The 57,671-nt window shown below is 25.5% G+C and carries 61 protein-coding genes (2 of these 61 cut by a window edge); 52 read left to right on the forward strand and 9 right to left on the reverse strand.

What is annotated here, in order from left to right; translation table 11 throughout:
* The 5 genes from T523_RS07690 to T523_RS07710 form a co-directional block, all read right to left on the reverse strand.
* Positions 1-717 carry the 5' portion of an Nre family DNA repair protein gene (locus tag T523_RS07690; RefSeq protein ID WP_042708380.1) on the reverse strand. Its footprint begins 486 nt before the window's first position, so 717 of the gene's 1,203 nt are visible here — the first part of the coding sequence; its start codon is at positions 715-717; its stop codon lies beyond the left edge, outside the window.
* Between the two features lie 127 nt (positions 718-844).
* Positions 845-1,579: a zinc ribbon domain-containing protein gene (locus T523_RS07695; RefSeq protein WP_042708381.1), complete on the reverse strand. Its 735-nt coding sequence runs from the start codon at positions 1,577-1,579 to the stop codon at positions 845-847.
* 18 nt (positions 1,580-1,597) lie between these two features.
* Complete coding sequence (gene guaA, locus T523_RS07700; RefSeq protein ID WP_042708382.1) at positions 1,598-2,524, reverse strand: glutamine-hydrolyzing GMP synthase; 927 nt, start codon at positions 2,522-2,524, stop codon at positions 1,598-1,600.
* A 19-nt stretch (positions 2,525-2,543) separates the two neighbouring features.
* Positions 2,544-2,804 (reverse strand): hypothetical protein, encoded by a 261-nt coding sequence (locus T523_RS07705; RefSeq protein WP_042708383.1) that lies wholly within the window; start codon positions 2,802-2,804, stop codon positions 2,544-2,546.
* 43 nt (positions 2,805-2,847) lie between these two features.
* Positions 2,848-3,417 carry a GMP synthase subunit A gene (locus T523_RS07710; protein ID WP_042708384.1) on the reverse strand — a complete coding sequence of 190 codons (570 nt, stop codon included), beginning with the start codon at positions 3,415-3,417 and terminating at the stop codon, positions 2,848-2,850.
* A 263-nt stretch (positions 3,418-3,680) separates the two neighbouring features.
* Between T523_RS07710 and T523_RS09185 the strand changes: the two genes are divergently transcribed.
* A complete protein-coding gene (locus tag T523_RS09185) occupies positions 3,681-3,833 on the forward strand; it encodes a hypothetical protein (RefSeq protein ID WP_198016042.1) in 153 nt (50 codons plus the stop codon).
* A gap of 259 nt (positions 3,834-4,092) precedes the next feature.
* On the opposite strand, the gene gatE is transcribed toward T523_RS09185, so the two are convergent.
* The 4 genes from gatE to T523_RS07730 form a co-directional block, all read right to left on the reverse strand.
* Positions 4,093-5,970, reverse strand: coding sequence for a Glu-tRNA(Gln) amidotransferase subunit GatE (gene gatE / locus T523_RS07715; protein WP_042708385.1), 1,878 nt, complete (start codon positions 5,968-5,970; stop codon positions 4,093-4,095).
* A 9-nt stretch (positions 5,971-5,979) separates the two neighbouring features.
* On the reverse strand, positions 5,980-7,287 hold the full coding sequence (gene gatD, locus T523_RS07720) for a Glu-tRNA(Gln) amidotransferase subunit GatD (protein ID WP_042708386.1): 1,308 nt from the start codon (positions 7,285-7,287) through the stop codon (positions 5,980-5,982).
* Between the two features lie 273 nt (positions 7,288-7,560).
* Complete coding sequence (locus T523_RS07725; protein ID WP_042708387.1) at positions 7,561-9,252, reverse strand: AMP-binding protein; 1,692 nt, start codon at positions 9,250-9,252, stop codon at positions 7,561-7,563.
* Positions 9,253-9,493: 241 nt separating this feature from the next.
* Positions 9,494-10,045 carry a helix-turn-helix domain-containing protein gene (locus T523_RS07730; RefSeq protein WP_042708388.1) on the reverse strand — a complete coding sequence of 184 codons (552 nt, stop codon included), beginning with the start codon at positions 10,043-10,045 and terminating at the stop codon, positions 9,494-9,496.
* A 554-nt stretch (positions 10,046-10,599) separates the two neighbouring features.
* Between T523_RS07730 and T523_RS07735 the strand changes: the two genes are divergently transcribed.
* From T523_RS07735 to T523_RS07985, 51 genes are all read left to right on the forward strand, one after another.
* Positions 10,600-11,001, forward strand: a complete 402-nt coding sequence (locus tag T523_RS07735; RefSeq protein ID WP_042708389.1) for a hypothetical protein — start codon at positions 10,600-10,602, stop codon at positions 10,999-11,001.
* Between the two features lie 341 nt (positions 11,002-11,342).
* On the forward strand, positions 11,343-12,275 hold the full coding sequence (locus T523_RS07740; RefSeq protein WP_042708390.1) for an NAD-dependent epimerase/dehydratase family protein: 933 nt from the start codon (positions 11,343-11,345) through the stop codon (positions 12,273-12,275).
* A gap of 560 nt (positions 12,276-12,835) precedes the next feature.
* Positions 12,836-13,153 (forward strand): energy-converting hydrogenase A subunit A EhaA, encoded by a 318-nt coding sequence (locus T523_RS07745; protein WP_042708391.1) that lies wholly within the window; start codon positions 12,836-12,838, stop codon positions 13,151-13,153.
* 49 nt (positions 13,154-13,202) lie between these two features.
* Positions 13,203-13,706: a hypothetical protein gene (locus tag T523_RS07750; RefSeq protein ID WP_042708392.1), complete on the forward strand. Its 504-nt coding sequence runs from the start codon at positions 13,203-13,205 to the stop codon at positions 13,704-13,706.
* A 192-nt stretch (positions 13,707-13,898) separates the two neighbouring features.
* A complete protein-coding gene (locus T523_RS07755) occupies positions 13,899-14,153 on the forward strand; it encodes a DUF2109 domain-containing protein (RefSeq protein ID WP_042708462.1) in 255 nt (84 codons plus the stop codon).
* Positions 14,154-14,155: 2 nt separating this feature from the next.
* Positions 14,156-14,434 (forward strand): EhaD family protein, encoded by a 279-nt coding sequence (locus tag T523_RS07760; RefSeq protein ID WP_042708393.1) that lies wholly within the window; start codon positions 14,156-14,158, stop codon positions 14,432-14,434.
* Positions 14,427-14,687, forward strand: coding sequence for an EhaE family protein (locus T523_RS07765; RefSeq protein ID WP_042708394.1), 261 nt, complete (start codon positions 14,427-14,429; stop codon positions 14,685-14,687). Before T523_RS07760 ends, T523_RS07765 begins: the two co-directional genes overlap by 8 nt.
* A 28-nt stretch (positions 14,688-14,715) precedes the next feature.
* Positions 14,716-15,309: an EhaF family protein gene (locus T523_RS07770; protein ID WP_042708395.1), complete on the forward strand. Its 594-nt coding sequence runs from the start codon at positions 14,716-14,718 to the stop codon at positions 15,307-15,309.
* Positions 15,309-15,989 carry an EhaG family protein gene (locus T523_RS07775; protein ID WP_042708397.1) on the forward strand — a complete coding sequence of 227 codons (681 nt, stop codon included), beginning with the start codon at positions 15,309-15,311 and terminating at the stop codon, positions 15,987-15,989. The genes T523_RS07770 and T523_RS07775 overlap by 1 nt, the downstream gene beginning before the upstream one ends.
* An 89-nt stretch (positions 15,990-16,078) precedes the next feature.
* Complete coding sequence (locus tag T523_RS07780) at positions 16,079-16,750, forward strand: membrane protein (RefSeq protein WP_042708398.1); 672 nt, start codon at positions 16,079-16,081, stop codon at positions 16,748-16,750.
* A gap of 10 nt (positions 16,751-16,760) precedes the next feature.
* Positions 16,761-16,976, forward strand: coding sequence for a hypothetical protein (locus tag T523_RS07785; protein ID WP_042708399.1), 216 nt, complete (start codon positions 16,761-16,763; stop codon positions 16,974-16,976).
* Positions 16,977-17,005: 29 nt separating this feature from the next.
* The gene (locus tag T523_RS07790; protein WP_042708400.1) at positions 17,006-17,872 is read left to right on the forward strand and encodes a respiratory chain complex I subunit 1 family protein; all 867 of its coding nucleotides are present in this window, start codon (positions 17,006-17,008) and stop codon (positions 17,870-17,872) included.
* Between the two features lie 45 nt (positions 17,873-17,917).
* Positions 17,918-18,175: a hypothetical protein gene (locus T523_RS07795; RefSeq protein WP_042708401.1), complete on the forward strand. Its 258-nt coding sequence runs from the start codon at positions 17,918-17,920 to the stop codon at positions 18,173-18,175.
* 158 nt (positions 18,176-18,333) lie between these two features.
* Entirely contained in the window at positions 18,334-18,669 is a 336-nt protein-coding gene (locus T523_RS07800; RefSeq protein ID WP_042708402.1) for a DUF2104 domain-containing protein, read from the forward strand.
* A 12-nt stretch (positions 18,670-18,681) separates the two neighbouring features.
* Positions 18,682-19,065 (forward strand): DUF1959 family protein, encoded by a 384-nt coding sequence (locus T523_RS07805; protein ID WP_042708403.1) that lies wholly within the window; start codon positions 18,682-18,684, stop codon positions 19,063-19,065.
* A 105-nt stretch (positions 19,066-19,170) separates the two neighbouring features.
* Entirely contained in the window at positions 19,171-19,641 is a 471-nt protein-coding gene (locus T523_RS07810; protein ID WP_042708404.1) for an NADH-quinone oxidoreductase subunit B family protein, read from the forward strand.
* Between the two features lie 12 nt (positions 19,642-19,653).
* A complete protein-coding gene (locus T523_RS07815; RefSeq protein WP_042708405.1) occupies positions 19,654-20,781 on the forward strand; it encodes a hydrogenase large subunit in 1,128 nt (375 codons plus the stop codon).
* Between the two features lie 41 nt (positions 20,782-20,822).
* Positions 20,823-21,878, forward strand: coding sequence for a 4Fe-4S binding protein (locus T523_RS07820; protein ID WP_042708406.1), 1,056 nt, complete (start codon positions 20,823-20,825; stop codon positions 21,876-21,878).
* The gene (locus tag T523_RS07825) at positions 21,868-23,319 is read left to right on the forward strand and encodes a 4Fe-4S binding protein (protein ID WP_052334697.1); all 1,452 of its coding nucleotides are present in this window, start codon (positions 21,868-21,870) and stop codon (positions 23,317-23,319) included. The genes T523_RS07820 and T523_RS07825 overlap by 11 nt, the downstream gene beginning before the upstream one ends.
* A 116-nt stretch (positions 23,320-23,435) precedes the next feature.
* Positions 23,436-24,521, forward strand: a complete 1,086-nt coding sequence (locus T523_RS07830) for a hypothetical protein (protein WP_042708407.1) — start codon at positions 23,436-23,438, stop codon at positions 24,519-24,521.
* Between the two features lie 298 nt (positions 24,522-24,819).
* The gene (locus T523_RS07835) at positions 24,820-25,713 is read left to right on the forward strand and encodes a formylmethanofuran--tetrahydromethanopterin N-formyltransferase (RefSeq protein WP_042708408.1); all 894 of its coding nucleotides are present in this window, start codon (positions 24,820-24,822) and stop codon (positions 25,711-25,713) included.
* A 169-nt stretch (positions 25,714-25,882) separates the two neighbouring features.
* Positions 25,883-26,869 (forward strand): carbohydrate kinase family protein, encoded by a 987-nt coding sequence (locus tag T523_RS07840; RefSeq protein WP_042708409.1) that lies wholly within the window; start codon positions 25,883-25,885, stop codon positions 26,867-26,869.
* 292 nt (positions 26,870-27,161) lie between these two features.
* Complete coding sequence (locus tag T523_RS07845; RefSeq protein WP_042708411.1) at positions 27,162-27,998, forward strand: 4Fe-4S binding protein; 837 nt, start codon at positions 27,162-27,164, stop codon at positions 27,996-27,998.
* A gap of 27 nt (positions 27,999-28,025) precedes the next feature.
* Positions 28,026-28,658 (forward strand): CBS domain-containing protein, encoded by a 633-nt coding sequence (locus T523_RS07850; protein ID WP_042708412.1) that lies wholly within the window; start codon positions 28,026-28,028, stop codon positions 28,656-28,658.
* A 405-nt stretch (positions 28,659-29,063) separates the two neighbouring features.
* The gene (locus tag T523_RS07855; RefSeq protein ID WP_042708413.1) at positions 29,064-29,723 is read left to right on the forward strand and encodes a YczE/YyaS/YitT family protein; all 660 of its coding nucleotides are present in this window, start codon (positions 29,064-29,066) and stop codon (positions 29,721-29,723) included.
* Positions 29,724-30,078: 355 nt separating this feature from the next.
* Positions 30,079-38,046, forward strand: a complete 7,968-nt coding sequence (locus tag T523_RS07860) for a right-handed parallel beta-helix repeat-containing protein (RefSeq protein ID WP_042708414.1) — start codon at positions 30,079-30,081, stop codon at positions 38,044-38,046.
* Positions 38,047-38,412: 366 nt separating this feature from the next.
* The gene (locus T523_RS07865; RefSeq protein WP_042708415.1) at positions 38,413-39,408 is read left to right on the forward strand and encodes an SDR family NAD(P)-dependent oxidoreductase; all 996 of its coding nucleotides are present in this window, start codon (positions 38,413-38,415) and stop codon (positions 39,406-39,408) included.
* 104 nt (positions 39,409-39,512) lie between these two features.
* Positions 39,513-40,712: a glycosyltransferase gene (locus T523_RS07870; protein WP_042708418.1), complete on the forward strand. Its 1,200-nt coding sequence runs from the start codon at positions 39,513-39,515 to the stop codon at positions 40,710-40,712.
* A 113-nt stretch (positions 40,713-40,825) separates the two neighbouring features.
* Positions 40,826-41,089 carry a hypothetical protein gene (locus T523_RS07875; protein ID WP_042708419.1) on the forward strand — a complete coding sequence of 88 codons (264 nt, stop codon included), beginning with the start codon at positions 40,826-40,828 and terminating at the stop codon, positions 41,087-41,089.
* A 347-nt stretch (positions 41,090-41,436) separates the two neighbouring features.
* Positions 41,437-41,751, forward strand: a complete 315-nt coding sequence (locus T523_RS07880) for a carboxymuconolactone decarboxylase family protein (protein ID WP_042708421.1) — start codon at positions 41,437-41,439, stop codon at positions 41,749-41,751.
* A gap of 440 nt (positions 41,752-42,191) precedes the next feature.
* Positions 42,192-42,743 carry a 50S ribosomal protein L15e gene (locus tag T523_RS07885; protein WP_042708464.1) on the forward strand — a complete coding sequence of 184 codons (552 nt, stop codon included), beginning with the start codon at positions 42,192-42,194 and terminating at the stop codon, positions 42,741-42,743.
* Between the two features lie 212 nt (positions 42,744-42,955).
* Positions 42,956-43,390: an RNA-binding protein gene (locus T523_RS07890; RefSeq protein ID WP_042708422.1), complete on the forward strand. Its 435-nt coding sequence runs from the start codon at positions 42,956-42,958 to the stop codon at positions 43,388-43,390.
* A gap of 320 nt (positions 43,391-43,710) precedes the next feature.
* The gene (rnp3, locus tag T523_RS07895; protein WP_052334698.1) at positions 43,711-44,421 is read left to right on the forward strand and encodes a ribonuclease P protein component 3; all 711 of its coding nucleotides are present in this window, start codon (positions 43,711-43,713) and stop codon (positions 44,419-44,421) included.
* Between the two features lie 116 nt (positions 44,422-44,537).
* Positions 44,538-44,903, forward strand: coding sequence for an Rpp14/Pop5 family protein (locus T523_RS07900; protein WP_042708423.1), 366 nt, complete (start codon positions 44,538-44,540; stop codon positions 44,901-44,903).
* 552 nt (positions 44,904-45,455) lie between these two features.
* Entirely contained in the window at positions 45,456-46,247 is a 792-nt protein-coding gene (gene psmA, locus T523_RS07905; RefSeq protein WP_042708424.1) for an archaeal proteasome endopeptidase complex subunit alpha, read from the forward strand.
* 34 nt (positions 46,248-46,281) lie between these two features.
* Positions 46,282-46,983, forward strand: coding sequence for a ribosome assembly factor SBDS (locus T523_RS07910; protein WP_042708425.1), 702 nt, complete (start codon positions 46,282-46,284; stop codon positions 46,981-46,983).
* 457 nt (positions 46,984-47,440) lie between these two features.
* On the forward strand, positions 47,441-48,481 hold the full coding sequence (rrp4, locus tag T523_RS07915; RefSeq protein WP_042708426.1) for an exosome complex RNA-binding protein Rrp4: 1,041 nt from the start codon (positions 47,441-47,443) through the stop codon (positions 48,479-48,481).
* 56 nt (positions 48,482-48,537) lie between these two features.
* Positions 48,538-49,254: an exosome complex exonuclease Rrp41 gene (rrp41, locus tag T523_RS07920; RefSeq protein ID WP_042708427.1), complete on the forward strand. Its 717-nt coding sequence runs from the start codon at positions 48,538-48,540 to the stop codon at positions 49,252-49,254.
* Position 49,255: 1 nt separating this feature from the next.
* The gene (gene rrp42, locus T523_RS07925) at positions 49,256-50,044 is read left to right on the forward strand and encodes an exosome complex protein Rrp42 (RefSeq protein WP_042708428.1); all 789 of its coding nucleotides are present in this window, start codon (positions 49,256-49,258) and stop codon (positions 50,042-50,044) included.
* Positions 50,045-50,504: 460 nt separating this feature from the next.
* Entirely contained in the window at positions 50,505-50,771 is a 267-nt protein-coding gene (rpl37A, locus tag T523_RS07930; protein WP_042708429.1) for a 50S ribosomal protein L37Ae, read from the forward strand.
* Positions 50,772-50,903: an Rpo12/RPC10 RNA polymerase subunit family protein gene (locus tag T523_RS07935; protein ID WP_042708430.1), complete on the forward strand. Its 132-nt coding sequence runs from the start codon at positions 50,772-50,774 to the stop codon at positions 50,901-50,903.
* A 44-nt stretch (positions 50,904-50,947) separates the two neighbouring features.
* Positions 50,948-51,463 carry a ribonucleotide-diphosphate reductase subunit beta gene (locus T523_RS07940; protein WP_042708431.1) on the forward strand — a complete coding sequence of 172 codons (516 nt, stop codon included), beginning with the start codon at positions 50,948-50,950 and terminating at the stop codon, positions 51,461-51,463.
* Between the two features lie 51 nt (positions 51,464-51,514).
* A complete protein-coding gene (locus T523_RS07945; protein ID WP_042708466.1) occupies positions 51,515-51,787 on the forward strand; it encodes a KEOPS complex subunit Pcc1 in 273 nt (90 codons plus the stop codon).
* 35 nt (positions 51,788-51,822) lie between these two features.
* The gene (locus tag T523_RS07950) at positions 51,823-52,173 is read left to right on the forward strand and encodes a prefoldin subunit beta (protein ID WP_042708432.1); all 351 of its coding nucleotides are present in this window, start codon (positions 51,823-51,825) and stop codon (positions 52,171-52,173) included.
* A gap of 156 nt (positions 52,174-52,329) precedes the next feature.
* Positions 52,330-52,614 carry a DUF3194 domain-containing protein gene (locus T523_RS07955; protein WP_042708433.1) on the forward strand — a complete coding sequence of 95 codons (285 nt, stop codon included), beginning with the start codon at positions 52,330-52,332 and terminating at the stop codon, positions 52,612-52,614.
* Between the two features lie 304 nt (positions 52,615-52,918).
* A complete protein-coding gene (locus T523_RS07960) occupies positions 52,919-53,371 on the forward strand; it encodes a hypothetical protein (RefSeq protein WP_042708434.1) in 453 nt (150 codons plus the stop codon).
* Between the two features lie 49 nt (positions 53,372-53,420).
* The gene (locus tag T523_RS07965) at positions 53,421-53,906 is read left to right on the forward strand and encodes a hypothetical protein (RefSeq protein ID WP_042708435.1); all 486 of its coding nucleotides are present in this window, start codon (positions 53,421-53,423) and stop codon (positions 53,904-53,906) included.
* A 569-nt stretch (positions 53,907-54,475) separates the two neighbouring features.
* Positions 54,476-54,865: a putative zinc-binding protein gene (locus T523_RS07970; RefSeq protein ID WP_042708436.1), complete on the forward strand. Its 390-nt coding sequence runs from the start codon at positions 54,476-54,478 to the stop codon at positions 54,863-54,865.
* Positions 54,866-55,239: 374 nt separating this feature from the next.
* Complete coding sequence (gene feoB, locus T523_RS07975) at positions 55,240-57,186, forward strand: ferrous iron transport protein B (protein ID WP_232229054.1); 1,947 nt, start codon at positions 55,240-55,242, stop codon at positions 57,184-57,186.
* Between the two features lie 230 nt (positions 57,187-57,416).
* Positions 57,417-57,623, forward strand: coding sequence for a hypothetical protein (locus tag T523_RS07980; RefSeq protein ID WP_042708438.1), 207 nt, complete (start codon positions 57,417-57,419; stop codon positions 57,621-57,623).
* A gap of 20 nt (positions 57,624-57,643) precedes the next feature.
* A protein-coding gene (locus T523_RS07985) for a metal-dependent transcriptional regulator (RefSeq protein WP_042708439.1) crosses the window boundary here: on the forward strand, positions 57,644-57,671 show its beginning. 611 nt of this gene lie beyond the right edge of the window; 28 of the gene's 639 nt are visible here — the first part of the coding sequence; it begins with the start codon at positions 57,644-57,646; its stop codon lies beyond the right edge, outside the window.

Below are 57,671 nucleotides of genomic sequence, written 5' to 3' on the forward strand. Positions count from 1 at the left end.
TACTCTATAAGTATCAATAATTGGATTGTATCTTACTTCTTTTAATAGTTTATCTGCAAGTGCTGAATCACATGCTGTAATAGACCATCTTGTAGGTACTAATTTTCTATTTTTACCAATACCAAATGCACCTACTGAAAATGCTTTTTGTACAGCTGAAAATGGAACATTTTTATTATGTAATGCCATTACTGCATCTGTAGCTCTTAAATCTGTATCATAATATGATTTTTCAAGTTGTTTATCCCATCTTACTGCATCAATATCAAATTTTTCAAGTATTCCACTTGGTCCATGTGGCATTGATTCTTGTGATAATTGTGCACCTCTTGGTTTTTTTAGAAAATTTGCTTCTGCATCTGTTGATTTAGATGCAAGTGAAATATCTTGTAGTTTTTCAACATAGGGGTTGTTTAAATCTTTAATATCAATTAATTGTTTTCCTCTTACAAGATTCATTCTATAATTTAATATTTCATTTTGAGTTTTATTTTGATCTAACCATGACTCTGGTGAATCCATAATATAAGTGTCACCTAATTGATTTGCCATCATAGGTCCAGCATATACTTTAGGGTAACTCCATCTTCCTATAAATACTGATGGAGGTGTACTACCTTCAAGGTCTTTACCTACCTTTACTGATTTCATTTTTATATCTCTTGTAAGTTTTTCAAGGTAAGCATGTTTTGTTGTTCTTTGTCTTCCAGCTTTCATAATATCTCAAAATTTATTAATTCAATAATTTTTTAGCTATTTAAAATAAAATTGTTTAAAAAAAGTAATTTAATGTTTAAAAATATATATTTAGTTTATAAACTAGAAATATATATTTTTCGTGTTTTTAATATGGAGCTATTAAACTTATTATTGGTATTATATATGCTATTACTGATGCTATTATGAATATTGTAATAATAAACATAATTATCATAAATACAATTTCTCCATTTGTAAAGTTTCTACGAACAGGTAAATCTATTTGTTTTTTAATCCATAATTGATTAATTGATTCTTGTACATTACAAAATGTCCAAAATGTACCTATTACTGGTATAAAAATGTATAATAAAGTATTTTCAATTGGTGAGTATCCTTCAATATTTTCTTTGTCAAGAATTTCTTTATAATCTTTTAATAAGTAATAATACATAAACCAGTTAACAATAGGTATTATAAAACAAAGTGTACGCCATCCTGGGTTAATATTTCTATTATAATCATTTTTTAAATAGGTGCTATTTTTATAAAACCACCATATTGTATATATGTCACCACCAAAAATTAATAATAAAATTTCTCTTCTAAGAGGTAATACATTTGAGTATTCTCTTTGAGGATTATTTAATTTATTATAGAATTCTTTTTCTTCTTTTTCTTTTTCAAGTTCTCTAGTTCTTAATATTTCTCTTTGTTTTAATTTTTCTTCTTGTTCTGGTGATACATAATCATTAATAAAATGGTTTCTAGAAATATTTTCTTCTTGTTCTTGCCATTGCATACAGTAAGGGCATTTTTTAGTATTTATTGGGATTTCTTTACCACAATAAATACAAAATTTTGTTTTTGCACCTTCCATTTAAATCCCTTTCTTGATTTAAGCAAATTCAATAGTTGCAGGTGGTTTATCACTTATTGAAAGAGATACATGTGTTACTTCAGAAACTTCTGATGTTATTCTTTTTGATATTGTTCTAATAAGTTCCCATGGAATTTCAGGTACATATGCAGTCATAGCATCTATAGATGCAACCATCCTTACAACAACAAGGTAACCAAAGTCTCTTTGATCTCCTTTTACACCAGTAACTCTTGTATTAGTTAAAGCTGCAAAGTATTGCCATAATTGTTTATCAAAGCCTGATTTTTCAACTTCTTCACGTACAATTGCATCAGCATTTTGACATACTTTAATTTTTTCTCTTGTAAGTTCTCCAATAACTCTTACTGCAAGACCTGGACCTGGGAATGGTTGACGATGTACAATAGCATCAGGAAGTCCTAATTCTTCACCAATTTCTCTTACTTCATCTTTGTATAATTCACGAATAGGTTCAACTACTTCTAAGACCATACCACTTGGAAGTGCAAGATTATGGTGGGATTTAATTTTTCCTTGACTTTCAATCCAATCAGGAGCAATAGTTCCTTGAATTAAATATTTAGCATCAATTTTTGCAGCTTCTCTTTCAAAAACATCAATAAATTTTTTACCAATGATTTTTCTTTTTTCTTCAGGATCTATTACACCTTCAAGAGCTTCTAAGAATTCATCTGATGCATCAACATAAATAAAATTTAATCTATCTTTAAATGTATTTACAACTTGTTCAGCTTCACCTTTTCTTAAAAGTCCATGATCTACAAAGATAGCAGTTAAATTATCTCCAATAGCTTCACCAACAAGAACAGAACATACAGAACTGTCAACACCACCAGATAATGCAATTACTGCTTTTTCATCTTTAATTTCATCTTTTACTTTTTCAATTGCTTCATCTATAAAACCTTTAGGGGTCCACATTGTTAATTCCTCTTAGATTTTATTCTTCATCTTCTTTAGTTTCAAATTCATCAATGAAATCTAAAACTATTTTTTCAAGACCAGTATCATTTCCAGCTTCAATTGCATCCATTATATCATCATATTTAACAAATTTTCTAAGAATGATACTTTTTTCACCAACACCTGCAATGTTGAATTCATATTCATCATCACCAATTGGTATTTTAATTCTTTCTCTTTTAAGTTCTGGCTTATTTTCCATAGCTTTTTCTCTTAATTCATCTACATTATTAATCATTTTGACTCCTCATTACTTTAGTTAAATCTATTAATCTTAATTATTATTTATTTAAATTATTTTTACAAATTTCATAGAAGTTTTGGAATACTATATCTCCTTTAGGAGTAGTATGAACTTCTGGGTGGAATTGAATTCCATAAATATCTTTTGTATTATGTTTCATAGCTTCAATATCACAAATATCTGAACTTGCTAAGATTTTAAAGTTTTCAGGTAATTTTTTAACTTCATCTTTATGTGATGTCCAAACATCCATTTTTGGTGCTAAACCTTTAAGAAGTTCTTCTTCATTAGTAATATTAATTTCAACTTGTGCATAACTTTCAGTTTTTGATGTTTCAACATCTCCACCAAATTTTTGAGCTATAAGTTGATGACCTAAACAAATACCTAAAATTGGAACATCTATCTCGCCAATGTAATCAAGACTATTACCACTCATTGTAATTGATGGTCCTCCACCTAATATTAATCCCATTGGTTCTTTTTCTTTAATTTCTTCAACAGTTAAATGATTAGGAACAAGTTCACAGGGTATATCTAAATTTTGTAAACTTCTTTGAATTCTATGATTATATTGACCTTTATTATTTATAATTAGAATTTTCATATTTTGTTTCTCTTATGATTTTTTAATTTAAATAAATTAATTAATAATATATTATAATATAATATTTATTATATTTTATTTTTCATAAAATCATGTTTTTGAAATTTTTACTTATTTAAATTTTAAATATTATTTTTAAGTTAAAATATTTCTTAAAATCTCATGATTTTATGTTTTAAATCTTATTTTTTGAGTTAAAACAAATTTTTATTATATTTAATAATTCCAATATTTTATATACTATGTTTTATAATATTATTTTTATGGAAACTCAAGATTTAGTTTATATATTAATTGCTATTTTACTTGCAATAATTATATTTTACTTGTTTATATGGCTCTTACCAGTAATTGTAATACTGTTAATTGCATTCTTTATCTATGTATTTTTACAAGATAAATATGGTGGATATTAATATTATTTCCATTTTAACAGTTTATTTTTACTGTTAAGACTTTATTTTTATTTTTCTAATTAATTTGTTTATTGTTATTTTTTTATTTTCTATTTTTGTTTTTTTCTTGTTTTTAGGTATTTATTGTTATTTTTTATTTTTGAGTTTTTTAAAATAAAAAGTATAAAAAAAATATTTAAAATTATATTTTTTTTTTAAAGTTTAATTCTTAGAAAGTTTTCTAAATAATATTAAAGATATAAAAAGTATTTAGAATTATCTAAATACGTTTTTGTATTTCTTCTCTTACTATTTTATTTACAAGACTTCCATCTGCTTTACCTTTAAGTTGTTTCATACTCATACCCATTAAAGGTCCCATAGCACCCATTTGGCGTTCTTCTACCATTTTTTCATTTTTATCTACAATTGATTTAATAATACTTTTTATTGCATCTTCACTAAGTAAACTTAAGTTTTCTTCTTTTGCTACTGTTTCTGCATCTTTTTTAGGATTTTTACACATAGCTTCAATAAGTTCTCTTATTGCATCTTTTGAGATTTTATCATTTTCAAGAAGTTTAAATACTTCAATAAGTCTTTCTTGGGTCATTGAACTAATATCTGTTCCTTCTCTTCTTAAATCTCTTAAATCAGAACTTAATGTTGATGCTACAATAGTTGGATCTACTTTTGTTTCTTTTAAAATATTTTCGAATTCATCACCAAGAACACGTCTTACAATTTGGTTTGCAAGATCTTCACTTAATTTATATTCTTTGATGAATCTTTCTTTTTTAACATCTGGAAGTTCTGGTAAATTGTTTTTAATAGGTTCAACAATATCATTTGTTATTTTGAAAAGTGGAATATCTGTTTCTAAATACATCCTATTTGCTGTAGCAAGAGGTCTCATATATTCAGTATTACCATCATCTAATGATTTACGAGTTTCTTCAACAACGCCAGTAAATGCAAGTTTTGCTCTTCTAATAACTTCTTGAAGTGCAGATTCTGCAATATCTGGATCGTGAGCTACAATAATAACTGCATCTTCAGGTTCTGTATTTAAGTATTTTCTTACTTTATCTACTTCTTCTTGTGTAATACCATATGCAGGTAATTCATCAGTATGGAATAAACCACTTACTCCACGTTTTTTAGCATAACTTGAAAGTTCTGTACCGAATCTTCTACCTTTTTGAACTTCAACACCTATTAATCCATCAAATCCTTTTAAAACAATTGCTTTAATAGATTTTGCTGATTTTAATATTTTACTTTCAGTATCTTTTAATACTTCATCAAGATTATATATTCTTTCATCAACTGAAGCATTACGTTTTTTAAGTTCATCTCTAATTTCAAGAAGTTTGATTTGTCTTTCAACTTCTCTTTCTACAATTTCAGGCATTAATTCAAGATTTTGAACACCTTTAATTTCTACTCTTGCACCTTTTGCAATAGAAACATTTAAATCTTGTCTGATTGTTCCAAGTCCTCTTTTAACATTAGTACTTCTTAAAACTTGACCAATCATATATGCTACTTCTTCAACTTGTTTAGGATGATGCATTGAAGGATCTGTTGTTATTTCAACAAGAGGTATTCCAAGTCTATCTAATCTAAATTCAGTAAATTCATCATCAGTGTCTATTCTTCTTGCAGCATCTTCTTCAAGACCAATGGTTTCAATTTTTACTCTTCCATATGGTGTATCAAGGTATCCATCAGTTGCAAGAAGACCAGTTCTTTGGAAACCACTTGTATTACTTCCATCAATAACTTGTTTTCTCATAGTATGGAATTCATCAACAATATGCATATTTAAAAGTACGGAAATAGTTATTGCAAGGTTAAGAGCTTCACGATTTAATTTGTGAGGTGGTTCATCATCAGTTTCAACAAGACAAGTATGTTTATTAAATGATTCATAGTTGAAATTTAATTTTCTCATTGATTCTTGAAGTGCTGCTCTATCTATTTGACCAAGTTCACTTTGTGTTGGTCTTAAATTTCTTTTAATTTTTAAATCTACATCATCATCAACAAGTTCAGTAGGACATGAACAGAATAATTTTGATTTAGTATTTAATTGTTGATGTATTTCAAGTCCCATTTTAAGGCCTAATTCTTCCCAATTATATTTATCTGTCATTGTCTCACCTTAATTTAAAAAGTATTTTGCAGAGGTTCTTTGATTAATTTCTCCTGCAATATTAGTTTCCATTATTTTTCTTACTTCTTCAACATCATCAGTTTGACCTAATGCCCAACAAAGTTTTACATATCCAACTTCAGGAGTCATATCTTCTCCAGATATAAGATGAGCATCTAATAATTTACGACCAGTACTGTAAACATTCATGTTTACTCTACCATATATACACTGTGATGTCATAACACAAGGGATTTTTTCATCTGCTGCTCTTTCAAGTGATGGAACCATATATTCTGGTACATGACCTAAACCAGTTCCTTCAATTAAAAGACCTTTATAACCTTTGTCTATATAATAATCAATAATTTCTTGAGAGATTCCTGGATAACTTTTAATGAGTGCTACTTTATCTTCAACATTATCATAAAGTTTAAGTTCACATTCCTCTCTTTTATTATATGGTCTTGTAGTTTTTTGGATTTCTCCATCTTTTAAGTAAGCAATTGGTTCTCCATCAATACTACGGAAAGTATCTCTTCTAGAAGTATGCATTTTTCTTACTTTTACACCACTATGTAATGCACATATATCATCATTTAATGAATCATGCATACAAACAGTAACTTCTGCAATATCTGATTTAGCAGCACCTACTGAATTTATAAGGTTTAAAAATGTGTCTGTAGAAGGTCTATCTGAACTTCTTTGTGCACCAGTAACTACTATTGGAACAGGTGTTCTTAATATGAAACTAAGTGCAGCTGATGTATAATGCATTGTATCAGTACCATGAGCAATAACTACACCTTGGGAACCATTATTTATATCATCTGCAATACTTCTTGCAGCTTCTACCCAATATTTTGGTTCCATGTTCTCACTTAAAATATTGTATAATGCTTTAACATCATAGTTTGCAAGATCAATAAGTTCTGGGTTAGCTTTAAGTAAATCTCCAGCAGTAAATGCAGGGTGTACTGCTCCAGTACTATAATCAATAATAGATGAAACTGTACCTCCAGTTGATATAATTGAAATATCCATTTTATTATCATCATGAGGTATTTCTGTTTCATCATAACCTATTTTTGGTTTATCTCCATGTTCAATAAGTTCTATTGATGCATTAGTAATTTCAATACCTATATTGTATCCACTATTTAATTTTAAAACAATATAATTATCTTCTGCATCCTCTGATCTATCAAGTAATATTCCTTTATAAGATACATCTTCTTTTGAAACTTTTACTGTATCACCAATGGTAATATTAGCTTCATCTAAAAATTTTTTTGAATTTTCTTTATAAGTCATTAAATCACTTTTAAATAATTAGTATATTTTGGCTTGTAAAATTTTAATCGTAAAATATTTAAGATTTTTAAAATTTCTTATTTTCTTAAATAAATCAAGTTTAGTTTTTTTGCTATTATTTAATTGAATAATTACTATTTTTGATTTATATTATTTCTTGATTTATTGTTTTTAAATATAAGTTAAATAAATCTATTTTAAAAAGTTATGTTAAGTTTTTAAGTATTATAAGTTAAATAAATTAATTTTAGAAAGTTATTTTAACTTTCTAACTTATTTTTTAGCTTCTTGTTCTGATTTATATTTTTTAAGGTCATCTTCACGTATTTTTTTTCTTATAATTTTACCATTAACTGTTTTTGGAAGTTCATCAACAAATTCAATCATACGCGGATATTTGTATGGTGCTGTAACTTTTTTAACATGATTTTGAATGTCTTTTATTAATTCATCACTAGGTTCATAACCATTTGCAAGAACAATAGTAGCTTTTACAAGTTGGCCTCTAATTTCATGTGGATAACCTGTAATAGCACATTCAACAACTGCTGGATGTGAAATTACTGCACTTTCTACTTCATATGGTCCAATACGATAACCTGAACTTTTAATAACATCATCATTTCTACCTACAAAATGATAATAACCATCTTCATCTATCCAGGCTTTATCTCCACAATGGTAATATCCACCATATCTTTTTTCATGATTCCTTTTTGGGTTACGGTAATATTCATCAAATAATCCAATATTTTCACGATTTAAATCAAAACATATTTCTCCTTCTTCACCAATTTCTACAGGTTTATCATTTTCATCTAGGAGAGTTATTTTAAATGCTGGATTTGGTTTACCAACTGATCCTAATTTTGGTTTTAACCATTTAAATGTACCAATACTAATAACAGTTTCTGTCTGACCAAATGCTTCTTTAATTTCTAAACCAGTTTTTTCTTTAAATTTATTAAATACTTCTGGAGGTAATGATTCTCCTGCAGTAGAAGCATGTTTAATACATGAAAAGTCAATGTCAGATAAATCTTCTTTAATAAGGAATCTGTAAATTGTTGGTGGTGCACAGAATGTATTTACATGATGTTCTGTGATTTTTTTAATTAAATCAAGTGCATTAAATCTCACATAATCATAAATAAATACTGCAGCTCCACAAATCCATTGGCCATAAAGGTTTCCCCATACTGCTTTAATCCATCCTGTATCTGCAGTTGTATGATGTATTCCATCTTCAACAACTTCATGCCAATATTTAGCAGTTACAATATCTCCAATTGGATAAGCACAGTTATGTTTAATCATTTTAGGTTCTCCACTAGTACCTGATGAGAAGTACATTACTAATGGATCATGTATAGTTGTTGCTTCATTTCCTTTTGGTCTTTTAAAAGTATCATATTGATTAGCCATTTCTTTATGGAGATTATACCAACCTTCACAATCTTCATCTCTTACAAGAATTTTAATAATATCCATATTCAATTCTTTCTCAGCAGTCATATAATCTTCAATAAGGTTATCTTCATCAATAGTTATGATTGCTTTAATATCTGCACTATTTAATCTATATTTTATATCATGAAGTCTTAGCATATGTGTTGCAGAAATTGCGATAGCACCTATTTTATGAAGTGCTACCATAGTATACCACCATTCATACCTATTTTTTAAAGTAAGTAAAACAGCATCTCCTTTTTTAATTCCTATACTTTTTAAAAAATTAGCAACTTTATTTGACTCTTTTTTTATATCTTTAAATGTGAATACTTTTTCCTCGTTATCATCACACCATATTAGTGCTTTTTTATTTGGACTTATCTCTGCATATTTATCTACAATATCAAAACCAAAATTAAAGTTTTCTGGTATTTCAAATTTAAAATTTTCTGCAAAGTCATCATAGGAATCATATTCTACTCTATTTACATATTTGCCTATAAGTGATGTCATTATATCCCATAATATTTTTATATTTAATAATTGTTTATAACAGTTAATTTGGATTTAACTGTTTTTTATAGTAGTTTTAATTACCTGTTTTTTATATAACAGTTTTAATTAGCAGTTTTATTCTTAGCTATTTATTAGTTTATTAAATTAGTATTAAATTAATAATTAAATAATCAGTACTAAATTAATATTTTATAAAATTTTATTTATTATTTCAAAATCATTATTTTAAAATTTAGATTTACATAAGTACAGCTAAAAATTTAGCTTCTTCATTGTTTAATGCAATCATTGCATGTTCTCTAGTTGAATCAAAGAAAACACAATCTCCTTTGTATAAGGTTATTTCATTATTATTAATGTAAAGTTTTAATGAACCTTCAAGGACATAATTGAATTCTTGTCCAGGATGTGAGTTAAAACTAGGTTTTGCATCTTCTTTTGGATCAACAGTTACTATAAACATTTCAGCTTTTTTATTTATAAATTTCTTACATAAATTTTCATATTTATATTCTTTTCTTCTATTAACTGAAACACCTTCACCAGCGCGAGTAACTTCAAAGATAGCCATTCTACTTTCTTCTCCAGTTAAAAGTAATCCCATATCAACATTAAAAATATTTGCAATTTCATATACTAAACTTGCAGGAATATCATTTTTTCCATCTTCATATTCAATATATTTCTCTTCATCAATGTCTAATTTCTCAGACATTTCTTTAGTTGAAATTTCGTAAAGTTCTCTAAGTTCTTTAATTCTATTTCCAATATCGATATTGTATTCATTCATGATTTACACCATATAAATATTTTAAAATTAATTTTTATATAAAAATAAGATTTATAAAAATATTAAATTATGTGAATATTATATTTAGAATCTGAATTTAATCTAATTCTAATAAAATTGACATAATAATATTATATATATTATAATTATATTTAATATAATTTATTTAAGAACTTTAAAAAAGATTTTTTAAAAAAATTTTAATATTAATTAAATATTTAAAAAAATGGTTTATTTTAAATTTCAATTTTTTTAATATTATTTATTTTAAAATTAGAATAATTTTTATTTTATATTTTGAATTTTAATACTTTATATTTATTATAAACGATTTTTATTAAATTTAAAAAGAATTAGTATCTTTATTTAAGTTTTATATTTTAATATTAAACTTATAGCTTTAATAGTTAGTAGATATATCTTAAAGTTTTAAATTTTAATATTAAATTTATAATTTTAATACTTGGGAAAAACTTTATATATTTATAAGTTATTATTTTATATACAAAACTTATGTATTCATATTTTAATATATAATATAAAAAGGTGATTATATGCCATCTAGTGATATTAGTAATGTGGTTCTTTTCAAAAGACAAAATGATGATTATTATGAATTTGATGATAAATATGTTGGTCTTAAAATGTTAGATAATAATATATTTGTCTTTACTATTGAAGCACCTCAAGAAGAAGTTGGTAAAAGTATGATGTTTTTTGAAAACATTGCAATGTTTGAACCAATTTTAGTTGATATTGGAGGAACTGGTAATATTCCATGTTACTTTAAAGGTGTATCTCCTGTAGTTGGTAAAGGACCAATGATGAATGGAACACATAAAAATGCATTTTACACTGTAACTTTACAAGAACTTGTTAATGCTCCTCCAGATGTTGAAGAAGAACATGAATGTATTGGTTGTGGTTTCCACAATTTTACAGGTGAGGAATTATAATTTTATATTCTTTTTTTATATTTTTTTATTTCTTAAAATCTTATTTTTTTTAAAATTATTGATTATGTGGATTTTAATTTTATAACTATTTTTAATCTTTTTTAAATCATTTTAATTTTCAGAGCAATTTTTTAAATTTAATTTTCAAGTATTAATATTTCTAAATTATTATAGAAAATAGATTCAACAGGCTTTATTTTTAAATAAAATCTAAATTTTATTAAAATATTCTATTATTACAACAAACTTTATATTTATTTAATTATAAATTATAATTATTATAATAATTATTAAATTTTTATTTTTTTTTAAATTTAATAAAAAATAAGTAAGGGAATATGATGGAAGGAAAAAATATTGTTGTTACTGGTGGTTTAGGTTTTATTGGTTCACATATTGTTGATGAATTAATGATTTCTAATAAGGTTACAATTATTGATAATTTATCTTCTGGTAAAATCGAAAATTTAAAAAATCCAGATAATAAAAATATTACACTAATTCAAGGAGATTTAAATAATTTAGATTTAGATGAAATCTTAAAAGATAAAGATTATGTATTTCATTTAGCTGCTCTTGCTAGTGTACCTGAAAGTGTTGAAAAACCAGTACTTAGTAACTCTAACAATCTTGATGCTACTTTGAAATTGCTAACTGCATGTAAAAATAATGATATTAAAAAAGTAGTATTCTCTTCATCTGCAGCTATTTATGGTGAAAATCCAAATATTCCTCTTAAAGAAACTGCGCCTTATATGCCTGCTTCTCCATATGCTGTACAAAAAGCAAGTTCTGAATTATATCTTAAGGCATTTCATGAAAGTTATGGTTTAAATTCTGTTTCTCTTAGGTATTTTAATGTTTTTGGGCCAAAACAAAATTTAAATTCTTCATATGCTGCAGTTATTCCTAATTTTATTAGTGCATTATTAACTGGTAATCAACCTATAATTTATGGAGATGGAGAGCAAACTCGTGATTTTATTTATGTTAAAGATATTGTGAGAGCAAATATTTTATCATGTGAATCTGATTATAATGGTGTTGTAAATATTGCTAGTGGTAAAGGTTTATCTGTTAATGAATTATATTCAATTATAAAAGAAGTTTTAGGTAGTGATATAGAACCTAAATATGAAGAAGAACGTTTAGGTGATATTAAACATTCTATTGCAGATATTTCTAATCAAAGTAATATTAATTTTAAAATTGATTCAAGTAAATTTAAAGATCAACTAAAAGAAACTATAAATTGGTTTAAAGATAATTTATGATTATATTTTTAATTTTTAATTAAGTCTTTGAGATTCTTTATTTTAACATTTTTTAATCTTATTATTGTGATTTTTAATTAGGTCTTTAAGATTCTTTATTTTAACATTTTTTAATTTTATTGTTGTAAATTCATAATTTTCTTAACATTTTACTTTAATTAAAATTTTTGTATTTTTTCTTAAAATTTGTTTTATATTATTAAAACTATTTTATTTTCAATATATTTTTTAAATATTTTATTTTTTTTAATTATTAAGCTTATTTTTTAATAATTAAAGCTTTTAATTGAATTTTTTTCTATATATTTTTTTGTTTAATTATTACTTTATCTAATTTATAAATGCTTTTTTTATTATTTTATTATTTATTTAATTTATTTTATTTTTTTATTTTATTTTATATTTTTATTTAAAATTCTTATTTTACAATGTTATATTTGTTTAATTTATATAGTTCCATATTATAATACTTCATTCATTGTCTTTCAATTTATTAACAATTTAAACTATTAAAATTAAGACAAAAAACATATATATGAATCATTTAAATATTATTAATTATGATTTTTCTAATTAGTGAAACAACATTATTGTTAAATTATTTAATTACAATTATTGTTTCTATTATAATGGCTTTAATTTTAAGATTGCCATTTTTACCTGAAAAGCCTAGAAGGTTTTCATGGACTAACAGTGCTATATTTCCAACACCTATTATAGCTATGGGAGTTTTAGCTTTCTGTTTTTCAATCAATTTTTATTGGTTATATGAAGGGAAAGTACTTGCTCTTATTGTAGGTATTTTATCTGCAATATTTGTAAAATACTTGTTTAAGTATGTATTTCCAAATGCACCAAATACAGAAGGTGAGGAATAATGATAGCTTGTAATTTACTTAATTTATTAATAAGGATAGGTGATTATTAATGAATGAAATTTTGGGTATTATTCTTGCTGCTATTATTTCATGGCTTAATTTTGTTATTATTGATACTTATCTTGGCTTACCTGAAGAACCAGGTGTTAAAGGAGCAGATAATGTTGCTCGTTCTATAAAAGAAAGAGGAGGAGATTTATCTGGTGGATTTTTCCAAGGTAATATTTTATGCTCTCCTGATGCATCTGCAGGTACTTTACTTGCTAGTATTGGTGTAATGGTTTTAGGATTAAATGGTGGAATACTTGCTGCATTTTTAGTTTATATTGGAAATAGATTATGTGCAGATCCAGGTTATGCTGGTACAACAGGTTCTTTAACAATGACTGTAATTGTATGTCTTTTATCTAAATATGCAGGTTTTAAACCTATTATGTTTGTAGTAGGTATGGTGATTGCTATATTCACTATTCAAGGTTTACATCATCCAGCTAGTACAAAACTTTTAGGAAAAATTGCAAAAAAATTTAATAGATATACTGAATTAGAATAATTAATAAATATTATTCTTTGGAGAATAATTTAGTTTGAATGTTATGTATTAGGTTATTCTTTTGTTTTGAGGGAATAATTTTAGTTTGTATGTTTAATGATTTTAAATGTATTATTTGTTTAATAAACATTTTTATTGAGTTTTAGATGTTTTTAAATGAATGGTATTATGAATAAAAAATGGGACGATAAAATGTATATAGAGATTTTAGGGATTATTACTATTTTGATGGCATTACGTGCACTTATAACTCAAAATAGAGCTGAAAAATTATTATATATTAATGTTATTGGATTTTCAGTTCCAGCAATAATTGCCTTATATATTAATACACCTTTTGCTCTTATTGTAGCAGCTGCTTTCTTTGTAACTTCTACTGTAAGTGCTAATGCAATTGCATATACATTGAATAAATTAGATAATGAAATTGTCTTAGATGGAGAATAAAGATGGATTTTCTAGGATTTTTTAATATTACAACAGTATCAATAGCATTAATGATAATTGGTTCAATTGGTATAATACTTGTTAAAAAACCATTGGATAAAGTTATTCTTTTTGATATTGCTGATGCAGGTTTTGTACTTGCTGTAGTTGCATTTAAATATTTAGATGTAGCATTTGCAATTGCAATTTTAGGTCCAATATCTACTATTGTATTTTTAATGTCTATTTTAAAAATTAATGAAATTAGAACTAAAAATAGTGAAGGTGGTCCTAATGTTTAATGTTTACATTTGGTTTTATACAGGAATATTCTTAGCTATTATTGGTACTTTAGCAGCATGCTGGGGTCCTGGGGTTAAAGATCCTGTTATAAGGACTTTAAATACAGAGGTTGCTTCTATTGGTGTTTCATTGATTTTTTTATGTTATAATCACATGTTAGCTCTTTTAACATTAATTGCAACTTCTGTAATTTGTACATTAATTTTACTTAGAGCAATTAGTCGTTTAGAAGAAATAGGGGCTGATGTTTAATGATATTTAATTTTATGGGGGCTCACTTATGAAAATAGCAGATATTTGGAATAAGTTAGCAAGTCCTAAAAAGATTCCTAGGTTATTTGCTTTAATTCTTGGAATATTTTTAATTATTGGATTTATGGTTCCTATGGGGTTAAATGTAGACCAACTTTATCCAAGAGAAGCTCCTCAAGTTCAAGTTGAACAAGGATTGTCTATGGCACCTTATGCTCGTGGAGGTGAACCTTTAGTAAGTCCAGGAATTACTAAATCTGCATATCCACAATATGCTCCTAAATTAGGATGGATTAATTCTTATGTTTCTCCATTGGCTCAATTTGTCATGAACATATCTCCATACTTTGGTACAAGTATTTATTCATCTCCTGGTGGATTAATTGATGAAATTTTATATTATACTAGAGGTTTTGATACAGTTCTTGAATCTTCTATATTGATGATGGCATTTATTATTGCATCATGGCTTTCTGTTAATTATACTATGAATAGGAGAAATGATCCTGAAAACATTAAGAAAGATGTTAAAGTTGCAATATCTAATTCTGATTTAATTGCTTCTGAGGTGGAACAAAATAATTTAAAAGCACATAGAAAACAAAATAGGAGGAATAATTAATGATATATGTTCCTTCTACTGTTCCACCAATATTTTCAAGTATGTATGTTCCTGCAATTTATACTGGATTAATAATTGGATTTTTTAGTTTAATTGCTATTGCAATGCAGAAAAGAGATATTCATGTTCTTATCTTAACTGATGTTGTTGGTTTTGCAATGATGATTATCGTTGCAGGTGTAGGTACAGATCTTGCAGAATCTTTTATTTTGCCAGGTTTAGTAGTAGAACTTGCTGAAGTTTTAGCAATATCTGAGATTTTAATATCTCGTGAAATGAGAAAAAAATCAGCAATTAATCCTTCTGTTTCATTTAATCCAATGGCAGTGAATTATGATATGGAGATTTTAACTACTGCTCCTAACTTTTTAAGCTTATTACTTATAGCTTATGGTGTATTCTTAACTGGTTTTACAGGTGGTGCTGTAGCTGGTGGAGGTATTTTATTATTCATGCTTTCAAGAAAAGCTAGAGGTTTACCAGTATTTGAAATCAATGGTATTGGTGGAGTTTCAGGTATTGGTTGGTGTATGTGGATTATTTCATTTTGGATATTCTTTGTAGCTCCTCAATATTGGTTACTTTGTTTATTCCTTGCAGCTTGTGGATTACTCTTAAAAGTTGCAACAAAAATGGGATTAATTGGAGTTCTTATGAGAGAAGAATATGGTAAAAAATGAGGTTAAAATTAAAATAAAATTTGTTTATTAATGTTAAAATTAATGGATAAACATTTATATGGATTATTTAAAAAAATTAGAGGATATTTATGAGTCTTGCAAGCTTAGGTGGAAATTTACTTGGGATAGTTCCTTTAGGGGATATTGTATTCTATTTAAATCCATTACATTTGTTCTTGTTTGTGGCTATATTAATATTTACTTTCTTAATTGCTATTAGTCATACAGAAACTCAAGTTGAAGCTGAATTTGGTACACTTGGGGATAATAAACAATCTGTAGGATTAAAAGAATTTAAAGCAAGAAGATTTTTATCTGTAATTTGTGGTATAGCTACTGCAGGTGCAATGATTACTGGAGATTTATATAATTTTACTTTATTTATGTCCCTTGTTGGTATCTTAAATATAGGTATTATTTCTTCTGTAAAACAGATTGGAGTACTTGATTCTGTTTTTCAATATGGTTTAATTGCAATGATGTGTAGTCTTCCATTATTTGGAGGTGCTGCAATTGTACTTGGAGCATGTGGAACAGTTAGTTTACTTGCAATTCAATCAATGAAACCAACTGCAATGATGATTTTCGGTGCAATAATGCTCTTTATTGGAGTTTGTGGTGAATCTGGTATAGCACCTTTCTTTGCTTCAAAAGCAGAAATGTTTAGAACTCCTGGTTCTCCATTTTTATTAATTGTACACTTAAGTTCATTGTTTATTATTGTAAGAGCAATTGAAATTGTTCTTATTATTTGTACATGAAGGTGAAAAAATGAATAAAACAAAAGTTGCAAGTGGTATTTTACTTGTAGTTTCAATAATAATGATATTATATGCATTAATATTTACTCCTGATGATTGGATTGTTTATGCTATAGCAATAATATTTATACCATTTTTTATACTTTCATTAGGTTTACTTACTATGGCAAAACCAAAAAAAGACGAGAAGGAGGAAAGAATACAAGAACCATTTATTGGATATTAAATCCAATATGAAAAAAAGTATTCGTTTATATGTATAATTTAATGGCTGATATTTTAATTAATGTATGTATTGCTTTCCTTGCTGGAAGCTTACTTTTAGGTTTACATAGGAAGATTATGGCACGTGTTCAATCAAGACCAGGGCCACCTATAATACAATATTTATTACATTCTTTAAAATTTTTCTTTAAGGAATCATCATTCCCAAAAACAGTTTCTAAACCATTTTATTTAGCGATTGTTGTTATATTATGTGGAATTTGGGTTACTGCAGTAATTGTAACTAATGTTACTTATGGATCTTTATTATTAATATTTGGTATTTATGCTGTACATAAAATTGTAGAACATAATTGTGGTTCTTCATCAGGTTCTCCTTATGGAAAACTTAGTTGTGTAAGGGCTGTTTATTCTGCAGCTTCTGAACTTCCATTATTTGGAGGTTCTATTTTAGTATTATATCTTACAGTTCATACTATGGATATAGGTCAAATAGTTTCTTATCAAGCAGTACATGGTCCTTTAATATTTGTTGCTCCACTTGCAGCATTAATGTTTTTTGTTACAATAATTACAAAAGCACCATATTCTCCATTTGGAATAACATTAGGCAAAGATATTATTTCAGGTTTTGAAACAGAACACTTTGGATTCTTAAGAGGATTCATAATGATTTCAGAATCAATGTGTTGGTATGTATTGTTATGGTTATTCTTAACATTATTCTTTGGACCATTAACAATGGTTGCTTATGCAATTGGAATGATTATTATAACATGTATAACTGGATTAATTAGTGCAACTACTCCAATGTTAAATCCTAATCATTCAGTTATGTCACAAATGACTATTACTCTTATTGGTGTAGTCGGTTCTATTGCTTTAATGATTATATGATTATTTAGCAATATTTTTAATTAAAATATAAAACGGAGAGATTAAATGAATCAAGAAAAAGATTTTATAATCCTAACTTCACTTGTAGCAATTGGTATTATATTTATAAGTTTACTTGCTGTAATCTTCCATAGTCAATTAATATGGCCTCTTGTAGTTATAGCTATACTTATAACTCCGTTAATTTTATATCAAGGATCTGAGAAAGTTTCAGAATTTTCTGAACATTTAGAGCATATTGCATTTATTATTACATTTATTGTAATATGTGTATCAATTATATTATTATATAGACCATTATAATTTGGTTTATATAAAATATAAAAATGCCATTTTTGGCTTTTGTATTAAATAAATAAATTTTATTTAATCTATCAATTTTTGTTGTCAAAGACATTAATTGATTTTTATTTAATTATAAATTAATTTAAATTAAATTAAGATAAACTAATGTGAGTATTATGATAGAAAAACTATATTTATTAATTTATTTAATAGTTTTTGTTGCTGGGGCTATATGTGGTCTTTTATACAGCTACCAAAAACACATAGAACCATATGTAGTGAAAGAAACCAGTATACCAATATTAATTATTGCAATTATTGGTTGGTTTTTAACATTAAATTTTGGTTTATTTAACTTTATTCCACAATTTATTGTAATAAGTATTGGTTTATTTTTAGTAGCTTTTGTATTAGATATGAGGCCAGGATATGGGAGAAAAGAAACAGTTATTGGTATTATTATTTCAGTAATATTATGGTTTTTTACTCAATGTTTATTTACTATATTATAATGGTGAATTTTTATGACTGATGAGAGCAGATTAAAACTTTATAAAACTAGAATTATTAAAAGTTTTAGATGGCAAAAAGATATTATTAATCCTCTTGCTAAATATTTAGGAATATCTAGTGATGAATTTGAAGATATACTTATGGATAATTTAGATATGTCCTCTCTTGAGTCTCTTCATTCTACATTTGAATCATCATTACATGAAGAATTAATGCTTAAATTACATATAGATTTAAAATTTTTCTGGTTTGTTGATGTTCTTGCTTTAATATCAGAAGAAGAAGCAACTCAATTAAAAGTTAAATTAGCAAAAGAAGTTCAATATGGACATATGACTTATGATGAAGCTGTTGATGAAGGTAAAAAAGAATTTTTAGACATGATTAGAAAATAAATTTATTAAATTTTATATTAAATTAAAATAATTAAATTATAAAGACATATTAAAATTTTAAGTAATTAAATCAAAAAGAGATAATTTTCATTTAGAGGTAAAACAATGTTAGATCGTCTAAAGGATATTGTAAGGAAAACTTCTATTAATGTTTGTATTGTTAATTGTGGTGGATGTAATGGTTGTGATATAGAACTTGTTGCATGTTTATCACCTAGATATGATTTAGAACAATATGGTATTTACTTACAAAATAATCCTCGTGATGCAGATGTATTATTATTAACTGGTGCAGTTACAGAACAATGGGAAGATAAATTACGTAGGATATATACTAAAATTCCAGAACCAAAAGTCGTTTTAGCTGTTGGTAATTGTCCTCAGTCTGGGGATGTTTTTGCTCAAGAAGGAGGTAGAGTTAGTGCTCCTGCATCTAATTTTATTCCTGTTGATGCTGAAGTTTGTGGATGTCCTCCAAGGCCTGATGAAATTATTTCTGCAGTTCTTGCTGTAGCGCCTAATGCTATGGCTGCAAAAGGACGTGAAAATAAAGAAATTAAAGATGATGATTCATAGAGGTGAGAAAAGATGATTGTACCTATTGGCCCAGTACATCCCGGTTTAAAAGAACCATTGAGATTAAAATTACAACTTGAAGGAGAAAAAGTTGTAAAAGCAGAAGTTGATTATGGTTATGTGCATAGAGGTATTGAAAAAATTATGGAAGGTAAAACCTGGCAAAAATGTATATATTTAGCTGAAAGAGTATGTGGAATCTGTTCCTATGAACATACTCAAAGTTTTGCTGAAGTTTTAGAACATATGGCTGGTGTAGATGTACCTCTTAGAGCTCAATTTTTAAGGGTTATTACTAATGAATTAGATAGAATTCAATCTCATTATATTGCAAATTCTACTTATTTTAAAGCTATGGATCATGAAATGTTATTTATGAAGGTTCTTGAACTAAGAGAATATGTAATGGATTCTATTGAATTATTAACTGGTAATCGTGTTAATATGGGTTGGAATGTTGTTGGTGGTGTTAGAATGGATGCTAACGAAGAACATTTCGATAAAATACTTGAAAACCTTAAATTTGTTGAAGAAAATCATGATAGGATTGTAGAATTATTCTCTGAAGGTCCTGCTTTAGGTTTAAGGTCAAAAGGTGTTGGATATATGAGTAAAGAAGAAGCATTAAAAGGTCGTGCTGTAGGTCCTATTGGTCGTGCTTCTGGTTTAAAACATGATTGTCGTGAATTTCATCCAACTTATAAAGATTATTTAGATTTTAAACCTATATGGAGAAAAGAAGGAGATAATTATGCTCGTACTATGAATCGATTTGATGAAATTCCCCAATCTATTGATTTAATTAAACAAGCTATAAATAATATACCTAAAGGTGAATTTAGAACTCCTGTAGAAATTAAAACAGGTTATAATGAGTGGAGAAATGAAGCTCCTCGTGGTGAAGTAAAATATATGTGTGAGACTAATGGAAATTTAATTAAGCATATTTCTATTCGTACTCCTAGTATTCCAAATATTGATTCCTGTGCAAAATATATGTTGGTAGATGTTCCAACAGTAACAGATGCTATTGCTACATATACTTCATGTGATCCTTGTATTGCATGTGCAGAACGTGTTCAATTAACAGATACTGTTACAAATAAAACAGTAATTAAAGATTTAAATAGTTTTTATTGATTTTATTGATTTGTGTGATTTAAGTTAAAAGATGATGGTTTATGAGTTCAATTATATGGTATGTATATGAATTTGCAAGAAAGGCATGGGTAAAAGCTTTTGCTGATGCTAAATCTGAGCATGAAATTATTGAAAGACCTGCTAGATTTAGAGATTTTCCTCGTGTTATAAAAGAGAATTGTATTGGTTGTGGTTCTTGTACTGCAAGTTGTCCTTCTCCTACTGCAATTAAACTTGTAAGGGATAAAACAACTAAAGAAAAAGAGGGTTTAACTTATCCAGTAATTAATAAAAGTGGATGTATTAGATGTGGGTTCTGTGCAGAGGTTTGTCCTTCAAACCCTAAAACATTAGAATGTGGTGAAAATCATCATATTATAACAGAATTTAATATTATTCCATCTAAAAGACGTTTTATTGTTGATGATTATCTCTGTATTAAATGCAGAGCTTGTATGAAAGAGTGTAAAGTTGATGCAATATCTGAAGTTAATGGCCGTATTGTTGTAGATCCATTAAAATGTATTGCTTGTGGAGATTGTCTTGATGTATGTAAGGTTAAAGGAGCTATGAAAGGTGTTTTCATTGATAATCTTGAAGATCAAAAGAAATTAATCAATCTTATTGTAAGTAATCTTGAAGAGTATATTGAGAATCAACAAGAAAAATTAGAACTTCTTCCTCGTGAATCATTATTACAGTTATCATTACCATTATCAATGTTTTGGGATGATGCATTAAAAATTATTCCTGATGCAGAAATCACACATGAAATTATAGAAAATGCTGTAGATAGATTAAAAATAAGGGTTATAACTTGGAATTCTGATAAATGTACTAAATGTCAAATGTGTGTTAATGAGTGTCCAATTGGAGCAATATCATTTGATGAAGAGAAAAATACTATTGTAAGAGATAAAGATAAATGTTGTAGATGTAGTATTTGTTATCAAACATGTCCATTTGCTGTAATTAAATATTTCCATGCTAAATTTGTTTTAGATGTTAATGATGATGGAGAAGAAGAGATATTCATTACAGTTAAACCATCACAAATAGATTATGATTTTATAGGAAGTGAACACAATGAAAGTTGATTCTAAAGACTATGATCGTTATGGTAAATCTATACGTGAAGTTGAAGTTCAATGGGATATAGATGATTTAAAATGTGCTCAATGTGTAGATAAACCATGTATGGAATCATGTCCAATTGATGCAATTTATATAGATCCTAATGGTAATATTCGATTACATGATACTTGTTTTGGTTGTATATTATGTAGAAATGCTTGTCCATATGATGCTATTACAATGGTAACAACTATTGCAGAACCTATTAAAGAAAATGTACCAAACATAAATATTGAATTGTGTCGTGCATGTGGTGCTTGTGTTCAAAACTGTAAAACTGGTGCTATCCATCTTCATTCTGAAGGATCTAAAACATTTAGTGAAATTGATGAAGATAAATGTATGAGATGTGGTTATTGTTATAGAGTATGTCCAACTGATGCTATTAAATATGGTGAAATTTTACCAAGAACTGTAAAAGGTGGTAAAGCTATTGTTGTTAACCATAAAAAATGTATTGGATGTATGACTTGTACTAGAGTATGCCCATCTAAAGGTTCTATTCTTATTAGTAAAACTTTAAAATTACCTTATATTAATCCAGGTTATTGTGCAAGGTGTGAAGAATGTATGCATGCTTGTCCTTCAACTGCTATTAAGTATTCTTCACGTAAAAGAGCTTATGCACAATATAGTAAAATTAGAACTTCTGATACAATTTCAGAAATTGTTGATAAAGATATATCTAAATTATCTCATAATATTGCAAGAATGGATAGAATTTTACATGATTTATCTATTGAATTTTCAAATAGATTAGATAAACGTGATTCTTCTGAAGTTAATCCAGATATTTATGAAAAAACAGATTTCTTAACTGAACTTAAGTTTAATGCATCTAAAGTTATTGATAAGAAATTTAAAGATATAACTGATGAAGAGTTTGATATTACTAGAATGAGAAATATCATAGATTCATTTCCTCCAAAAAGAAGAATATTTGTAGATGAAAATAAATGTATTGCTTGTGCAGAATGTCTTGCAGTATGTCCTGTTGAGAATGCAATTGAAATGGATGGTCCAACACCTATTCTTATTAATGATAATTGTGTCTTTTGTGGTAGATGTGTAGAAAAATGTAGATTTGATGTTATTTCCATTATTGAGGAATCATTCATGTCTGAATGTGATAATATATATTATATTTCTACATTAGTTAATAAGGAAAGAAAAGGTAAATTATACATTGATAATTCTCAATGTCAATCTTGTGGAGTTTGTGTTAAAAATTGTCCAACAGATGCACTTAGTATACTTAATGATAATATTAAGTTTAATGAGGAGAATTGTATTTATTGTAGACATTGTGAATGTTTATGTCCTGTAGGCGCTATTAAAATTGATTTTGAAGATGAAATTAATTCTTCTAAAGAGCTTTCTAATGAATCAGATAATTTAATATAGTTAATAATGAATTATTATATTAATTTTATTTTTATATTTTTTTTAAATTTAATAATTTTAAATTATATATTAAATTTTAGTTTATTTTTAAAAAATTTTTATTAAATGGTGATTATTTGAGTAAAAAAATTTATATTACTGATTGTGAAGGTCCATTAACATTAAATGATAATGCTTTTGAGATGTGTTCATATTTTATTGAAGATGGTGATAAATTATATAAAATTTTAAGTAGTTATGATGATTACTTAGTAGAAGTTGAAAAAAAAGAAGGTTATCATGTAGGTGGAACTTTAGCATTTATTACACCATTTTTTAAAGCTAAAGATATTACAAATCAAGATTTAATTAATTATTCAAAAGATAATATTAATTATGTTCCAGGTATTGATAATTTATTTAAAGTAGCAAATAATCAGATTGATTCTTATATTGTAAGTACTAGTTATGGTCAATATATTAAAGCTTTATGTGAAGATAAAGATTTTAAATATGAAAATACTTATCATACTGATGTTAATCTTGATAAAGTTCAAATTTCAGATAATGAGAAAGCTATAATTGAAGAATTTAGAAAAAGTATTTTAAAATGTGATTTAATTCCAGATTATAGGGAAAATGCAGGTTTGGATGATTTAAAAGCTCAAGCTGATATATTAGATAATATCTTTTTTAATGAACTTCCTAAAATGGATGTTTATGAAATAATGGGACATATGAATCCAGTTGGAGGTATTGAAAAAGAAAAAGCTGTAAAAGATATTATTTCCAAAAATAATATTGATAATGATAAAATAGTATATGTTGGAGATAGTATAACTGATTTAGAACCTCTTCAATATGTTAAAGCAAATGGGGGTATTGCAATTTCATTTAATGGTAATAAATATGCAGTTGAAGCAGCAGATATTGCTATTATTACAGATGATGCAATTGCATTTACAATTATTCTTGATTTATTTTCAAGAATTGGTAGATATTACACCTTAAACTTTATTGATTCATATTCATTTAAACCAGATGGATTATATGAAGGATTTAGAGTTAGTCATGTTTTTTTAGATTATTATAAAGAGTATTATGATGGCTGTGAGTATCCAATTATTACTAAAGTTACTGATGAAAATAAAGAAGAACTTATTAAAAAAAGTGAAGCTATGAGAAATAAGCTTCGGGGTGATGATATAGGTTCAATTATGTAAATTAAATATATAATTTATTTAGAATTCTTTAAAATTTATTATTAATTTTTAAATCTAATTTTTAATAATATATTTTTTTAGATTTATGTTTTTAATTTGTTGGTTTAGGTTTTTAATAATTTATTTAGCTTAGATTTTTAGATAAAACTTTTAATTTAATAATTGTATTATTTATTTTATTTATTAAGTTTGAAATTTTTAATTTATAATCTAATTAAATATAAATTTTTAAGATTTAAAATCATATTATTATATAGTTGATATTCTTCAACTAATTTATTTAAATTTCGTGATAAAAATGACAGATTATAGTTTAGTAGAAGACACTTTCTTTGAAAGTTTTAGAGGAAAATATATAAGAGCATTAATTACTGCTGAAGATGAACAAACTGCAAAAGAAGCAGCATATGATTCTACCGCTACTCCTAGTTCAGTTATTGGAAGAATTGAAGGAGGTGTAGAAGGACCTGTATCTCCAGATGAAACTCCTGATGGAAGACCGGGATATCTTTGTCAATATTGGTTTGGTTTAGATGATTTAAAAAAATATGAATTAGAATTATCTTATAGAATTAGACAAGATATTTTAGTTAAACCATTTACATCTATGTTTTCATATACTGAAAATCCTGAAGGTAAAATTGGTATGATGGAACAAGTAGGTCATTGTGGAGATGGATATGAATGGGAAGAAGAAAGATATGGAAGAGAAATGATTCATGTTCCTATTGCAGTACCTGACTTTTTAATTGATAAAGAAATGGGTTATTCTACTGGAATTATGGGAGCTAATTTTTGGTATATGTGTAATACTAAAGAAGCAGTACTTGAAGCAGGAAGAAAAATTGTTGATGCAATTCTTGAAGTTCCTGGAGTTTGTTGTCCATTTGGTATCTGTTCTGCAGCAAGTAAACCTGAAACTAATTTCCCACAAATTGGACCTTCATCAAATCACCCTTACTGTCCTTCACTTAAAGAAAGATTAGGTGATGAAAGTAAAGTCCCTGATGGTGTAAAATATATTCCAGAAATTGTTATTGATGCAGTAGATGAAGAATCTATGAGAAATGCTATAAAAGCAGCTATTGATAGTATTCTTGATGTTGATGGAATTGTTAATATTTCTGCAGGTAACTTTGGTGGAAAATTAGGTGAAGATACTTTCTATTTACATGATATTTTAGGTATTTAGATTAGATTTTTTCTATTTACTTGATATTTGGTATTTAGATACTTACTTGATATTTTGATTAGATTTTTTCTATTTGCTTAATATTTAGTATTTAAATTTTAATTAAATGATATTACTTATATCTATTTAGAATTTAATACTATAATCATTGATTTATAAAGGTGCTAAAATGGAAATTGCTGATGATATTTTATATGATGTTATAGGATTTGGTGCATTAAACGTTGATAAATTATATACTGTTGATGAAATTGCATGTCATGATGAAGAACGTTCTATATTAAAAAGTGAAAGAAGTCCTGGAGGTTCTGCAGCTAATACTATTATTGGTCTTGCAAATTTAGGTCTTACAACTTCTTATATTGGTAAAATTGCTAATGATAATGATGGTGAATTACTTGAATTGAACCTAGCAGAACATGGTGTTCATTTAAATAATTTAATTTATGCTGATGAAGGTGTATCTGGTGCAGCATTAGGTTTTGTAGATCAAAATGGTGAAAGAGCATTATATATTAATACAGGGGTTAATGAAGAAATTTCTCTTAATGAAATAAATCCAATTGAACTTAATCGTGGTAAAATATTACATATTACTTCCATGTTTGGTGAAACTTTTGAAACTCAGAAAAAATTATGTCCTAAACTTCCTAAATCAATGATTGTAAGTTTTGATCCTGGTTTAATTTATGCAAAATTAGGTGTTGAAGCAATTAAACCTATTTTAGATAGAACAGATATTCTTCTTATTAATGAAAATGAATTATTTGTTTTATGTGAAGATTATTATAGAAAAAGAGATAATATTCCTAAAGATGAAGACTTAAGTTTTAGGGATTTAGCAATTAAACTTCGTGATGATGGTATTAAAATAGTTATTGTTAAACGCGGTACTAAAGGAGCATATGGAATTAATTCTGATGATGAAGAAGTTAAAATTCCAGCATTTCTCGTTGATGCTATAGATACTACTGCTGCTGGAGATTCATTTAATGCAGGATTTTTATATTCTTATGTTAATGGTTTTTCACTTGAAAAATCTGTTACTATTGGTAATTGGGTAGCTTCACAAGCTGTTAAAGCTATGGGTATTGCTGGTCTTCCTATGAAAGAAGATTTAGATGAATTTTTAGTAGATTATTTTAAGGAAGATTAATTTTTATTTTTAATTTTCCTTTTTTAGATAATTAAATATTAATAAATATTATTAATTTAATTTTTAATAGTTATTTAAAATCTTTATGTAAAATTAATTGTTTTTTATTAACTATTTGAGATTTTATTTTTTATTTAATTAATAAAATATAAATTATAATTGAATATAATATCAAACTATTTTGATTTTATTGGTTTATTAAAATATTGTCTAGTAATCATTATTTAATAAATAAATTAATTAATAATAAAAGAGTTAAATATAAATTAAAGGACTTAAAGGTTGAATACTTATGGAATTTAAATTTGAAAAACAGATGGATCTTTTGGAAAAAGAGGTTATTTTAAAATCTGTTGATTTAGATGATGATATTGAAGATTATGAAGTAGATATTGATGAATTTCAGTCTAATGAAACTTTTATGGCAATATCTCCACGTTGTGTACGTTGTAATCTTTGTGTGGAACAATGTCCTGTAGGTGCTATAAGTGGTTCAACATATTCAAAACGTGCAAGAATTTTAAATAATTGTGTAAAATGTGAAGTATGTGTTGAAACTTGTCCTGTTTCAGCTATTTATATTTTTGAAGCTGAAGCTAAGATAGAAAAAGAGGAAGATGAAATTAAACCATTGTCTTATTCATTTTCTGAGAAAAAAATACCTCATAGAATACTTAGATTAAATGATATTACAATGGATAGATCTAAGTGTATTGGTTGTGGTCATTGTACTGCATATTGTCCTACTAAGGCTAATAAATTAGTATCTAAAGAATTTATTGAAAAAATGGAAAATCAAGAATATGAAAATTATGAATCAGGTCAATTATATCCATTTATCAATAAAGATTTATGTGTAGGATGTGGATCTTGTTCTAATATTTGTGCTCAAGATGTTTATACATTAGATAGATATTTAGGACCTGTCATTAACACAAAAAAATTAATTATTGATGATGAAACTTGTGTTGCATGTTTCCTTTGTGAAGATAATTGTCCTACTGGTGCAATACAATTGAATAATGATAATGTCCCAGAAATTGTACCTGATAAATGTATACGATGTAATACATGTTCAACAGTTTGTCCTGTAGGAGCATTAAAATTAGAGGATATTGATTTAAATTAAATTAATAAAATTATAAAAGGGGATATTATGAAAGCGAAAGATATGATGGATAAGAATTTTATTACTGTAAAAGCAGATGATTCTATTAATGATGTTTCAAAATTTTTAGAAAATCATAGAGAATTTACTTGTCCTGTTGTTGATGGTAATAAATTAATTGGTTGGATTACTGCATTAGATTTAACAAAAGGTTTACGTGAAGGTAAATCCATTGTTAAAGAAGTTATGCATGCTCCTGAAGAAACAAACTTTTTACATGAAAACGATTCTGCAAGGGATGCAGTTCTTGAAACAGATAAGGATAAAGTGGTTGCAATTCCAGTATTTGATGATAATGAAATTTTAACTGGAGTAATTAGCTCATTTGATATAATAAGCACATTTTCAGATTTATATGAAACTAAAGTTTCTAATCTTTATGAAACAATGCAAGATCAATTAAAAGGAGTTACATGGGATGAACTTATGCAAGCTTCAGCTATTGTTTCTAGACGTGAAACAGGTATTAAAATTACACCAGAAGAATATGACGAGAAAATCCATAATACTACATTTGGAAATGCAATTTGGGCAACAGGAGGACTTGAAAAATTCTTTGCAGGTTTAATTTCTGTTGGTGAGCTTGTTATTGCTCGTAAAGTTGGTAATAGACGTAAATAATTAAACTAATTTTTTATTATTTACTATTTTTGATTAATTTTCATTTATATTAGTTTATTTGCTTAATTTTTACTTTGTATTTATGCTTTATTTCTGATTTTTATTACTTAATTTATTTTATATGTTTTTTTGACTTTTTTTTCATTTTTTTGTTTTGTTTTTTTGTTTCTTTTTTGTGTTTTTGGATTTTGTTTTTGTGTTTTTTTATTTATATTGTTTAAATCTTAGATTTATGGGAAAATTATTTCTAAATTAAAATAATTTGGGTTATTAGATTAAATTTTTAAATAAAATATATTATATTAAATCATTTTTTAATAATTTTTTTATAAAATCTAGTTTTTTATAATTTAATATTTGGTATCTTTATATAATATCATTAAGTTATATTATTATAGTGATTAAATGAAGTTAAAGGAATTATTTATTAGATACACAATGCTTATTATTGGTGTAAGTACTATGTCTCTAGGTATTGCATTTTCAATTAAAGGAGGTTTAGGCCTGTCTCCAATATCTTGTATTCCTTATGTATTGTCCAAGGCATATCCTTTAACTGTTGGCGAATTTACTATAATTTTTAATGTGCTTCTTGTTTTATTGCAAATCATTATTTTAAGGAATTTCAATGTTAAATTGATTTCAGAGATGATTGTTTGTTTTGTATTTGGTTATGCAATTGATTTTAATCTATGGCTAATTTCTTTTATTAATCCTATAGGTTATATTGAACAATGGATAGTTTGTTTACTTGGTGGCTTTGTTTTAGCATTAGGTTTATGTGTTGAAATTAAGTCACGTACTTCAATGCTTCCAGGTGATGGTGCTGTTTTAGTTATTTCAAAGGTTTCTGATATTGATTTTTCTAAGGTGAAACCTATGTTTGATGTTTCAATGGTGATTATTGCCATTGTTCTTGCATTCTTGTTGCTGGGTCATTTGGATGCTGTACGTGAAGGTACTGTTTTTGCTGCAGTATTTGTTGGTCCTATTATTAAATTTTACAATAAAACTTTTGCATATAAATTAGATGAATATTTAATTAAGTTATCAAAAGAAGTTTGACTTTTTTTAGGATTCTTCTAATCCTTTAAATTTGGGATGCTTTTTATATCATCTGAAATTAAGAATTTTTAGAATACTAGAAATTAAAAAAACTCTTTTTTAATAATGCCTTTTTCAATATTTCTCTATTTTTATTATCCTTTTTTTCATTATTTTTTAAAGTTTCTTTGCTTATTTTTAATTTAGTAATGTTTAAATATTTTTAATGTTAATCTATTATTAAGTATTTTTGATATATTATCAAAATTACTTTAATTATTTTTCATTTTTTAAGGGATATTTATTGAAAATATTAAATTTTATATTTTTTATTATATCTCTTTTTTTTAATTTAATGAATAAGAGGTGAAAAAATTTGAAATTAAAGAAGAAAGCATTAATTGTTTCTGTTTTAATAATTAGTCTTTGTTTTTGTATTTCTGCAATAAATGCTACAGATGTAAATTATTCTAGTAACGATATTGCAATGGATAATGGACAAATTTCTTCTTTATCTAATCTTCAATCATCTAATGATACTTATTTAAATGATGAGGTTAATGATGAAGATGTTTTAACTAATTCTAGTTCTAATATTATTTATGTAGATGCTTCTTCTCAATCCAGTACTGAAGATGGTTCTAAGGAAAATCCATATAAAACTATTTCTGGTGCTGTAAATAATGCTCAAAATAATAGTGAAATTGATGTAGCTAATGGTGAGTATAAAGAAGTCTCAAAAATTAATGTTGATAAAACTTTGTCAATTATCGGTAATGAAAAAGGAAAAGTTATTATCACTGGCTCTGGTACTTCTATTTTTTCTGCTTTGGATAATGATCCTAGTTTAACTTTAAAAAACTTAGTTCTTCAAGGTATTAATTCAACATCAGGAAGTTCAGCTGCAATATACTTTGGTAGTGATGGTAATTTAACTGTTGTTAACTGTACTATTTCAAATATTTCTGGAAAACATATAATTTATGCTTATGGAAATGTTGTTTTTAATTTAACTGACTCAAATATAATAAACTCAAATATTTTAACTTCAGGTAAGGGAGCAGGTATTGAATTTGCTGGAAGTTATATGAATATTAAAAATACTAATATCTCTAATATTAAATTTTTAGTAAGTAATGAATATGCTTATATGAGGGCAGTGATTTATCTAAATAGTAAAGAATCAAATTTAAATATTTTAAATTCAAGTATTGCTGAATGTTCTGGTCCTATGATGTCTTTAATCGAGACTAAAGGAAAAACAACATTAACTGATACAAAAATATTTAGCAATGTTGTATCTACTTCATTATCAAATAATAATGGTGGATATGGAATATTTTATGTTTCTAGTGATTCAGCTATTTTAAATATTAAAAAGTCTTTAATATATGATAATATATTATATAATGCTCTTGGTTATTTACAAAAAGGCGGTACAAGTATTGCTTACTCTGCATTTATAAATAACACAAAAGTTAATACTACAAATAATGCTTTAATAATCAATAATACAAGTGCTGCTACTGTTACATGTGATAACAATTGGTGGGGTACTAATAATAATCCTTATGAAGAAGGTTTAACTAATGTTAAAGCTAATAATTGGATTGTTATGAATATTAATTACAGTCCATCAGAAGACATTACAAGTATTTCAACAGTTAAAGTTGGTGCTGATTTTACTAAAGATAATTCTGGTAAAAATTTAAATGAAAATATTGTTGATGGAGTTAAAGTTGTCTTTGAATCTGAAAATGGTAGTTTTAATCCAATGAATTCAACAACTCATAATGGAGTGGCATATTCTATTTACAGTCCTGTAGTAGGCACTAATACAATTACAGTATCTTCTTCAAATTCTAAAATTAATAAAAGTTTTGAAGTTAGAAAAGATTCTTCTGTAGACGTTGACGCTATTTACTTATCTAAGTCTGGAAATGATAATAATGATGGTTCTAAATCTTCTCCAGTTTTGACTGTTGAAAAAGCTATTGAATTATCTAAATCTAAATATAATAAAATTGTAATTCTAGATGGAGAATATGCATTGTCTAATCAGATTATTAATTTTAATTTAACAATTATCGGTAGTAAAGGTGTTGTTCTATCTCCAAATATAAATTCAACAATGTTCATTATTGATGATGGAAATTTAACTCTTAGTAATATTAAATTTACTAATGCAAAACAGTATTCACCTGCACGTAGGACTTATGGTACCATTATTTCAGTAAAAGGAAGTTCCACAAATATTTTTATTGATAATTGTGTATTTGAAAATAATTTTATTGATGGTGCTGGAAGTGTTATTGGTGGATATAATAGTTTAATTAATTTAAATATATCAAATAGTCAATTTATTAATAATACTGCTAATGGTACATTTGGTGTTATTTATATTACTGGTATAAATTCTAATGGTAATGTATCTATTGATAATTGTGAATTTGTTAATAATTCCGCTATTAATACTGTCGCTGTTTATACAAGATCTTGCAATGTAAATATTACTAATACTAACTTTATTAATAATAATGTTTATTATCCAGGTATTGTTGAATTATATAATTCAACAGGTAATATTAATAACTGTAGATTTATTAATAATACTTGTAAATACAATTCAAGTACTAGTAATTCTTGGATTTTATCAATACAAGCTCCAAGTAATAATCCTAACTGTTATTATAGTATAAATAGAACAATATTTGAAAACAATATTATTAATAGTACTAATGATTATTTGGTATATGTATCTGCAGCAAACACAAATATCGAAAATTCAGTTTTATTAAATAATAGAGGTACTGGTAAAACATTATATGTTAAAGGTGTTTCTACTCAAACTGAAGATTTAGACACTGGTGTTGTAAGTAATAAAACCACATATGGATCAATTATTGCTAACAATAATTGGTGGGGTTCTAACACCAATCCAATAAAAACATGTTATGTAGATACTGTTAATAATAAAATTATTATTGATAAATGGATTAAAATGACTGTTAATGTTAAAATTCCAGATACAATTAAATCTGGAGATAAAATTAATGTTGAAGTGTCATTTAATAATCTTATTGATAGTTTGAATAATACCTATAATTATGATTCTAGTATAATTCCTTACGATTTTTTAGTAAACTTTGCATCTATTGGTGGAACTGCTGAACCAGAAACTGTAAACACAGCAAAAGGTGTTGCTAATACTACTTATGTTGTTGGTGATGGAAACATCCATAATATCATCATTAGTACTAATAACCAAGTAGAGAATATTTCTCTTCTAAAAGTTCGTTATCTTGGTATAATTTATGTTTCACTTAATGGTGATGACACTAATGAAGGTTCTGTGAATTCTCCAGTAAAAACCATAGCTAAAGCAATAGAACTTGCCTCAGTTGAGGGATCTGTTAATAAAATCATTATTGAAAACGGTGTATTTAAAGAAAATAATCTTAATATTAATACTAATTTAGAAATTACTGGTTCCAATAACACTGTAATTGATGGTAATTCAAATGGTCAAATATTTATTATTGATAATAATTCTAATGTTAAATTAAATAATTTATATTTAATTAATAGTTCAAGTTCCTATGGTACAGCTATTAAAAATTTAAAATCTAATTTAACTATAAGCAATCTTGTTATTGAAAATAATACAGTTAATGGAAAAGGCGGACAAACTATTTCAGTTATATATAATACTGGAAATATGACTATTAAAAACTCAAAAATAACAAATAACAATGGTTATGGTCTTATATATAACTCCGGAACTTTTAATATTATAAATTCAAATATTACAAATAATGATATCAATAAAGGATATGATTCTTCATATGGTGTTGTTTACGATTGTGGAAGTTTAATATATATTAATAATGTTACATTTGATAACAATAAAGCAAGACAAGGAGTAATATATACAAGTTATTCTTCAGAAGGTAAATTATATGTATTAAATTCCAGATTTAATAAAAATATAATGGCTGTTGGTTGTGGAGCTGGAATTAATAATTATGGTAAAATATTATATGTAAACAATTCTAACTTCACTGAAAATAGTGGAAGTACTTGTGGTGGAGCTGTTTATACAAGTCGTAATGCAGATATTGAGAATTCTATATTTATTAACAATGCAATTACTGATAGTGTAAATTATGATGGTTCTGCTATTGCAGTTTCTGGAGGTAATACTAATATACATTATTGTGTCCTTTTAACTAATAGTACTAAAGCATTACTATGGAATGATGGTGAAAATTCACAAATTAATGCCCAATATAATTGGTGGGGTATTAATGGTAATCCAGTTAGTGCCGGTTTAGTTAAAGCTAATTCTGGTGAAGATGATTATGGTGATGAAATTGATTATCCTATGCCTGATGCATCAAATTGGATTATATTAAATATCACTACCAATCCTACAAGTGGATTTAAAGAAAATTCACCTGTTTCAGTAAATGCTAATTTCAATTATTACTTTGATAATTCAACATCTACTATAAAAACTTTAAATAAAACTATTCCAGATGGTATTGAAATTAACTTCACAAGTAATAATGGTAAATTTAGTCCTAAATATAGTATTGTTAAAAATGGTATGGCTAGCTCTGTTTATACTCCTATTTTAGGTGAAAATAATTTAACTATTCACTCATTTAATACAAAAGTTAATCTTAAATTAAATGCAGAAGCTCCAACTCCAAATATAGTTGATGTATATAATTCAACTTTCTTTAGCTTCTTTGATAAAAATGGTAAATTGTTAGATACAGTTCTTGAAGGTACAATTTTAAATTTCCATGGTGAATTTGCAAATCTTTATAATATTTCATTTATTGAAATAAATAAAAAAGTAAAAATTAATGGTATTGATGCTAGTATTAAAAATATGGCTTTTGACCTTACTGGTAGTGATATTACATTAAATAACTTCACTATTATATCTGATAAATTTAATTATGGAATTTTAAGTGAGTCTAATGAAAATAATATCATTTCAAATAATACCATCAATGTAAGTAGTAATAAGGATTTTAGTTATGGTATTTATGTTGATGGAAGTAAAAACCTTAAAATATTAAATAACACTATTATTTATACTGGTGATACTAGTGGGGTTTATGAAAATTATGGAATTAATATTTTAAATGCCAATAAAGTTTTATTAGAGAATAATAATATGAGTTTCATAATTCCATCAATTGACTTAAAATATGATTCAAATTATAATACTCAAGCAAAAGATGCTGGTATATATCTTTTTAATAGTAGTTCCACTACATTTAAACATAATAATATTAAAACAAATTATAATTTGGTAAATGGTACATGGGATACTATTTATAATATAGCTATTGCTGGCTGTCCTGATACAGTATTTGATTCAAATAATATTTCCACAATTGGAAGTAAATATGTATATGGTATTTCTATTTACGGTATAATGAATTCAGATTTAAGTACTTTAAGTTGTAGTAATTTTATAATTAAAAACAATAATATTACAACAATTGGAAATTATTATGCCAATGGTATACAATTCATGGGTCCAGGAAATGGTAATTTTACATCAAATCTTGTTAATGCTACTGCAAGTAGTTTAAGTTACCCAGTATATTCTGGTGCATATGTAGGTGCTCTTGAAGTAGAATATAATAATAACATAATCTATGGACTTGCTAATTCAGTATATGGATTTGAATTATTGGGTACTAAAGAGACTGTACTTTATAATAATATTACTCTTGATGGAAACTATACTTTAGGTATAGCTGCTAATAAAAATCCGAAAGGTCTTATTATTAAGAATAATACAATCCTATTAAGAGGTCAAGGACTTTCTAAACCTACTGGCGGCGATAGTATACCTTCTCAAAACATTGGTATTTTTGTAATAAAAACTACTGCAGATATTGAAGGTAATGATATCACTTCAACAGGTTTCTATGGTGTAAACATTACCAATACTTCCAATTCAAAAGTTATTAATAACTTTATAATTGCTAATAATACTTATGGTAATTTGGCAGTTTATAATTTAAATGGAAACAACACTGTAAAAGATAATTTACCTTCTTATACTGGTATTGTTTATGTGTCTAAAAATGGTAATGATAATAATATTGGTTCTAAAGAATCACCTGTAGGAAGTATTAAAAAAGCTATTGAAATTGCATCTTCTAAATTTGGATCTGGTCATATAATTATAGGTGAGGGAGTATTTAATGAATATGGATTAGATGTTAACTCTCCATTAATAATTGAAGGTTCAGGTATAGATAAAACTATTATTGATGCTAAATCATTAAATTATATCATGAAAAACTTATTTACTAATTTAAGTTTATCTAATTTAACATTAACAAATGGTAAAAATTCTGTAGAATCTGCTGGTGCTTTATATGCATTAGGTAACACTACTTTGGATTATGTGAAAATATCTAATAGTGTAACTCTTAATGGAAATGGTGGTGCAATTTACGGTGTAGGTAACCTTAGAATATCAAATTCACAATTTATTAATAACACAGGATCAACTGGAGGAGCTATATTCCTTGATGATGCTAGTATTGCTCTTAATACTAAAAGTAGTTTAATTATAACTAATAGTAGTTTTGAAAATAATAATGCTACAAATAATTATAATTATGGTGGTGGAGCTATACGTATGCAGAAAGTTGATGGTGTTAAAGATATAGAGAATTGTAGCTTTATAAATAATACTGCTTCACTAGGTGGAGCTATTTCATATGCTTTATGTGATGATAAATGTATTATAAATAATTCTAGATTCATAAATAATACAGCTAGAAGTAAAGATACCACTTATTATGGGGGTTCTGCTATTTCAGCTATTAGCGATTATTCTCAAATTAAAGGTGAACTAGATATTAAGGAATCATTGTTTGAAAATAATAAGAACCTTGGTGATGGTGGAGCAATTTATCTTGCTAATGTTAATTCTAATATTAATTACTCTAAATTCCTAAATAATATTGGAGCAAATAATAATCAAAGCATTTATAATTATAAATACTCCGCTCATGATGCAGGTTTAGTTAATGTTAATTATAATTGGTGGGGTATGAATAATCCTAGTAAAACTGATATTATCGGTTCTAATGATAAATATGGACTTTCAAAAGTAATTTTAAATAATTGGATTATTGCATCTATCTTTGGAAATCAAACTATTGATGTTCCTATTAATGAAACAATTACTGTTGTTCTTACATTAAATCAATGTAATAGTACTGATGGAAATATCACTATTTTAAATACTTCTAATTTCCCAGATGTATTAAGGAATATTAATGTAAAATATGATGGTCTTGGAATTGAAGTACCTGAATCTGTAATAATACCAGAAGGTTTAAGTTCAACTCAAGCTAAGGTTACCAGTGCTATGTGGATTATTAAAGCATATATTGATAATCAGGAATTAAGTCTTAATGGAAATGCTAAAATTAAATCTCCATCAAAAATATCTTTTGATGTTGATTATAATGGAAATATTATTATATATCTTTCAGATTCAAATAATACGCCTATTAAAAATGCTATTGTAAACTATAAGATTAACGATATTGATGGTAGATTAATCACTAATGAAAATGGTACTGCCACTATTTCCAATTTAAGTGGAAAAATTGACTTTACAGTTAATTATGCTGGAAATGAGGATTATCTTAATTCAAGCGATAATGCTTTAATACAATTTAAAAAACCTAGTAGAAAATCAACTAATATTGTTTATGGTAATATGACTCAGACTGCTGTTGATTTTTATCATGGTGAGCGTGGTGGTTATTTTACTGTTGTTCTTAGGGATTCTGATAGTAATGTTTTAGTAAATAAGCCTGTTAGTGTTGGTTTTAATGGTGTTGTTTATAATCTTGTAACTGATGGTGATGGTGTTGCTCGTCTTCAGATTAATCTTGCTTGGAGTGGGATTTATACCTTTGCTATTTGTTATTTAGGTGATGATGAGTATACTGGCTGTTTTGAAGTTGCTAAAATTACTATTCTTAAGAAGAATACTCAGGTTGTTGTTCCTCAAAGAACCTATAATTTTAATAGTCGTGTTAAATCTTTAACTATTTCTCTTAAAGGTGAAAATAGTTTGACACACAAATATGTTGAGTTGGTTCAGAATAAGAGAGTCTTTGTTACTGTTAATGGTAAGACTTATAGTGCTGTTACTAATTCTAAAGGTGTTGCTACTGTTAAGGTTAGTGTTAATAGGAGGGGAACTTATATTGTTACTACCAGGTTTGCTGGTGATGGAACTTACAATGGAAAAACAACAAACTCAAAATTAGTAATAAGATAAATTTCAGCTTTAAAATTTTTTAAAAATAGATTTTTTTTATATGGATTAATTTCCATATATTTTTTTTAGTTTTTTAATCTTTTGGTGTTGATTTTTGTTTTAGTGTTTTGATTTTTTATTTATTAATATTATCTGACTTTTTTTTATTTTAATAAATCTAATTTTTAATTATTTTAAAAAAAGAATAAATTTTTGGTTTTTTAATTGTATACATTAATAGTATCTTTTTAAAATAGAATTATTGAAATCTATTTTTAATATAAACTATAATATAGAAAGTTTATAATACTTGATTTAAATATATAATAATGTTAAATATTTTATTTTTATTTATAATTTATAATTATTTTTATGACGTGATTATTAATGAGAACATATAATGAATTTGATGGAAAAACAGTTTTAGTAACTGGTGGAGCAGGTTGTGTTGGTAGTAATTTAACTAAAAAACTTGCAAATTTAGGTGCAAGGGTTATTATTTTTGATAATATGTCTTCTGCTTATCATTGGAATATTCCTAAACATGAGAATATTGAGTTTGTAGAAGGGGATATTAGAAATGATGAAGATTTAAATAGGGTTTTTAAAGAACAACCTGATATTGTATATCATTTAGCTGCTCATTTTGCAAATCAAAATAGTGTAGATCAACCAGAAACTGATTTAATGGTTAATGGTATGGGTATTCTTAAAACTTTAGAACATGCACAACTTACTGGTGTAGATAGATTTATATTTTCTTCATCTGGTTGTGGAGTATATGGTCTTGAATCTAAAATGCCATTTAAAGAAGATGATATCTCTATTTCATTACATACTCCATATCAATTAACAAAACTTTTAGGAGAATTATATACTAATTACTTCCATAACTTATATGATTTACCTATTGTAAATGCAAGATTCTTTAATGTATTTGGTCCTGGTGAAGTTCCTGGAAAATACAGAAATGTAATTCCTAACTTCTTTTATTGGGCTATGAATGGTCAAGCATTACCTATTACTGGTGAAGGTACAGAAACACGTGATTGGACTTTTGTAGGTGATATATGTAATGGTCTTTTAGCTATGGGTATTGAAGAAGATGCTATTGGTGAAGCTATTAATCTTGGTTCTGGTAAAGATCATAGAGTTATTGATATGGCTAATCGTGTAAATGAATTATCTGGAAATGAAGCAGGTATTGAATTTAAAGAAAGAAGAAATTGGGATGCTAAAACTAAACTTTTATCTTCTATTGATAAAGCTAAAGATCTTTTAGGATACAAACCTACTGTTTCCTTTGATGATGGACTTGTTAAAGTTCATGATTGGTTTGTTGATAATTGGGATAATATTCAAGAATCTGCTGAATTTGACTAGTTAGTTTGATTCTTTCAAACTTCTATTTTTTTAATTTTATTTTATATAACTATTTTTTAGATTTAAAATCTTATTTTTTATTATAAACTGTTTTATTGATTGTTATGAAAATTTTAGTAGTACAAGAATCTGATTGGATTAAAAGGAATCCTCATCAACAACATCACCTTATGGATAGAATGTCTGTACGTGGTCATGAAATTAAAGTTATTGATTATCCTATTGATTGGCCTAAAGATTCTCCTGAAGGTAATAAATATGAAAGAGAAGTTATTGATAATGTTTATAAAGTAGATAAAAGAGCAAATATTCAAGTTATTAGACCTGGTTTTATTAAAAAACCTGTACTTAATTATATGTCTCTTTATAATTCTCATAAATCTGAAATTAAAAAACAGATTAAAGAATTTAAACCTGATGTTATTGTAGGATTAGGTTTACTTAATGCATATTCTGCATCTTGTTTATGTAAAAAAAATAATATACCTTTTGTATATTATTTAATTGATGTATTATATGCATTAATTCCTGAGAAAGTATTCCAATCCTTTGGTAAATATATAAATAAAAAAGCTATAAAAAATGCAGATAAAGTCATTACAATTAATGAAAAACTATCTGAACTTGCAATTAATCTTGGTGCAAATCCAGAAAATACAATTAAAATTGATGCTGGAATAGATCTTAAATCATATAATCCAAATCTTGATTCATCAAATATAAAAGCAGAGTATGGTATTAAAGATGATGATATTGTACTATTTTTTATGGGTTTTATTTATGATTTTGCTGGTATGAAAGAATTAGCTATTACTTTAGGTAAAAATAAAGATAAATATCCAAATTATAAAATCATCATTGTAGGTGATGGTGATGCTTATGATGATTTATTAAAGATTAAAGAAGAATATGATTTATCTAATCAGCTTATTTTAACTGGTCGTCAACCTTTTGAAAAGATTCCAGAATTTTTATCTTTAGCAGATTTCTGTCTACTTCCTGCATATATAGATGAAGAAATTATGCAAGATATTGTACCAATTAAAATATATGAATATCTTGCTATGGAAAAAGTAGTTATTGCAACAGAACTTCCTGGAATCTCAACAGAATTTGGATATAATCATGGTGTTGAATATGTTCATGAAGCAAGTGAAGTTTTAGATAAAGCACAATCTATTATTGATGAAGGTAAATATGAAAAACTATCTAAAATTGCACGTGAATATGTTAAAGATAATGATTGGGAAGTAATTACTGATAAATTTGAAAATACTTTAAATGATATTATTAAAAATCATTAATACTTAAAGTTTTAATTAAAATTTAAAAAAACTTAATTTTAATGAAATATTTAATTTTTAAATAAAAACTTTTATTAACTTTAAGTTATATAAAGATAATTGAGGTAATTTTAATGATATCATATAAAATAAATGCTAAAAATGTTAAAAAAAATACAACTGTTGATTTTGAATTAAAAAGAGACGGTCCTGAAGAAGATTTCTATTTTGAAGGAGAAAATAATGAAAAAATCAACCCTCAAGAAATTCCTGATACTAGTAGAAGAGAAATATGCAACAATCTTATGTTAGCTAACTCTCCAATTTTTGTTTTAAAACCAGGTAAATCTTGTGATTTTAAAACTATGACTTATGATGGTACTATTACTTGTGAATAAGTATAGTGTTATTCTTTATCATATGTAATTAATTGTATATTCAATTAATTACTTTTTTAGTACTTGTTTTATTATTTTGATTTCTTTGTTTTTATTGTTGTTTTTTTATTTTAATTTGTGTTGTGTTTGTTTTATTTTTTTATTTAAGTAGTTTGTTTGTTTTTTAGTGTTATTTTATTTTTTATTTAATTAATTAATTTACTAATTTTATCTATTTATTAAATTTTTTAAGTTTATTTCTTATTTAACTTAAAATTTAAATTATATAATTTTAGAAAATTTTATATTTTTAGAAATTATTAAATATTATTAAGAGTTTATACTCAAAAATTTATTAGTGGGATATTATGAAAGAACAAAAATTTTATAGTAAATCAATGTGTGATGTTAAAGAAGATTATCCAGAAATATATGATGTTATTGTAAAACTTAATGATGCAGTATATACTGGTAACCATCTTGATTATAAAACACAGAAATTAATTGCAATTGGTATTGCAGCTTCTAAAGCAGATACTCATGCAACAAAACAACAAATGAAAAGTGCAATGAATGAACTTGATATTACTAAAGATGAAATCATGGATGTTTTAAGAATTGTTCTTTTAACTTCTGGAATGCCTGCATTTATGCAAGCTGTAAACACTTTAAAAGCATTATAATTTACTTATAAATCTCATTAATTTGAGATTTATTTTATTTTACTTATTTTATAGTTGTAAATATAATAAACTTATAGATTAATATTCTATAAAAATTATTTATTATAATAGATTTATTTATTAATTAAATTTTATAGAAAATCTTTTAGATTAAATTTATATTTAGTTATAAACAAATTTTAAATAGAAATTTGTTTTTAGTATTTAATTATAATTTAATTATTTTCTATTTATTGAAAAATCTTAATTTTTTAGCTATTTAACATAAGGTTTATATGTATCTTTAACAAATATTTTATTATCGTTGTAAGATATACTATTTTTACTATGATTTTAATTTTTTTCTAATAATTATTAACTAGTTTTATAGTCTCAACGATTTGGGATATATTGTCCCGGGATGTGGCGTTAAGCTGAACAAAAAAAGGTGTTTATTTATGATGTATAAATATATTAGAGACGCATGGAAAAACCCAGATGAATCTTATGTAAGAGAACTCATGTGGGAAAGAGCTCCTAAATGGAGAAAACAACCAGTTATAACAAGAATTGAAAGGCCTACTAGATTAGACCGTGCACGATCCTTAGGTTACAAAGCTAAAAATGGATATGTTGTAGTAAGAACTAGAGTAAGACGTGGTTCAAGAAGAAAATCCCGTTTCACCTCTGGACGTAAACCATCTAAAATGGGAGTAAACAAAATTACAGCATCAAAATCTATTCAAAGGATTGCTGAAGAACGTGTATCTAAAAAATACCCTAACATGGAAGTATTAAACTCTTACTGGGTATGGGCTGATGGTAAATTCAAATACTTTGAAGTAATTTTAGTTGACCCACAATGTCCAAGTATTAAAAATGATCCTAAAATCAATTGGATTTGTGAAAACCAACACAAAGATAGAGCTGGTAGAGGTTTAACTAGTGCTGGTAAAAAAGGTCGTGGACTTTCCTTTAGAGGAAAAGGTTCAGAACAAGCAAGAAGAAGATAATTCTTCTTACTTTTTTTATTTTAATTTTAGTATAATTTTTAATAATTTATCTGGAATTTTTAATTGTATTTTATTTAGAATTTTTACATTTTTTTTATGAAATTTATTTAACTATAAATTTTAATAATTTAAAATTTCATAATATTTATTTGGATTTTATTGTTTATTCCAGATTTTGACTTAACTATTTTTAAAATTATTTGATGATTTATATGATTCACAATATTAAATATCGTATGTTTGTTTATGAAAATGAAGATGAACAAGAACTTAGAACTGCTTTAAATAACATTTTTCCTGATGTAATTCCTGAAGTAGAAGAAGCTGAAGGATTACTTGAAGATGAAATTATTATATTGTCTGGTGTTATTGATAAAAAAAGGTATCTTAAAGATTTTTTAAATAATTTATTTGAAGAATTAGGTACTGATGAAATAATTAAATTATACGATGATATTGATAAGAAAATGGATGATCAATGTAATTTATTTTTAAGATTATCAAAAGAAGATGCAATTGATGAAGATTGGCATATTATTGATAATGGAGATAGTATTCATTTAAAAATTAAAGTTGAAGCATATCCTGCTAAAAAAGAGATTGCCGTTAAAAATATGAAAGAATTTATTAAAGAAAAATTACAATAATTTATTCTTTTAATTTATAGTATTTTTATTTTAATTATTTTAATTTACAGTATTTTAATTTATAGTATTTTTATTTATAGTATTTTTATTTTAACTAATTCAATTTATATTATTTTACATTATTTTTATTTTAATTATTTTAATTTATATTTTAGCTATTTTCAAGTTTTATATTTACTATAAACAGTTTTAAATTAAGAATTTTTTTATTTTTAGTATTTTTAGTATTTATTTGTATTAATAATTTTCAAGTTTTAAAATTAAAATTTAATTATAATAAAATATAAAATATTAAATATTTAATTAAAGGATTTTTTATAATGATATTTTATGATTTAAATTTAAAAGGTTCTAATTTTGATAATGATTCTAAAATTATTAAAGAAGCATATAATTATGGATGGAATCATCTTAATATAATGTATTCTACTGATAATTATGAAGATTCTCTTAGTTATAGAGAAAATCTTAATGATATAACTTCATCTTTTGATGAATTTGATATTACTTATGGTTTAGAGCTTAAAGTAAAAAATCAGAATGAACTTAGAAAATCTGTTCAAAAGTATAGAAATAAAGTAGATTATTTATCTGTTTTTGGTGGAAAAAATGATATTAATAGAGCAGCATTAGAAAATTATAAAGTAGATGTTTTATCAAGACCATATTATAAACATGGAGAATGTGGTATTAATCACGTTCTTGCAAAAGAATCATTAAAAAATAATGTTGCTATTGAATTATGTTTTAAAGATATTTTAACCAATTTTTTATCATATAGGGCTAAAGTTTTATCAAACTTTAGAGATATTATTAATTTATATAGAAAATTTAAATTTCCTTTAATTGTAACTAGTGGTTGTGAAAGTATATTTGATTCTAGAACACCTTATGATATAATGAGTTTCTTTAAGGTTCTTGGATTAAATGATGATGAACTTAAAGATGTTTTCTATAATTATCCAAAGCAGATTATTGATTTTTCAAAAGATAAAAATATTATTTATCAAGGTGTTCGCTTGATTGATTAATTCTTTATCTTTTTTTATTGCTTAATTAATTTAGTTTATTAGGTTTTTTTAGTTTTTAATAATTTACTTTATTATTTATTTAGTTTATAGTAAAAAATAGTGTATAGTTGATTTATATGAAAATGAAGGTTTTACCACCAACACTTAGGAAAAATAATAGATATTTAGTTTTAGATATTAAAACAAAAGTTCATTTTTCAAAGGATGATTTTATTTTAGCTATTTGGGATTCTTGTCTTCGTCTTTTTGGTGAAATGGAAACAAGTAATTTTAATCTTTGGTTAATGAGAGTTTATAATATTGAAGATAGTAATGATTATATTCATACAAAAGCAGTATTAAGATGTCAAAGAGGATTTGAAGATGAAGTAAGATCTGGTATTTCTTCTTTAACAAAATTTAATGGTAAAGATATTGCAATAACTACAATTGCACTATCTGGAACAGTTCAATCTGCAGTATCTAAATATATTCAAAATTAATTTTGTTAATTTTTTATTATGTTTTTTTTTAGTTTTGTATTTTTTTTGGCTTATTTTTTAGTTTGTATTTTATGTTTTTTTTTAGTTTTGTATTTTTTTTGGCTTATTTTTTAGTTTGTATTTTATGTTTTTTTTTAGTTTTGGCTTATTTTTTAGTTTGTATTTTATGTTTTTTTTTAGTTTTGTATTTTTTTGGCTTATTTTTTAGTTTGTATTTTATGTTTTTTTTTTTAGTTTTGTATTTTTTTGGCTTATTTTTTAGTTTGTATTTTATGTTTTTTTTTTAGTTTTGTATTTTTTTGTCTTGATTTTTAGTTTTGTATTTTTTGTTTTATTTTTAAGTAATAGTATTTATGTTTATTTTTAAGTTAATTTTGGAAAACTTTATTTAAGTTAAATAATATATCTTTATAAGGACATTAGGAAATTTATATTATGTAATCAAATCATGGAGATTTGATTTTTGTTTTTTGAAAAATGGTTAATTATATTAATTTGTATTAACTATAAAAATAAATTATATTAATTGTATAATTAAACGAGGTAAGAAATATGCAACCTTTACAAAACGCTGGTTATGATAGGGCAATTACTGTATTTAGCCCAGATGGAAGACTTTTCCAAGTAGAATATGCAAGAGAAGCTGTAAAAAGAGGAACTACTTCTTTAGGTATTAAATCAAAAGATGGTATTGTTCTTGTTGTAGATAAAAGATCTACTAGTAGATTAGTAGAACCTAAATCTATTGAAAAAATATTCCAAATTGATAATCATATTGGTGCTGCTTCATCAGGTCTTGTTGCTGATGCAAGAGTTTTAATTGATAGAGCAAGAGTAGAATCTCAAATTAATAAAATTACTTATAATGAACCAATTCGTGTAGAATCATTAGTTAAAAAAATATGTGATATGAAACAAATGTATACTCAAAATGGTGGAGTAAGACCATTTGGTTCTGCACTTATTATTGGTGGAATTAATAAAGGTCAATGCAGATTATTCGAAACAGATCCTAGTGGTGCATTAATTGAGTACAAAGCTACTGCAATTGGTGCAGGTAGAAATGAAGCTATGGATGTATTTGAAGAAAAATATCAAGAGGATATGTCTTTAGATGAAGCAATTGATCTTGCTTTAGATGCAGTATATGAAGCTACTGAAGGTAAAGTTACTGATAAAACTGTTGAAATTGCTGTCATTGATAAAGATACTGAACAATACAGAAAACTTAGTGATGATGAAGTATCTAAATATGTTGATGAACTTTTAGAACGTAACAAACCTGAAGAAGAGGAAGAAGATTCTGAAGAAGAATCTGATGAATCTGAAGATTCTGAAGAATAAGTTTTTTTTTAAAAATTTAATCTAGGTGTCAATAATGGTAAATGTTGATGATGCAATTATTGCTAAATTAGAGTCATATGGAGAACATTTCGAAATTTTAGTTGACCCAGATTTAGCTGCAGACTTTAGAAATCCTGATGCTGAGGATGTACCTATTGAAAAAATTTTAGCTGTTGAAGAAATATTTAAAGATTCTAAAAAAGGTGATTTAGCATCAGAAGAGGCTATGGAAAAGATTTTTGGTACTACTGAACCATTAGATGTAGCAAAACAAATTCTTGAAAAGGGTCATGTTCAACTTACTGCAAAACAAAAAAGAGAAATGCAGGAAGAAAAACGTAAATTAATTATTAATAAGATTTCAAGAGAATCTATTAATCCTCAAACTGGTTATCCTCATCCTCCACAAAGAATAGAAAATGCTATGGATGAAGCTAAAGTTAAAGTTGATCCTTTTGTTTCTGTAGATCAACAGGTTAAAGTTGCACTTAAAGCTATTAGACCTCTTATACCAATTAGATTTGAAAGAGTTAAAATGGCTGTTAGGTTACCTGGAGATGTTGCAGGTCATGCTTACTCTGCAATTAGAAGTTTTGGTACAATTGATCAAGAAGAATGGCAACAAGATGGTTCTTGGATAGGTGTTGTTGATATACCTGGTGGTCTTCAAGATAAATTTTCTGGAAAAATGGCTGAGATATCAAATGGTAATGCAGAAACTAAATTAATTAAATAATTTTATAAATTATTTTTTTAATTTATTTTCTTGACTTTAAATTTAAAGTCTTAAATTTTATATTTTAAATATCTTTTAATAAAATAAGGATATTTATTATTTTAATTAAATAAAATTAGTTTACTTGAATGTTTAAGTATTTTTAGTAGATAAAAATACATGGTAAGAATTGAAATTTTAATATTATAAAAAATAGTATTGTAAAAAGTTTTAATTTAAAAATTTATATTTATTTAATTTATTTAAAATTATTTTAAATTCCTTTTTTCACATTTATTATAACCTGATGGTTATTTTTTTACTTATTATGTTTATATTTAAACAATATTTTAATTGTTGATATTGATTGAGTATTAAGGTTTTAATTACTTTATTTGATTGATTTGATTGTTGGTTGATGTGTTAGATTTTTAATTACTTGTATTTAATCAATATTTATTTATACGGTGTGTATAAAATGATTTATGTAGAGAATAAAGATTTAGTTATTCCTGGAGAAGTTTTAGCAGAAGATGACTTTTATTCAGGAAGAGGAACTTTCAGAGAAGATGGTAAAATTTGTTCTTCTTTAATGGGTTTAGTTTCTTTAAGGAATAGGAAAGTTAGTGTTATTCCTTTAAAAAGTAAATATGTTCCAAAAAGAGGGGATGTTGTAATTGGTAAAATTACTGATGTTAAATTTTCTATGTGGAATGTAGATATTAATTCTCCTTATTCTGGTATTTTACCTGCATCTGAAGTTTTTGGAAGAGATAAAAAAAATTTAAATAGAGTTTTCAATGTTGGAGACGTTCTTTTTTTAAGAGTTATTGATGTAGATGAAGTTAAAAAAGCTAAATTAGGACTTAAAGGTCGTGGAATGGGTAAATTTAAAGGAGGTATAATTGTAAGTATTGCTCCAACTAAAGTACCTCGTTTAATTGGTAAAAAAGGTTCCATGATTAATATGATTAAAGATAAAACTGGATGTAAAATCGTTGTTGGTCAAAATGGTCTTGTTTGGGTTAAAGGAGAAAAAGACATGGAGCAAATAACTAAAAATGTTATTAAAATGATTGAAAGAGAAGCTCATACATCTGGTTTAACTAATAGAATCCGTGATAAATTATATCTAGATATTGATGGTGAAATTCCTGAAGGTTTAGATGATGGAGAATATAATTTTGAATCTGATGATGTTTCATCTTCTAAAGATTTAAATATTGATTCAAGTAATCATAGAAGAAATTCATTTAGAAATAATAATAGACATAAAAGATTTAATAATAAACGTTTTAATAAGAAAAATTCTTATAATAAGAAATATGAATTAGAAAAACCTAGACTTCAAAACTTCAAAGAAGAACTTGAACAAGAAGAATTAGAAGCTAAAATGAATGAAAATAAGAAAAGAAATAATGATTTTATTGATAATTTGGAGAGTATTGAAAAAAGTAAATCTAAAAAAAATTTCAATAGAAAAAAATGTGGTTTTTCTATATTAAAGAATGATTTTTAATTGTTGTATTCATTTTAGAATTATGTTTAAAGATGTGTTTTAATTTTGTGAAATAGGTGATTTTTATTAGTGAAGATAAAAAATTAAGGGCTGATGGTAGAGCATATAATGAACTTCGTCCTATTAAAATTGAAGTTGGAGTGTTAGAGAGAGCTGATGGTTCTGCATATGTTGAAGTTGGTGGAAATAAAATTTTAGCATCAGTTTATGGTCCAAAAGAAACTTATATGAAAAGATTTTTACGTCCAGATTCTGGTGTAATTAAAGTAAGATATAATATGGCACCATTTTCTGTAGATAGTAGAAAAAGACCAGGACCTGATAGAAGATCTAATGAAATTTCAAAAATTACTGCAGATGCATTACGTCCTGCATTATTACTTGAAAGTTTCCCAAGATCTATGGTAGAAGTTTATATTGAAGTTATTGCAGCAGAAGGTGGAACTCGTTGTGCAGGTGTAACTGCAGCAGCTGTTGCACTTGCAGATGCTGGTGTCCCAATGAAAGATATTGTTGCTGGTTGTGCAGCAGGTAAAATGGATGATCAAATTGTACTTGATTTATCTGAAGTAGAAGATAAAGAAGGTCAAGCTGATGTTCCTGTTGTAATTATGCCTAGAACTGGAGAAATTACTTTATTACAAACTGATGGTAATTTAACTGATGAAGAATTTGAAGAAGCAATTAATTTAGCAATTGAAGGTTGTATGGAAGTTAGTAAAGTTCAGAAAGAAGCTCTTAAAAACCATTATGTTAAAAATTTAGAGGGATAATATGTATGTAACACCAGAAATTACAAAGGATAATATTGTAAGTCTTATTAATGATGATAAAAGGGAAGATGGAAGAGCTCTTGATGAATATAGAGATATTGAAATAGAAACTGATATTATACCTAAGGCTGAAGGTTCCGCAATTTGTAAATTAGGTAGAACTAAAGTTATTGCAGGTATTAAACCTAGTTTAGGTGAACCTTTCCCTGATACTCCAAATTTAGGAGTATTAATGACTAACTGTGAGTTACTTCCTATGGCTGATCCTGAATTTGAACCAGGTCCACCTTCATCTGATTCTATTGAACTTGCACGTGTTGTTGATCGTGGAATTCGTGAAAGTGAAATGGTTAAATTAGATGAATTATGTGTTGAAGAAGGAAAACATGTTTGGATTCTTTTTATTGATATTCATGTTATTGATAATTGTGGAAATCTTTTTGATTGTGCTAACCTTGCTGTTAATGCAGCACTTAAAACATGTAAATTACCTAAAGCAACAATTGTTGATGATGAAGTTGTTTTAGATGAAGAGAATACTGTTTCTGTTCCTTTAAATCATAATGTAGCTTTATCTACCTTTGTAAAAATTGGAGATAAAATGCTTATTGATCCTTCACTTGATGAAGAAAAAGTTTTATCTGCAAGATTATCTGTTGGTATTACTGAATCAGGTAGTATTTGTTCAATGCAAAAAGGTGGAGATAAACCATTAACAAAAGAAGAAATATTTTCTTCTGTAAAAATTGCTTTAAATAAAAATAAAGAGATTTTATCAAATTTAAATTAGATTTTACTAAGAATATATTTATTTAATTTAATATTTTTATTGTTAAATTTAATTTATATATGATTTTTACTATTAAGATTAAATAATTATTTAAATATTCTATTAATTTTTCTTAATCTATACTTAAAATCTTATTATTTTATTTTTAATAGAATATTATCAATGAAATGTTTTAATAATAATTTTATTTCTTATTTTCTAGTAAAAATCTATTAAAAAACATTAACTTTAAATATTATTAAATTATAAATTAATTATAATAGATAAATTTATGTTATATTTATTTTATATTACAATATTCCTGAATTTTGTCTAAGGATATTTTTTTTATTAAGATTTATATTTTTATTAAGAAAATTATGGGAGTCTTAATTTAAGTATTTAATTTTAATAGTTTTTTACTTAAATTCCATTTATTAATGGATATTTTTTATATTAATTATTTATTGGAGAGAATATAATGGCTAGAACAAAAAAAGTAGGTATCACTGGAAAATATGGTGCAAGGTATGGAAGAAAAGCTAAAAGGTCAGTTAAAGTTATTGAAGAAAACATGAAAAAAAATCATGTTTGCCCACAATGTGACAGACCTGGAGTAAAAAGAATAGCTGCAGGAATCTGGAAATGTAAAAAATGTGGTGCAGTCTTTACTGGTGGAGCTTACACTCCTGAAACCCCAATGGTTAAATCTGCAAAACGTAGTGTTAGTGAAAAAGGGGGAAACTAATTGTATAAATGTCCTAACTGTGGCTATGTAATGGATCATAAAAGTTATGAAGAAAATAAATGTCCAAAATGTAGATACAGAATTTTATTTAAACAAACTCCTGCTGTAAAAAGAACAATTAAAGCAAGATAATTATAAATTATCTACTATTTTTTTTATTTATATAATGTGATAATATGCTTATTTCTACATCTAGAAAACCTGCTCAAAATACCCGTAAATTCTGTAAGAATTTAATGCATGCTACTGGTTCAGAGTATGTTAATAGGGGTAAAAGCAGTATTAGGGATATTCTTTTAAAATCTGCAGTTTTAGGTCATAATTCAACTGCATTTGTTTATGAAATTAAAGGAAATCCAAGTAAAATTACATTTTTTTCTAGAGCAGAAAAAGTTTTATCTATTCTTGTAACAGTAAATACACAAAATACTCGTCTTCATATTAATCCTAAAAATCTTAAGGTTAAATGTGATGTTAAAGAGTTAGAAATTATTGCTGATTTACTTGATGCTGAATTAGATGATAATCCAACAGAAAATTATCTTTATATTCATAGATATACTGATGAAGATGAAGCAGAATATGAAGAAAAAAATTATGTAGATCAAAAAATTGCTGTTATTAATTTTTATAATAAACTTGGAGAAAAAATAGATTTTAAAATTGCGGTTAGGAAGATTTTAGACAATTAATCATTTTTAATTTTATTAATAATTTAAAGTTATTTATTATTGGCTGATTTTATGGAGGATATAAATACAGTTGTAGATTCTATAAATCATAATATTGAGATTAGTTTTGATAGTAGTAAACAAGCTCAAATAATTTATGATGCTGTTTTATTAGAATTTGAAACATCTCCAGATTATAGATCTAGTATGGATATTGAGTTAGATGGAAAATCTATTTTAATTCATATAAATGCTAATGATGCAACAAGTTATAGAGCTTCTATAAACTCTGCAATTAAATGGATTAAATTATCTTTGGAAATTAATAATTTAACTTTAAGTTAATTCTAGAGATATAATAATTAATATTAGGTGATAATATGGATATTCCACAAAATGTACAAGAACAATTAAATCAATTCCAAAATTTACAACAACAAGCTCAAGCTGTAGCTCTTCAAAAACAAAATCTCGATATTCAAGTTAATGAAGCTGAAAGAGCACTTGCAGAACTTGAAAAAACAGATTCAGATACCGAAGTATTTAAATCAGCAGGTAGTTTACTTATTAAAGCAGATCGTGATGAAGTTTATGAAGAAACTAAAGAAAATTTAGAAACTCTTAAAATTAGACAAAAAACTATGGATCGTCAAGAAGAAAGAGTTATGAAAAAACTTCAAGAAATGCAAACTTCTATTCAAAGTGCTATGAAAGGTTTAGGAGTTAACTAATTATATTAATTTTTTATAATTATTTTAAATACTTTTTATTTATATTTATTAAATTAAATTAAGTTTAGATATTTTAATTTTTAATATTTTTAATATTATAAATTAATTTTTATAATTTATTTTTTATTTTTTAAAAACTATGTTGATGATGAATAAATGTCAAAACTAAAAAAATTGTCACAAAGTGATTTAGAAGCAATAACTGAGTTTTTAACAACTACTGCTGAAAATAAATTATCTAAATATGTTACCTCTAAAGAAGTAATAGATCAATGTGTTTTAACTGATATTAGTTATGAAAATGAAGAACTTAATGTTGATTTAGATATTGATGTTGCAGTAGATGCATTATCTAATTTATCTCAAGATAATGTTCAAGAAGTTATTGATGATTCTTATAAAATATTAGATGAATATATTGATGAAAATTTTAGAGAATAATTTCTTATAAATTTTCTTAGTATATTTTTTATTATTAAAATCCTATTTTTATTATTAAATTTCTGTTTTTTCTTGTTTTTAGGTATTTATTGTTTTTTATTGGATTTACTTTCTATTATCTTATATTTATTAAATTTCTGTTTTTTTATTAATTTTGGTTTTTATTGTTTTTTATTATTAAATTTCTGTTTTTTCTTGTTTTTAGGTATTTATTGTTTTTTATTGGATTTACTTTCTATTATCAAAGATATATACTATAAGTAACATAATATAACATAATTAAATTAGGAGGGGGTGTATCATCATGGTGTATAAATTTTCTATTGAGGATACTGAATTTATCAAGGATTTACCTGAGGATTTATTTAATGAGTTATTAAATTATAATGGTGCAATACCTGATGACCTTTATGCTATTTTGAATAAATTTAATCCTGAATGGGGAAAATTAAGATCCGATAGGGAAGATAGTAATTGGACTTTGCTTTCAAGAGTTTATATGCGTCGTGCAAAATATGAAAAATTATTCGAGGAAATAGGAATAGATGCACAATTCCAGAATGTAGTTGATTTTATTATACAATATCCTCAATATAAATGTCTTATAAAATATGTAGATTATGAATTAAATAATGATCCTTATGATCTTGAAAGTACCATAATAGTACCTTTGGATGATTTTTTGGATTTGATTGAGGATCAAGATGTTACTAAAGATGATAAAGTAAGGGAGAAGTATAATATTCCTAAAGATTAAAAAAAGATTGGGGAATATAAGGTGATATATTTTTTTTGGGTGATTGTTTTTGTGTGATTGTGAGGATGGGTTATTATTGGATTTAATGTTGCATGTGTATGATGAGGAGGTTGATCGTAACTGGTTGATTGATGAGAAGAATAGTCAGATGATTTTGTTGACTGGTGCAATGTTAACTTTGCAGGCTACATTATTTAGTAATCTTATTCATCCTTATTCTGATTGGGTATTAAAGGTTTTATTTTTTATTTCAATTGTGTGTTATGTTTGTTCTTTGATTATTTTTATTAAGTCATATATGTTTTCAAATTCTTTTTTGCAGGGACCTTCAGCAAAATATTTGAGGGGTTTATATGATGATGGGAAGTCAGGGGATTATATTTTTTGTAAGCTTTTAAGTTTGATGCCTGAGACGATTTATCATAATAAACGGATTATTAAGGGTAAAACAAAGGATAGTAAGTATGGTTTTGTGCTTCTTATTATTGGTGCTTTGTTTGCTTTGTTTTTTATATTGGTTTTATTATTTTTGTAGTATTTTTTATTTATTGTTTTTTATTGGATTTACTTTCTATTATCTTATATTTATTAAATTTCTGTTTTTTTATTGGATTTTGGTTTTTATTGTTTTTTATTTATTAAATTGTATTTTTTCATTGTATTATCTGTTTATGTCTTTTTTACAATTTTATTTTTGATTTTATATTTAAATTTTTCATGGTTTTTAATTTTTATTTGACTTAAACTTAAACTCTAATTTATATTTTTCAAGTAAAATTAAAAAAATTTAAAGTAAAGTTTATATATTATTAATATAAATATTATAAGTGAGGGTTCATACCTTAGTTTTTTAATCACTTAAAGGGTAGTTTTTAGGGTTAATTATCCTTTTTCATTCTTAACTTTTTTTAGTTTATATATTTTTAAATTTTAGCTTGTATTTTTTTAAAGTATTGCTTAATGTTTTTATTTTTTATTTAGGTTTTGAATATTTATTTTTTCTATTTTAAACTTATTTTATAATAAAATTTATAAACTTATAAGTAGTATAAATTTTATAAATTATATTGATTCTAATTTAATTAAATTTTTTAGGTAGATAAAATGGAAGAAGATAGGAAAATAGCAATTGCAGGATGTACTGGAATGAGTCCAAATGGTTTAGTTGCACGTGCTGCAGTATCAGATATGGCTGTTGATTTTGATGAAGTTATTTCAATTTGTATGGGTTCAGTTGCTGCAGATAATGAACAATTTCTTAAATTTTTAGATGATTTTGATGTTATTGCAATTAATGGTTGTGAAAGTCAATGTGTAAATAAAATTTTAGAAGAAAAAGGTGCTAATGTAATTAAATCAATTGATATTGATGATGTTTTAGAAGGTAGTGGTTATCATCCTAATGATGTTGCAAGACTTGATGAAGAAGGAGAAAAATGTGTAAGTCTTGTTAAGGATGCAATAAAAGATGCTCTTCTTGAATCTAAAAATTAATTAATACTTTTTTTAATTATTATTTTTCTAAGTTTATTATTGTTTTAATAATTTTAAATCTAATTTTCTAAAGTTTTTATCTTTCTATTTTAAAATGATTTTTTTATTTATTCTTTAAAAATTAATTTAGGTTTTATTAATTTTTTTTATTTAAATTTTTATTCTTATTAACTTTTTATTTAATTTTTAGTTAATCCTAAACTTAATAAACTTTATATTAATTAAAATAATATATTATTTTAGGTCAACCTAAAATTATTTTTAATTATTTATTTAAAGGGGTTATTTAAATTAGTAAAATAGATGAATCAAGAGATGAAACTTTATTAGAGAATTCAAATAAGAATTCTAATTCCGATTTAAATGTTCTTCTTATAGGTAATCCTAATGTAGGAAAAAGTCTTACATTTAATAAATTAACAGGTCTTACAGCTACTGTTTCTAATTATCCTGGAACTACTGTTGATATTGATGAAGGTAGTTTTCAGTTTGGAGGAAAACTTGTAGAACTTACAGATCCACCAGGATTATATGATTTAAATACAATCACAGAAGAAGAACGTATTGCTAAACTTCTTTTATTAAGTGGTAATTATGATTTAACATTACATGTTATAGATGCTAAGAATATTGATAAATCAATTGATTTAACACTTCAATTAATTGATGCAAATATTAATGTTATCTTAGTATTAAACATGATTGATGAACTTGAAGATATGGGTGCTACTGTAGATAAAGAAGCTTTAAGTAAAAAACTTGGTATTCCTGTAGTTTTAACTTCAGCTGCTAATGATATTGGATTAGATGAACTTAAAGATACTATTATAAATTATGATTCTATTTATGAAGATATTCAAAAGAAATCTAAAAATCAAATTGTTATTCATTATGGTAATGATATTGAAAAAGCAATTTCTGATGTTGTAGATGAATTAGATTATAATTATAGTTTTATGAATAAACGTTCTGTTGCTATTCTCCTTTTAGAAGGAGATAAGGATATGGCTAATATTATTAATAGACTTGAACCAAATCCTAAAAAAGTTCTAAAACTAGTTAAACAATATTCTAATAAGTTTGATGAACCAATTAAATATCTTACTAAATTAAGATTATCTAAGTATGCAATTTACTTTAAAGATGAATTTACAACTATTAATAAAGTTAAACCACAAGAAAATAATAGTTTTAAAGAAAAATTATCAAGACTTATGATTCATCCATTTTATGGTTTGATTATTTTAATTATTGTCTTGTACTTTGGATTATATCTTTTTGTAGGTGTTTTTGGTGCAGGATATCTTGTTGATTTCTTCCAAGATGTAATATTTGGTGAATGGATTAATCCAGTAATTACAAATATTGTAGTTTCAACTATTCCATGGGTACCTATACAGAATTTATTTATTGGAAGTTATGGTATTGTTACTTTTGGTTTAAGTTATGGTATTGGAATTATCTTCCCAATTGTAAGTCTGTTCTTTATTGTATTTTCAATACTTGAAGATAGTGGTTATCTTCCAAGACTTGCTCTTTTAACAGATACATTATTTAAAAGAATTGGTTTAAGTGGTCGTGCTATTATTCCTATGGTTTTAGCTGTAGGTTGTGGAAGTATGGCTACAATGACTACACGTACTTTAGAAACAAAACGTGAAAGAGTTATTGCAACAATACTTATGGCTTTAACAATTCCTTGCTCTGCTCAACTTGGAGTTATTATGGCATTACTTTCATCTCATCCATTAACACTTTGGATTTGGCTTGGAATTATTATTTTCTACTTTGTTGTAATAGGTCTTATTGCTAAGAAGTTTGTTCCAGGTTCTCAACCAAGTTTCTTCATGGAACTTCCACCATTAAGATTCCCTAAACCTAAACATATACTTAAAAAAACATGGACTAGAGTTGTAATGTATATTAAGGAATTACTTCCTATATTCATACTTATTAGTATTGTTATTTGGGCTTTAGATCTTGTTGGTATTTTTGGATTGTTAATAAATTTATTAAGTCCAATTATACATGCTATTGGTCTTCCAACTAGTACAACATCATCATTTATCCTTGGATTCTTTAGACGTGACTTTGGTGCTGCTGGAATCTTAAAAATTAAAGCAAGTTTAACTGGTGTACAACTTCTTGTTGCAAGTGTAACTTTAACATTATTTGTACCATGTATTGCACAATTCATTGTCATGATTAAAGAAAGAGGACTTAAAATGGCAATTGGTATTGCTGGTTTAAGTATTATTATTGCATTTACTACTGGGTTTATATTAAATTTATTACTTACATCAGCAGGTGTAGTACTTTAGTTAAAATATATTAAATAATTAAAGGTTATTTTAATTTAATTATATTAAATTATTAACATACTTTTAATTTTATATTTTTTAGTATTGAATTTTCTAAGTTTTATTCGAGTTTATTGGTTTAAAACTTTTAAAATTTTGTTAAAACATTAAATCTATAATTAATTTGTAAAAGGATTATAATATTTATTAGAGATTAAATTTATATTTTATTCAGTATAGGTGGTTATAATATGTCTGATGTTAAAGTAAAATGTGATTTTTGTGGATATGAATTTAAATTATGTGATGGTAAAAGTTGTGAAGGATGTCCAATTAATTGTAATGTTATTCATTGCCCAAATTGTGGTTATGAAATACTTCCAGAATCAAAATCATATAAAGTATTAGAAAATTCACTTAAAAAGATTAAAAATTGTATATTCAATCGTAAAAATTAATATAGTACTTGAGGGATTTTATGGTAGAAAATAAAGATATTGAAGATT

The organism is Methanobrevibacter wolinii SH (genome assembly GCF_000621965.1).
Taxonomy (GTDB): Archaea; Methanobacteriota; Methanobacteria; order Methanobacteriales; family Methanobacteriaceae; genus Methanarmilla; species Methanarmilla wolinii.

Coding starts and splice junctions, on each gene's coding strand:
- T523_RS07970 (WP_042708436.1), top strand. CDS start 54,476: ATGGAAGAAGATAGGAAAATAGCAATTGCAGGATGTACTGGAATGAGT.
- T523_RS07880 (WP_042708421.1), top strand. CDS start 41,437: ATGAAAGAACAAAAATTTTATAGTAAATCAATGTGTGATGTTAAAGAA.
- rpl37A (WP_042708429.1), top strand. CDS start 50,505: ATGGCTAGAACAAAAAAAGTAGGTATCACTGGAAAATATGGTGCAAGG.
- T523_RS07770 (WP_042708395.1), top strand. CDS start 14,716: ATGAAAATAGCAGATATTTGGAATAAGTTAGCAAGTCCTAAAAAGATT.
- T523_RS07740 (WP_042708390.1), top strand. CDS start 11,343: ATGGAAGGAAAAAATATTGTTGTTACTGGTGGTTTAGGTTTTATTGGT.
- T523_RS07795 (WP_042708401.1), top strand. CDS start 17,918: ATGAATCAAGAAAAAGATTTTATAATCCTAACTTCACTTGTAGCAATT.
- rrp4 (WP_042708426.1), top strand. CDS start 47,441: ATGATTTATGTAGAGAATAAAGATTTAGTTATTCCTGGAGAAGTTTTA.
- rrp42 (WP_042708428.1), top strand. CDS start 49,256: ATGTATGTAACACCAGAAATTACAAAGGATAATATTGTAAGTCTTATT.
- T523_RS09185 (WP_198016042.1), top strand. CDS start 3,681: ATGGAAACTCAAGATTTAGTTTATATATTAATTGCTATTTTACTTGCA.
- T523_RS07810 (WP_042708404.1), top strand. CDS start 19,171: ATGTTAGATCGTCTAAAGGATATTGTAAGGAAAACTTCTATTAATGTT.
- T523_RS07840 (WP_042708409.1), top strand. CDS start 25,883: ATGGAAATTGCTGATGATATTTTATATGATGTTATAGGATTTGGTGCA.
- T523_RS07980 (WP_042708438.1), top strand. CDS start 57,417: ATGTCTGATGTTAAAGTAAAATGTGATTTTTGTGGATATGAATTTAAA.
- T523_RS07735 (WP_042708389.1), top strand. CDS start 10,600: ATGCCATCTAGTGATATTAGTAATGTGGTTCTTTTCAAAAGACAAAAT.
- T523_RS07940 (WP_042708431.1), top strand. CDS start 50,948: ATGCTTATTTCTACATCTAGAAAACCTGCTCAAAATACCCGTAAATTC.
- T523_RS07845 (WP_042708411.1), top strand. CDS start 27,162: ATGGAATTTAAATTTGAAAAACAGATGGATCTTTTGGAAAAAGAGGTT.
- T523_RS07710 (WP_042708384.1), bottom strand. CDS start 3,417: ATGAAAATTCTAATTATAAATAATAAAGGTCAATATAATCATAGAATT.
- T523_RS07815 (WP_042708405.1), top strand. CDS start 19,654: ATGATTGTACCTATTGGCCCAGTACATCCCGGTTTAAAAGAACCATTG.
- T523_RS07725 (WP_042708387.1), bottom strand. CDS start 9,252: ATGACATCACTTATAGGCAAATATGTAAATAGAGTAGAATATGATTCC.
- psmA (WP_042708424.1), top strand. CDS start 45,456: ATGCAACCTTTACAAAACGCTGGTTATGATAGGGCAATTACTGTATTT.
- T523_RS07785 (WP_042708399.1), top strand. CDS start 16,761: ATGAATAAAACAAAAGTTGCAAGTGGTATTTTACTTGTAGTTTCAATA.
- T523_RS07865 (WP_042708415.1), top strand. CDS start 38,413: ATGAGAACATATAATGAATTTGATGGAAAAACAGTTTTAGTAACTGGT.
- T523_RS07780 (WP_042708398.1), top strand. CDS start 16,079: ATGAGTCTTGCAAGCTTAGGTGGAAATTTACTTGGGATAGTTCCTTTA.
- T523_RS07705 (WP_042708383.1), bottom strand. CDS start 2,804: ATGATTAATAATGTAGATGAATTAAGAGAAAAAGCTATGGAAAATAAG.
- T523_RS07805 (WP_042708403.1), top strand. CDS start 18,682: ATGACTGATGAGAGCAGATTAAAACTTTATAAAACTAGAATTATTAAA.
- T523_RS07760 (WP_042708393.1), top strand. CDS start 14,156: ATGGATTTTCTAGGATTTTTTAATATTACAACAGTATCAATAGCATTA.
- T523_RS07825 (WP_052334697.1), top strand. CDS start 21,868: ATGAAAGTTGATTCTAAAGACTATGATCGTTATGGTAAATCTATACGT.
- T523_RS07755 (WP_042708462.1), top strand. CDS start 13,899: ATGTATATAGAGATTTTAGGGATTATTACTATTTTGATGGCATTACGT.
- T523_RS07775 (WP_042708397.1), top strand. CDS start 15,309: ATGATATATGTTCCTTCTACTGTTCCACCAATATTTTCAAGTATGTAT.
- T523_RS07695 (WP_042708381.1), bottom strand. CDS start 1,579: ATGGAAGGTGCAAAAACAAAATTTTGTATTTATTGTGGTAAAGAAATC.
- T523_RS07745 (WP_042708391.1), top strand. CDS start 12,836: ATGATTTTTCTAATTAGTGAAACAACATTATTGTTAAATTATTTAATT.
- T523_RS07950 (WP_042708432.1), top strand. CDS start 51,823: ATGGATATTCCACAAAATGTACAAGAACAATTAAATCAATTCCAAAAT.
- T523_RS07960 (WP_042708434.1), top strand. CDS start 52,919: ATGGTGTATAAATTTTCTATTGAGGATACTGAATTTATCAAGGATTTA.
- T523_RS07730 (WP_042708388.1), bottom strand. CDS start 10,045: ATGAATGAATACAATATCGATATTGGAAATAGAATTAAAGAACTTAGA.
- T523_RS07945 (WP_042708466.1), top strand. CDS start 51,515: ATGGAGGATATAAATACAGTTGTAGATTCTATAAATCATAATATTGAG.
- T523_RS07820 (WP_042708406.1), top strand. CDS start 20,823: ATGAGTTCAATTATATGGTATGTATATGAATTTGCAAGAAAGGCATGG.
- T523_RS07870 (WP_042708418.1), top strand. CDS start 39,513: ATGAAAATTTTAGTAGTACAAGAATCTGATTGGATTAAAAGGAATCCT.
- T523_RS07910 (WP_042708425.1), top strand. CDS start 46,282: ATGGTAAATGTTGATGATGCAATTATTGCTAAATTAGAGTCATATGGA.
- T523_RS07890 (WP_042708422.1), top strand. CDS start 42,956: ATGATTCACAATATTAAATATCGTATGTTTGTTTATGAAAATGAAGAT.
- T523_RS07955 (WP_042708433.1), top strand. CDS start 52,330: ATGTCAAAACTAAAAAAATTGTCACAAAGTGATTTAGAAGCAATAACT.
- T523_RS07900 (WP_042708423.1), top strand. CDS start 44,538: ATGAAAATGAAGGTTTTACCACCAACACTTAGGAAAAATAATAGATAT.
- T523_RS07800 (WP_042708402.1), top strand. CDS start 18,334: ATGATAGAAAAACTATATTTATTAATTTATTTAATAGTTTTTGTTGCT.
- gatD (WP_042708386.1), bottom strand. CDS start 7,287: ATGACTTATAAAGAAAATTCAAAAAAATTTTTAGATGAAGCTAATATT.
- T523_RS07835 (WP_042708408.1), top strand. CDS start 24,820: ATGACAGATTATAGTTTAGTAGAAGACACTTTCTTTGAAAGTTTTAGA.
- T523_RS07885 (WP_042708464.1), top strand. CDS start 42,192: ATGTATAAATATATTAGAGACGCATGGAAAAACCCAGATGAATCTTAT.
- T523_RS07875 (WP_042708419.1), top strand. CDS start 40,826: ATGATATCATATAAAATAAATGCTAAAAATGTTAAAAAAAATACAACT.
- T523_RS07750 (WP_042708392.1), top strand. CDS start 13,203: ATGAATGAAATTTTGGGTATTATTCTTGCTGCTATTATTTCATGGCTT.
- T523_RS07855 (WP_042708413.1), top strand. CDS start 29,064: ATGAAGTTAAAGGAATTATTTATTAGATACACAATGCTTATTATTGGT.
- T523_RS07790 (WP_042708400.1), top strand. CDS start 17,006: ATGTATAATTTAATGGCTGATATTTTAATTAATGTATGTATTGCTTTC.
- guaA (WP_042708382.1), bottom strand. CDS start 2,524: ATGTGGACCCCTAAAGGTTTTATAGATGAAGCAATTGAAAAAGTAAAA.
- gatE (WP_042708385.1), bottom strand. CDS start 5,970: ATGACAGATAAATATAATTGGGAAGAATTAGGCCTTAAAATGGGACTT.
- T523_RS07850 (WP_042708412.1), top strand. CDS start 28,026: ATGAAAGCGAAAGATATGATGGATAAGAATTTTATTACTGTAAAAGCA.
- rnp3 (WP_052334698.1), top strand. CDS start 43,711: ATGATATTTTATGATTTAAATTTAAAAGGTTCTAATTTTGATAATGAT.
- T523_RS07765 (WP_042708394.1), top strand. CDS start 14,427: ATGTTTAATGTTTACATTTGGTTTTATACAGGAATATTCTTAGCTATT.